Raw genomic sequence first — 57,671 nt, 5'->3', positions numbered from 1 at the left:
GTGCAGCAACAGGGCGCGGACTGGAATGCCGCCGATCGGGTGGCGCGGGATCTTTGTGGCAGCACCGGTGCGTTCTACGTTCACCCCTTTGATCATCCGGAGCTGTGGTGGGGACACGCCACCGTGATTGAGGAGTGCGCTTCCGCATGTTCCGAGCTTGGTGGGGCGCCAGATGCCGTGGTGGTTGCGGTCGGGGGCGGTGGGCTGCTGTGCGGCGTACTGAGCGGTATGCACGCGGCGGGTTGGGCGCAGGTTCCCCTGGTGGCGGTAGAAACGCATGGCGCAGCCTCTCTCCACGCGGCTATGGCCGCGGGACGCCCGGCTGAGCTGCCGGCGATCGAAACGATTGCCATCACGATGGGTGCGCGGCAGGTGTCGGACCGGGCGTTCCAATGGACGCAGGAGCATCCGGTTCAAAGCGTCCTGGTGAGCGATCGGCAGGCGCTGGCTGGCTGCCGGCGCTTTGCTGACGATCATCGTCGTCTGGTGGAGCCGGCCTGTGGCGCGGCGCTGAGCGCCGTGTATGACGGGCTGGTCGACGCTCGCCGGCCGCTGGTTATCGTTTGTGGCGGAGCGGGGGTCAACCTCGAAATGCTGGAACGCTGGTCGGCGAAGCTTGCCGACACAACCACGAACCCATCACGAGCGGCGGCACCGCCCGCCGCCTCAGGTTGACGAATCCGATTGCCGGGCGGCGGTGATAAACTAGCGGATTAACTTTCTTCAGGTTTTTGTTTCATGGCAGGACACAGTAAATGGGCCAACATCCAGCACCGCAAAAAGGCCCAGGATCGCAAACGCGCTAAGATTTTTACCCGAGTGATTCGCGAGGTCACCGTCGCCGCAAAACAGGGTGGTGGCGATCCGGACGCCAACCCGCGCCTGCGCCTGGCCGTGGAGAAGGCCAACGCCGCAAACATGCCCAAAGACACGCTGGAGCGGGCGATCAAAAAGGCCACCGGTGATCTTGAGGGCGTGACCTACGAAGAAATTCGGTATGAAGGTTACGGACCTAACGGGGTGGCGGTGATGGTTGATACGCTCACCGACAACCGCAACCGTACGGTGGCGGAGGTTCGTCACGCGTTCACCAAGTATGGCGGCAGTCTGGGCACCGACGGCTCGGTGGGCTATCTGTTCAACAAGCTCGGAGTGATCACCTACGGTCCTGGTGCGGACGAAGACGCGATCATGGAAGCGGCGCTCGAGGCTGGCGCGGAGGATGTACTTGAAGAAGACGGGGCGGTAGAGGTCATCACCAGTCCCGATGACTTCGAAACGGTTCGCGACGCGCTGCGAGAGGCCGGCCTGGTGCCTGACGATGCGGAGGTCACCATGAAGCCCGACACCAGCGTCGAGCTGGACGTCGACAGCGGCCAAACGGTCCTGAGCCTACTCGACGTGCTCGAAGACCTCGACGACACGCAGGCTGTTTACTCCAACGCCCAGATTCCTGAAGAGGCTTATGCCGAGAGCTGAAGCGCGACGGCCTTCAGCGGTCCGGATCCTGGGCATCGATCCCGGTTCGGTGGTAACCGGGATCGGCGTTATCGACGCTTCCGGCAACCGCCTGACTCATGTCGCTCACCTGGCGATCAAAACCGGCGGCGGCGATTTTCACGCGCGTCTGCAGGCGATCTTCCAGGGCGTGAGCGAGGCGGTGGCGGAGCACCAGCCCGATGAGGTGGCGGTCGAGAAAGTGTTTATGTCGCGGAATGCGGATGCGGCTCTCAAGCTGGGCCAGGCGCGAGGCGCGGCGATTGTCGCCGCCGGACGCAGCTGCCAGCTCGCTGAATACTCACCGCGCAGCATCAAGCAGGCGCTGGTGGGCGGTGGCGGGGCAGACAAGAAGCAGGTTCAGCATATGGTTGCGAGACTCCTCCAGCTCAACGGACCGCTGCAGCCTGATGCCGCCGACGCGCTGGCCACCGCCATCTGTCATGCACATCATCGCGCAACGTCGGTGCGTCTCGCCGCCGCGGGAGTGCGCCGATGATCGGTCGCCTGCGCGGACAGCTAGTGCACAAGAGACCGCCGCTGCTGATGGTTGATGTCGGCGGCGTGGGGTATGAGCTTGAAGCACCCCTCAGCGTCTTTTTTGATTTGCCGCAGGACGGTGAACCGATCACGATCCTGACCCACCTGATGGTGAAAGAGGATTCCCACACGCTTTACGGCTTTGCCGACGACAGCCAGCGGGAGCTGTTCCGAAACCTGCTCAAGGTCAGCGGCGTGGGCGCCAAGCTGGCGCTGGCGATCCTGTCTGGGGTCAGCGTTTCGGAGTTTATAAATCTGGTGAACAATAACGATCCGGCGTCGTTGACCAAGCTGCCGGGCATCGGGAAGAAAACGGCCGAGCGATTGATCATTGAAATGCGCGATCGGCTGCCGGAGGGCGTTGCGAGCAGCGTCAGCCTGCCGGGTGCACCGGCCGCGCCCCTGGATGCGGCAAGCGAGGCGAGCGCTGCGCTGCGCAATCTCGGCTACAAGCCGGCGGAGGTGTCGCGCATGGTGCAGCAGGCGCAAAGCGACGCTGACGAGACGTTGAGCGCAGAAGACATTATTCGCCAGGCGCTCAAGTCTCAGGTTGCGGGCTGATGGAGGAGCGGTTGATGGATCCGGACGGGGACGACGATCTGATCGAGCGCAGCCTGCGGCCCCAGACGCTCAAGGAGTGTTTGGGGCAGGAGCAGGTCAAAGAGAAGCTGGACATCTTTATCCAGGCTGCGCGTGGGCGCGGCGAGTCGCTGGATCACACGCTGATTTATGGTCCGCCCGGGCTGGGCAAAACCACGCTCGCCCACGTGATCGCCAACGAGCTCGACGCGGCGCTGAAGATCACCTCGGGCCCGGTGCTGGAACGGGCCGGCGACCTGGCGGCGCAGCTGACCAATCTGCAGCCCCACGACGTGCTCTTTGTGGACGAGATTCATCGACTGTCGCCGGTGGTCGAAGAGGTGCTGTATCCGGCGATGGAAGACTACAAGCTGGACATCATGATCGGCGAGGGTCCCGCAGCGCGCTCGATCCAGCTCGACCTGCCACCCTTCACGCTGGTCGGCGCGACCACCCGCGCCGGGCTGCTCACCTCGCCGCTGCGAGATCGCTTCGGCATTGTCGAGCGGCTGGAATTCTACAGCGTCTCCGAGCTGACCCAGATCGTGAAGCGCTCGGCCGGTATTCTCAACATCCAGTGCGATGACAGCGGCGCCGGCGAGCTGGCCCGGCGTTCCCGCGGGACTCCCCGCATCGCCAATCGCCTCCTGCGCCGCGTGCGCGACTACGCTGAGGTAAAAGGGGACGGCCTGATCAACGAGACAATCGCCCAGCAGGCGATGGGCATGCTGGACGTCGACGCTGCGGGATTCGACGCGCAGGACCGGCGCCTGCTGAAGACCATGATCGAGCACTTCGACGGTGGGCCGGTGGGGGTGGACTCACTGGCCGCCGCAATCAGTGAAGAGCGCGACACGATTGAAGACGTGCTCGAGCCCTACCTGATCCAGCAGGGCTACATCATGCGGACCCCGCGCGGGCGCATGGTGACCGGCAAAGGTTATCGCCACTTTGGGCTGAAGCCGCGCCCGGGCACCGGCGGAGATCTGTTCAGCGACCAGGACCCGGGCAGCGACCATGGCTGAGCCCGTCGCCGACTTCGTCTGGCGGGTGCGGGTTTACTGGGAGGATACGGACGCGGGCGGCGTGGTCTACTACGCGAACTATCTCAAGTTCATGGAACGCGCCCGTACCGAGTGGCTACGGTCGCGGGGCTTGATTCAGAGCCGGCTTGAGGCGGAGCAGGGGGTGGTGATGGTCATGCGCGACATCAGCGCTCGTTATGTTACGCCGGCCCGACTCGACGACGAGCTGGCCGTGACGGTCACCCTTGAAAAGACCGGCGGCGCGAGCTTTGAGGTGAGTCAGCAGATCTGGCGGATGCCGGACAGCACGCTGCTGGTCGAAGGGCGCGGCAGCGCCGCCTGCCTGAACGCGTCGAACTGGCGGCCCTGCCGCTTCCCGGCGGTGCTGCGCAACGCGCTGGCATAGTCTGGGCCGCGAAGCTGACGACATCCGCTAAAATTTCCGTATAGATAGCGAAGAAGCGCGAAGGCGAATCGAGGTTGCCGGATGGCTGCCTTGGCCGGACGCTTTCGAGAACGAACCGCTTTGTTTGGGAACTAAGGACTGTCGTTATGACCGTTAGATGCCTATTTTTTGCTGCCGTGTTTTGTGCTGCCAGCGCTGGCGCGCAACCGCTCACCAGCGCGTTCACCTACCAGGGTGAGCTTCAGCAGGGTGGCTCCCTGGCCAATGGATCATTCGATCTTCAGTTTGAGCTATTCGACGTGGATGCCGGGGGGATTGCGCTGACGGCACCGCTAGTTTTCGAGGATGTAGCGGTTGCTCAGGGCGTTTTCACGGTCCTGCTGGATTTTGGCAGAGGACCGTTTGCCGGGGACCGGCTTTGGCTTAACGTAAGCGTCCGCGAGGGCGCGAGCAACGGTGGCTTCACCGGCCTGCTCCCGCGCCAGGAGATTGTGGTGTCACCCTACGCGCTGCACGCCGAGATGGTGGCCGCGGGAGCCGTGGGCACCAGCGAAATTGTGCCCAGCCAGGTGCAGCGGCGGGTCACCGGCAACTGCGCGGCGGGAACAATGGTGCAGAGCGTCAATGAGGACGGCAGCCTCTCGTGCATTCGAAACCCTGGGCAGGCACTGGCCTGGGGCTATGTTGCTTCTACCGGCACGCTTCTGCAGTCTTTCGGCGTCGACCAGGTGACGCGGCCCGCCACCGGTGAATTTGAGATTACGCTCTCTAACGAGTTTGATGGCTTTCCCGTAGTGATCGCCACCTCTTTTGGCAGTCAGATTGACAACGAAATTATTCTTGCCAGCTCCGCCGCAAACTCCAGCGTGATCCGAGTCGTCATTGAGGAGGCGGGTTCAGGCTCCAATTCGAATTTCTACTTTGCGGTCTTTGGGGTGCCGGCTGACCCGTGAGCAATCGCCGCCTGAAGCGATCACGGCGGCGCAAATGTTAATCCAGCGCGACGCTTATGTTGCCGGTTTGCAGGTCAACTAGCATGTCGCATTCGCCTCGGCCCTCGTGCCAGGCGACCTCGGCGCCGACCAGCAGAGAGCGGCGCGTGCGCAGGCGCTGACCGTCGACGGCCAGGCTGGCGTCGCCGATGCCCGCATCGAGATCCACGTTGCTGTAGCGAACCGCGCGAGCCCGGACATTCACGTCACCGGCACCCATATCCACTTCCACGCAGGCGTCCACCGGTCCGACCGACAGTTCTCCGGCGCTCACGTCCAGCGAGAGCTTGCGCACGGGGGGCACCTGCACTGAGGCACGCAGATGGGCGTCTCGGAAAGAGGTTGCCGCGTTGCGGCTGAGCCGAATCCGCAGCGAGCCGTCATCTTCCTCGCGGGTGACAAATTCCAGGTCGGCCAATCGCCGGGCGCAGGCGCTGTCCTGGCTCGGACACAGCACCAGCAAGTCGATCCGCAGCTGGTCGTCGTTGCCGGCAATCACCTCGATCTCGCCGATCGGAATCCGCACTGACACGTCCGAGTCGTCGGTAACGGGGAGTGCCAGCCGTCGCTCAGGGCCGATCACCACGTCTTTAGTTCTGGCGTCGATGACACAGCCACTGCCGAGCAGGCAAAGCAGCAGCATTAAGGTTAGTCGAATCGTCTTCATGAGCATTCACGTCGGGGTTTACCGTTCAGCATACGAATGAGACCGGCAAAGGTTACAGTGGGTAAAGAGACTGCCCGGTTGCGGGCCGCAAGTGAAGCGCTGATAGTCATACCGGTAGCGGCGGACGATTTTGTGGGTTTGAGGCGTGCTGCCGTATTTGTGCGATCCACTTGTGCTAGCGTTCCGGGCTCAACAAGAATCGAGGAGGCAACCCTATGAGACGGACGGGATTGGCCCTGGCATTGCTGGGCGGAACGGTAGCTGTGCAGGCGCAGGTGGACAACCTTCGGATCACCGAGGTTGATCCCGCGACTGGCGAGGTTGAAGTCACCAACGTAGGAGACGAATTCACGACCAGCGTGAATCGACCCTTCTGCCATCGGTTCGTTTATCAAAATAATATCCCCGCAAACACGCTGTTCGGTGCCGGCGGCATTCAGACTTTTTCTCTCAATAACCTAGACGCTTCGGCTAGCGATCTCTGGATCTATCGCTCGAGCCCCTTCGGTAGCGCCGCCAATCTCATCCAGGGACTGCAGTATGGCGCACCGGTCTCGGGCCGGGCCGGTCTGGCCAGCGGCGATGACAAATGGTCTGGCGCCGACAGCGTAGCGCCAGTGCCGCCGTCGGGCATGACGCTGTCGTGGGATGGTTTCGGCAATACCGCCTTCGACTGGTATGTCGACGAGACGCCGTCGCTCGGCGGCGCGGAAATGGAGACGCCCGGCACCATTCCCCCGAGCACCGCGTTTCCGGCCGGCGTGCAGGATTTCGAGTCGCTCCTCCTGGGTGACACCGTGTCGGTGATTCAGAACTGGCCGGTGGTCGACTCAAGCCCCCCCGGCGCCTTCACGATTCGAACCGTCAGCGACGTGCTCGGGACCACGACGCCGCGCAGCATGGACTCAAGCCAGTGGCTGCGAATCCACGATGCGGACCCAGGAGATGTACAGAACCGGTTCTACGGACCGACCATCGAAGCCGTGGTTGAGTCCAACTATGAGTGGCGCTTCTTCAATGCGGTTGAAGCACCACCGCCGGCGAGTGGTGACAACTATCCGCGCTACACGATCCAGCATGTCGACGGCGGTTTTGCCAACACCTGGGGCATCGAGTATCGCAACGACGGCGTTTACCTGGTGGTGATCGGCTCGGGCGGCACGCCGGCGTCCACGCTGATCCAGGCCTCCACTTACCCGGATGACCTCGGCGTGTGGCAGGAAGTCTCGCTCATTGTGGACTTTGGCATGGATACGGTTTCCGCCAGCATCGACGGCCAGACGCCGGTATCGCTGCCGATCAACCTCGCGGCCACCGCAGACGCCACCCGATTCCGTTTCTGCTATCGCGGCGAAGGGGTCGGCAACGTCGGCACGTTCCTGCTGGACGACGTATCGGTGGCGGTCGACGACCCCCGACTGATCTTCGCTAACGGTTTCGAGGAATAGCGAAACGGTCAGACAGACGACCTCGGTGTATGACCGGGGTCGCTCTGCCCGGCTTTCTGACATCCCCGCGTTGGCCATTTTTCTTTAGGCTCCGGGAGCAAGCGGCTAAACTGACGTCGTGGGTTCCCTCCCCAGAAAAACCTTCCACAATCGGCTCTTGCTGGGCCTGCTTCTCGTCAGCTTCAGCCTGGCTGGTGCCTGCGCTGTACTCCTTTTTCTGGCCTTTGAGGAGAACGAGCGGGAAGAAGCTCAGGCCTGGATGCAGGCAACCATTGTGCAGGTTGCCGAAGGGATACAGGCCGCGGGCTGGCCGTCGGCTGTCTCGGCGCAGAACTCGGGTTTTCTTCGCTCTCGGCTGGTCGACGCGAAACTGGCGTTGATTCGCGAGCTCGACGGGGCGTTGGGTGAGCCCGTCGCGCAGAATTCGATTGCCAATATTGCCGTGATGGTGCGCACCGACGATCCATCGTCGGCGAGGGTGATCGCCGCGATCGATGAAGCGGAGGAGGGGTCGAATCACGACATGACGTTGAACCAGGCCCGGCGCCTGGGCTGGGAGCAGCTGACGGTCGAGGATCAGCCGGACTCCGAGCAGCTTCTGCGTGCCTATGTTCCGATTCGGTCGACGGACGGGGAGGTCCAGGGCCTGCTGCGGATGGACCTCAGCGGCAGCTATTTCGACAACCTGTGGCTGGAAGCGCTTGCCGGAGCGGTCGCTGTCTTTATCATCGGATCGTTGCTGTCCTGGCTAATCAGCCGGCGCTTTTCCAGGGCGCTTGCGCGACCGGTGGAGGCCTTCGCGGGCGGGATGGATGCTGTTGCAAGCGGCCGGCTGGAGCCGCTTGCCGTACCGGCCACGCACGATGAGTTTGACGCACTCGCGCAACACTTCAACGGAATGGTTAGCGACCTCCGCGATCGTGAGCGGCTGAAAAAGGATCTTCTGGCGGCCGCAGCGGTGCAGCAGCATCTGCTGCCAACGTCGGAACCGGTGCTGGACGGTTACGACATATTTGGGTCGGCCCGCTATTGCGACGAGACGGGTGGTGACTACTTCGACTTCCTCCCGCTGCCAGATAGCCGGCTGGGCATCATCGTTGCTGACGTGTCTGGCCACGGGCTTAAGTCTGCGTTGCTCATGACCGCGATGCGGGCCGTACTGCATGCGACTTTCAGCGAATCTCACGGGGATCTGGTGAAGGCTGTCCAGGCGGTTAATGACCAGCTGCTGCGCGACTCGCAGGCGGGTGCTTTTGTCACGGCCTTTGCGGGTGTGCTGGATGCGGCGACGGGGCGTCTCGAATGGCTCAGCGCCGGGCATGACCCGGCGCTGGTTTTGCGCGCGGAGACCGGTGAGATCGAAGCGCTCGAGGCGACCGGCATTCCTCTGGGAATTCTGGGTCAGCCGGTTGAAGCCGGGCCGGCCTGCCACCTCAACCGCGGTGATTTGCTGCTCGTTGGCACGGACGGTATTTCCCAGTGTCGCAATGCCGAAGGCGAGTTCTTCGGTCTCGACCGGCTCGGATCGCTGATGAAGAGCCACCGTGGGGAGAGCGTGCGGGCCATCTTCGAGCAAGTCATGACGGAGGTGGTTGCGTTTCAGCCGCCGGGGCCCGCGGCTGACGACATGACTCTGGTTCTCCTCAGCCGCCAGTCGTAGCCGCGGCTCGCGCGGAGCGCTATCTCACAGCCTGTCTGGCTTGGCAGCCCAGGGACAGCGCCTTCAGCTCTTCGGGCCTGGGCTTTCGCCAGTCGCTGAAGCCTGCGTTGTCGCCGGAGCGCCCCGCATTAAAACTCGAAATCGACGTTTGGTCCGCGCGGCCTGAGTCAAAAGACGGGGCGAGGTAGCAACGCTGGGAGCGAGCGCTGAACACGCCCGTGACTCCGCAGCGGGCCCACATCAGGCCGCTTGCCGGGTCAAAAACCACCGGTCCAAGTGAGCTTAGCTGCTTGCCGCGGATCGGAAAGCAGGCCTTTTCCGCTGTTTCGAAGCCGGCAGCGAAGATGAGGTCGACGAAGTCGCGGAGGACCACGGTTGCGGTGTTTGCCGGCCCGATGAGATAGGACGGGGACGGCTGAAGCGTGATTTCGATGGTTTCGTCACCCTCCATGTCGTCGCTGTCGGCCTGAGGCTGTAGATCGAGCTGCAGGGTCAGCTCGTTGGCCGCAATCACGGTGCCGCCCATCACGACAAAGTCCTGCGGCGAGCCGGCGCTGCCGCCGAGGGTGTAGTTCACGGCGATCGCCTGAGTCGGGTCCCCACCGCCGGAACGGGTGAGAAGAAAGGCGCCGGGATTGGGCCCGGCCTCGCTCATGTCGGCGTCCAGCACCGATACCTCGATCACCGGTGCGTCGTCCGTGAGCGTGAACGTCACGGCGTCCGGGTCGCCGGTGATGTACTGTGAGTTGGGCAGAAATGTGACGGTGATGGTCTCGTCACCTTCAACGACGTTGTCGCTCACGGGGGTGAGCGTAACGCTAGTGCTGGTCTGACCGCCCGCAAAGCTGAAGCTCGTAGCCTGCACGAAGTCGAACAGTGGGGTTGCGGTGCCGGTGTACGCTACGGAGCCGGAAAAACCCTGTTCAATTCGCCCGCCGCTGCGGCTCACTTCAAAGCTGCCCGGGTCCAGCCCGATCTCGGAGATGGCGGCATCGGTGATGGCGATGGTGAGGACCGCCGGGTCGTCTTCGATCTCAAGCGTTGCGGTGGCGTCCGGCCCAACCTCATATTCCGGGAGCGACTGGGGGGTGACTTCCACCGTTTCGGTGCCCTCGACCAGGTTGTCCGACCGTGGCGTGAGCTCAATCAGCTGCGACTCCACGTTGGCGCCCAGCAGCACCTGAGACGGCGGAGTCTCATAGTCGCCCTGCAGGACGACAGCCGTGCCCCCGTAGATCAGATTCACCCGCAGCTCCTGGCTGACGTCTCCGCCCTGGCGGCTGACCAGAAAGCTGCCCGTGTCGAGAGCCGCTTCGGCCATCTGGGCGTCGACGCTCGTGATGCTGACGACGGGTAGATCCCCGGCAGCGGCGCCGGCAGATGCCAGAGCCAGGGCGGAGAGCCAGGAAAAACGGTTGCGGGAAAAAATGAACGGATTGGCGAGCTTTGACATAACGGCAGCCTCCAGGCGGCGCGGCGGGGTGATCCCGCCGGTTTCCGCTCATGGTCACTGCGGTCGCACCCGTAGTCTCAACGCAATCCTGACGGCCTCCTGACCGGCTTGTGACGGACGCAGTTTGTCGCGCGACAACGGGCAATCCCTGTCATAATTCGCCCTGATTTTGCCCCCAAAATGCCATGAACAGCCGAATAATGAAGCGCAATGCATATTTTTCCCGATCCCGAGGTCTGATTGACTATGGGTGATTTCAATCCGCTGGAGCTGATCCTCCAGGCCAGCACCATGGTGCAGTTTGTGATGCTGATCCTGCTGCTTGCGTCCTTTTCTTCCTGGTGGATCATCTTTGGCAAGCGCAAGGTGATTTCCACCGCCCGCCGCGATGCGGACGACTTCGAGGAGCGCTTCTGGTCCGGTGTTGACCTGGCGGCGCTGTTTCGGGAAATCAGCGCTGAGCGGAATCGCGTCGCGGGGCTGGAGTCCATCTTCGAGGCGGGCTTTCGCGAGTTCGCGCGCACCCGCCAGAGCAAGCGCACAAGCGGGCGCGTGCTGGAAAGCGCAGAGCGCGCCATGCGGGTGGCGCTGAACCGGGAGCTGGATCATCTGGAAAATCACCTCAGTTATCTCGCCACCGTCGGCAGCACCAGCCCCTATGTCGGGCTGTTCGGCACCGTGTGGGGCATCATGATCTCGTTCAACGCACTGTCAAACGTCAATCAGGCGACCATCGCGATGGTGGCGCCGGGGATTTCCGAGGCGCTGATCGCTACCGCCATGGGGCTGTTTGCGGCGATTCCCGCGGTGGTGGCTTACAACAAGTACTCCAGCGAAGTGGAGCGTTTGGAGGGTCGCTACGACACCTTTAAAGAGGAGTTTTCCACCATCCTTCACCGACAGGCGGATATGGAAGACTGATGCCCCGCGGCAAACGCAAGCAAATAGCGGAGATCAACGTCGTTCCCTACATCGATGTGATGTTGGTCCTGCTCATTATCTTTATGATCACCGCCCCGCTGCTCCAGCTGGGGGTCGAAATCGAGCTGCCGGAAGCTGACGCGGCGCCGATGGACCAGCAGAGCGACGAGCCGGTGGTGGTCAACGTGATGGCCAACGGCGACTTTTACCTGTCGCTAGACGGGGTGGTCGAGCTGATCGACAGCGAAACGCTGATCACTAAGGTCTCGGCGTTTGTCCGGAACAACCCGAACATTTCGGTGCTGATCGGCGGCGATCAGTCGGTGCCCTACGGCCGCGTTTACGAAGCTATGGTGTCGCTGCAGAAAGCGGGCGTGCCGAAGGTTGGCCTGATGTCGGACCCGCTGGAGGTTGAGCCTTGAGCACCGCTTTGGTCTACGACGGTTCAGCGGCCGCTCAGTCGCTGCTGCTGCACGGTGTGATCGGTGTGCTCCTGGTCTTCGGTCTGCGCTGGACTTCCGAGACCATCGAACCTAAGTTTCCCAACGCGATTCAGGCGGTGGTGGTGGATACCAGCGCCATGCGCGAGGCGCAGCAGCAGCGTAAGGATGCCGCCCAGCAGAAGTTGCGCGACCAGGCGGCGGAACGCCGGCGCCAGGAGCAGGCCCGCCAGGCTGAGGCTCAAGCGGAGGCCGAGCGGAAGCGCGTTGAGCAGGAAAATGTCCGCCAGCAGCAGGCCGAAAGGCAGCGGGCGGATGATCTTCGGCAGCAGCGCCTGGCTCAGGAGCGCGAGCGCAACGAGGCGCTGGAGCGGAAGCAGGCGGCGCTCAAGGCTGAACGGGAAAAGCTGGCGGCGGAGCGCGAGAAGCAGCAGCGCGACCTGGCGGACATCCAGGCGCAGCGCGAGGCGGACGCTTTGGCCCGGGAGAAGGCGATCGAAGACGCCCGGCGTCAGCAGCTGCTCGACATCGAAAACCAGCAGCGCCAGGCCCAGCAGGATTTGACCAAGATGGAAGAGTGGGTGGGCCTGATCGCCGCGTTGGTGCGGCAAAACTGGCGCAAGCCGCCGACGGCAAGATCGGGCGAGCGCTGCCGGGTCAACGTCAGTCAGCTCCCTGGCGGCGACGTAATCAGCGCCACCGTGGCGCCCGGCTGCAACGTTGATGAGGTGACTAAACGCTCGATTGTCGATGCCGTGCTGCGCTCCGAGCCGCTGCCCTACCAAGGCTTCGAGCGGGTGTTCCGGCGCCAACTGACTTTTGAATTTGTGGTGGATTAGGATGCAGAGAGTGCTTAGAAACGCCTGTGCGGCCCTGTGCCTTTTTGCCGGCGCGGTGCTGGCTCAGGACGATGTGGTCATTGTGATTACGCCGTCTGGTGAGGCGGCCGTGCCGATCGCCGTGGTGCCCTTTGCCTGGAGTTCAGAGACCGCGCTCCGCGAGGTGGACGTGACCAAGGTGGTGACCGATGATCTGTCCCGCAGCGGCCAGTTTCGCACGCTGCCGATGGCCGACATGATCGAGCGGCCCAGCCGTCCCAGCGACGTCAACTATGGGACCTGGCGCCGGCTGAACGTCGATTACCTGGTGATCGGTGAGGTGACGGGCAGCGACACGCTGGGCTATGGCATCCGGATGCACCTGCTTAACGTCACCACCGGCGACGCGTTGCTGAGCCTGGAATTTACCTCCCGCGCCGGCGGCATGCGCTACACCGCGCACCATATCGCGGACACGGTCTATGAAGCGCTGCTCGACGTGCCGGGCTTTTTCCGAACCCGGCTGGTCTACGTGACCCGCAGCGGTGAGGGCGACAACACCGAGTTTTCGTTGATGGTCGCGGACGCGGACGGCTACGGACCGCAGCCTGTGGTTCGCTCCAAAGAGCCGCTGCTGTCTCCCGCCTGGTCGCCGGACGGCCGGTCGGTGGCGTACGTGTCCTTCGAGAAGGGCAACTCATCGATCTACACCCAGGAGCTGGCCTCCGGGCAGCGCCAGCTGGTGGCGAGTTTCAAGGGGATTAATGGCGCCCCGGCGTTTTCTCCCGACGGGAAAAGGCTGGCGCTGGCATTGTCTAGAAGCGGGAATCTTGAGATCTACGTCATGGATCTGGCCACCCGACGCACGGTACAGTTGACGCGGCATTTTGGTATCGACACCGAGCCGGCCTGGAGCCCGGACGGGCGATACGTGTACTTCACCTCCGACCGGGGAGGCCGGCCGCAGATCTATCGCGTTGAGCCCCGATCGGGCGCTGAGGCGGAGCGGATCACGCGGCAGGGTGAATACAACGCTCGCGCCTCGATGTCGCCCGACAGCAGCCAGCTGGTGCTGGTGCATGGCAACGACAATAACTATAAGATTGCGTTGCTGGATACGGAGCGAAATATCTTAAGGACCATATCGGACGGTCCGCTGGACGAGTCACCCAGTTTTGCGCCAAACGGACGGATGGTGCTGTATGCTTCAAGACGTGGCACGCAGGGTGTATTATCCGCGGTGCCGATCTACGGTGCTGCGGCGGCGGGACAAACCGCGCATCAACTGATTTTTGCGGACGGCGACATCCGAGAGCCGGCGTGGTCGCCCATAAGACAGTAACGCGCCAACAATCGTAATTGGGAGTTAGACGATGAAGAATCTGACCCGTTTCACCATAATGGTGACGGCCTGTTTTGTTCTGGCAGCTTGTGCCAGCAAAGACCCTGCCCCTGTGGAGCCGGCCGAGCCGATGGAAGCGAAGCCGACGCGGCCCGCGCCTGAGGTCCAGCCTGCGGTCGACATTAACGACGACACAAACCCCAAGAATCTTGACGACCCCCGCAGCCTTCTGTCTCGCCGCGTCGTCTATTTTGATTTCGATCAGTCGCGCATCAAGCCTGAGTATCGCGACATCATCGCCGCCCACGCGACCTATCTCGGGGCCAACGGCGGCGCACGCATCACCCTGGAAGGCCACGCCGACGAGCGCGGCACCCGGGAATACAATCTGGGTCTGGGCGAGCGCCGGGGCAATGCGGTGTCTGACCTCGTCGACGCGCAGGGCGCCAGCGCCTCGCAGCTCTCGGTGGTTTCATACGGCGAAGAGCGTCCGGCCAACAACTGCAGCGAAGAGCGTTGCTGGAGCCAGAACCGCCGCGTGGAGATCGTTTACACCTCGCGGCAATGATCGGACGGCCCACTTTAGTTTCCCTGACGGCAGCCGCTCTGGCTGCCGTCGTGTTTTTGCAGCCCGCAGCCGCTCAGCGGCCGCGCGAGACGCTGTCTGAGCGGGTCGCGAGGCTGGAGCAGCAGGCCGCCAGCGCCGGTAACCAGGAAACCCAGCGAACGCTCTCTGAGCTGCTGCTGCGGATCGATGATCTGCAGCGTGAGGTGCAGACGCTGCGGGGCATGGTGGAAAATCAGTCATTCGACGTAGATCAGCTTAAGACCCAGCAGCAGGATCAGTACCTCGATCTGGACCGTCGCCTGAGTGAGGTGACGCGGAACCCGATGAGCAGCGACCCGTCTGTGGCCGGCAGCACGGCGCGCAGCTTCGAGCCGATCCCAACCACCGTGGTCGGTAACGGTGACACCCTCACGAGCACCGCCGGGTCGACGCCGGCGGCGCGTCCTGGCACGGCGGTTCAGCCGGTCCCGCAGGAGCGTCCGGAGGTTCGAGCGCCGATCGACGCGGGGCTTCAGACCACAGGGCTGGGTGAAGACCCGAACCAAGTGGTGGCCTCTGTGGTGGACCCCGCTGCCGAGAAAGCTGCCTATGACGTGGCGTTCGACGCGCTTAAGCAGGGACGCTACGCCGAGTCAGCACGGCGTTTCGACGAGTTTTTAAAGGCGTTCCCGGACGGTGAGTATGCTGACAACGCGCAATACTGGCTGGCGGAATCTTATTACGTCACCGGCAATTACCGCATTGCCCTGGAAGCGTTCCAAGGGCTGATCGCCCGCTTCCCCGGCAGCAGCAAAGCCCAGGACGCGACGCTCAAGCTCGCGTTTACCCATTACGAGCTCAAGCAGTGGGACGAGGCTGAGCGGACCCTGAATCAGGTGCTGCAGCAGTTCCCCAACACGACGGTGGCCAGGCTCGCCGAGAACCGGCTGCGCACGATGCGCATCGAAGGGCACATCCGCTGACCGGAGCGTGATGTGAGTCAGTCCATTCACGGACCTTTAGTACCCGCGGTGCCGTCGACCGAGCCTGGCGCGGCACCCCGCGTCGACCAGCTCAAGCTCACCGAGATTTTCTACTCGATCCAGGGTGAGTCGCGCTCCATGGGGAAACCCACGGTGTTTGTCCGTCTGACCGGCTGCCCGCTGCGGTGTACGTACTGCGATACCGCCTACGCGTTCCACGGCGGTGAGTGGTACACCTTCGATCAGATTCTCGATGAGGTTGCCAGCTTCAATGAGGGCCACGTCACCGTGACGGGCGGTGAGCCGCTGGCGCAGAAGCGGTGTGTAGATCTTCTCAAACGGCTTTGCGATGCCGGTTATGAGGTTTCTCTGGAGACCAGCGGGGCGCTGGATATCGGCTCGGTGGACGCTCGCGTCAGCCGGGTCCTGGATCTCAAAACGCCCGCCTCCGGAGAAAGCCATCGCAACCTCTGGGCCAACCTCGAGCTCCTCACGGCGCACGATCAGCTGAAGTTTGTCATCTGCAACCGCGGCGACTACGACTGGGCCTGCAGCATCCTCAAGGCACATACGTTGCCCGAAGATCTGGAGGTACTGCTGTCGCCAAGCTTTGGCGAGCAGAACGTCACCGAACTCGCCGAGTGGATCCTGGCCGATCAGCTGAACGTCAGGCTGCAGATGCAGCTGCACAAGCTGTTGTGGGGCGACGAACCCGGCCGATGAATACCCAGAGGAAGGCGGTTGTGCTCCTTTCGGGTGGCCTGGATTCCGCCACCGTGCTGGCCATGGCCCGAGCTGAGGGGTTTGCTTGTCACGCCCTGAGCGTCGACTACGGCCAGCGTCACGATGTAGAACTCAAGGCGGCGGCGAAGCTGGCTGATCGGCTGGGTGCTGCGGGTCACCGGGTAGTGAAGATGGACCTGCGGGCCATCGGCGGATCAGCGCTCACGGACGATATTGCCGTCCCGGAGACGCCGACCGAGGGAATCCCCGTCACCTACGTACCAGCGCGCAACACGATTATGCTATCCCTGGCGCTGGGGCTTGCGGAGGTGCTCGAAGCGCGAGACATCTTTATTGGTGTGAACGCGGTGGACTATTCGGGCTATCCGGACTGTCGTCCCGAATTCATCTCGGCATTTGCCGACCTGGCAAACCTTGCGACTAAAGCCGGGGTTGAAGGTCAGCCGACCCGTATTCGCACCCCCCTGGTGAGTTTGAGTAAAGAGGCGATCATCAGGCGTGGCATCGAGCTGGACGTTCCTTACGAAGACACCATCTCCTGCTACCAGCCCGATGCGGAAGGCCGCGCTTGCGGGCGCTGCGATTCCTGCCGGCTGCGCGCGGCGGGCTTTCTGGCTGCCGGTTTCCCTGATCCTACGCGCTATCAGTAGGCCAGCCGTTTGACGCAGTGATTCAGTCTTTCGATGTGCCCGCGCCCGGCGTGAACATCGACATCATTTTCTGAAACTGCTCCATGCTTTGGTTCCCCAGCGGCATGTACATCTTCAGCAGCTTCTCGGGATCGCTCATGTCCTTGACCGATTCGCTCATGCGGTCATAAATCTCGGCCATCAGCTTCTCCTGCAGGGGTTCCACGTCCGGCAGCCCCATGGCGGCCCGGGCTTCTTTTGGCGTCAGTTCCAGATTGATGGTGACTTTCATGAGGCTTTCCAGTTTCCCTGTCTTGCTTACCATCAGTTTACCTGCTTGCCGGCACAGGTTCGTCGTATACTGGATCTTTATCCCGAGCGCACCGTGACCGAAGCAACCGAAACCCTGGATGCTCAGCACAGCCAGGTGATTTCCAAAAAGCTGTCAGAAATCGGTCCCTACCAGCTACTGGAAGTGGTCGGGGAAGGCGGTATGGGCGCGGTTTACCGGGCCCTCCAGGAGCAGCCCATCCGCCGCGAGGTGGCGATTAAGGTCACCCGCCTGGACCTGACCTCCGTGCGCCGGCTGGCGCGGTTTCAGGCCGAACGACAAACGCTGGCCCGGCTCAATCATCCCCACATTGCCACCGTGTTTGACGCCGGGGAAACCCCCGACGGTTTCCCCTATATGGTGCTGGAGTATCTGGACGGCGACTCGCTGCTCAAGTACTGCAACGCGCATCGGCTGCCCATCGAGCGAAGAATTGAGCTCTTTATCGAGCTCTGTGGCGCCATCGGCTATGCGCACCAGCAGGGGGTGGTTCATCGAGACCTGAAGCCCAGCAACGTGATGGTGACGGAGGTTGACGGGCAGCCGGTGCCCAAGGTGATCGATTTTGGCATCGCCAAGATTGCGGACGCCCAGGTTGACCATACGATGGAAGGCTCGCTGCTTGGCACCCCCGCCTATATGAGCCCCGAGCAGATCCGGCAGCCGCAGGACGTCGACAGCCGCACCGACGTCTACTCCCTGGGACTGATCCTCTATGAACTGCTGACCGATAACCTCCCGTTTGAGCGCCGCTCCCGGAGCAACTGGTCTGAGGTGCCCGACCACCCGCTGAAATCACCCAGCAGCCGGATTCGGACTGCGGATCAGGACGAGGTTGAGGCGCTGGTCGATGCGCGAAGTACCGCGGTCGATACGCTGGTCGGTCAGCTCAAGGGGGATCTGGACTGGGTTGTCCTGAAGGCCGTCCAGGAAGACCCTTCAGCGCGTTATGCCTCTACCGGCGAGCTGGCCGCGGACCTGGAGCGCTATCTGTCCCACTATCCGGTCAGCGCCAGGCCGCCGAGCAAGACCCACGCCGCTTGGCGTTTTGTGCAGCGTCACCGTCTCGAGACAGCGGCCGCACTGCTCCTCGTTGCTGGCTTGGCCGGTGCGGTGGTGGTGTCCACCCGCGCCATGCTGTCAGCCCAGGCGGCGCGCGGCGAAGCAGAGCTTGAGGCGCAGCGCTCGACGGCCATGAATAACTTTTTGGTCGAAACACTGCGGTCGGCTGATCCGCGGGTCGGTGGACGGGACGTTCGGGTGGTCGACGTGCTGGCCCAGGCGGCTGATAAGGCGTCGACGACCTTTGCCGATCAGCCCAAGCTCGAAGCGACCATGCTGGAGACGCTCGGCTATACCTATGCCGGGCTGGGTCAGCCACAGGACGGCGAGCCGCTGCTGAAGCGGGCTCTGGAGCTGCGCGTCGCTGCGCTAGGTCCAACTCACGAGGATACGCTGACAGCGGAGAACCAGCTGATTGAGACCCAGGCTGGTTACGAGCCACTCGAAACGTTCGGCCCCAGGTTTGAAGACCTCTATCGCCGGGTAGAGCAACACCTGCCGCCAACCCACCCGTTGATGATGACCATGCTGAACAACATGGCCTATGTTTACCTGTCTCGGGGAATACAGAATGAAGACAACGAATCATTGGAACGAGGCACAGACTTTGCGCGTCGGTCACTGGAGGTTCGGGTCGAGGTTCTTGGACGTGAAGCACCGGACACGAGCCATGCCCGCAACAATCTGGCGAACGGTCTTTTGCGGCTGAAACGGCTCGCGGAGGCAGAGGCGCTATTCAGGGAAAACCTCGAAATCCAGCCCACGATCTTTGGCGAACGCAATCACTATACCCTCAGCACGAGAGCAAACCTGGCGAACGTCTTGATAGAGCTGGATGAGCTCGACGAAGCAAAAGGGTTACTCGAAGCGGCGCTGGCGGGCATGGCTGAGGTCAACGGTGAGGACCATCCCGCCTGGCTCCGCGCTGCAGTGGGTCTGGCGGAGGTTAGGCTCATGCAGCAGCCGAGTGACCCCGAAGCGGTCGAGTTGATCCGCAAAATCCTGGCGCTTGCCGGCGAGCGACCGGAGGCAAGTACCGAGGCCGACAATGCGCGCGACCTGCTGACCAAGTTCGGCATTGCGCTCTAGCGCCGAGCCGGTTGGGTCCGACCCGCACTGCCGTAGCCTACTAGGGCAGGCTAGCTGGGCTTGAGATGTCGTTTGGTTTCCACGGCGCCGGTCGTTTCGGTCAGTTCTTCGGTTGAAATGACCACTTTGTTTCGACCGGCATCCTTGGCTTGATACATGGCCTGATCGGCACTCCGCAGCAGTGCGTTCTGCAGCGCCGCCAGATCGGCGTTGTGAGGTGCCACCGGCGGCAGGCTGGCAACGCCAGCGCTAAAACTTGCGGTGGGCATATCGGTAAAGTCCTGGCACCGCTGCGCGAGCTCTTCATTGATCTTGGTCAGGATCTCAGCCGCATCTTGCGGCGGCGTATCGGCAAATGCCACGGCAAACTCCTCGCCGCCCAGTCGCGCGATCAGGTCGCTGGCGCGCAGCGAGCTGGTCAGGATGCTGGCGAGCAGCTGGAGCACCCGGTCGCCGGCTTCGTGACCAAACCGATCGTTGATCTGCTTGAAATGATCCAGATCCAGCAGCGCGACCGAGACGTTGCCGCCGCGCCGGTTCCAATCGGCGAGCGTGCGAGCAAGGGCGTCTAGAAACAGCAGCCGGTTATTGAGGTTCGTCAGCGCGTCGCGGGTCGCCAGCCGATAGCTCCGCTCGTGGTAGCGTGCCTCCGGCGTCCGGCCGTCCAGGTATTTCAGCGTGGCGTCCCCCACACGTATGAGATCGCCGTTGTTCAGCTGCACGCCTTCGAGCGGCACCGGCTGCTGGTCGACTAGGGCGCCGTTCTTGGAGTTCAGGTCGGCGGCGGTTACCTGTGAACCTTCGCGCTCAACGCGCAGATGACGCCGCGATACGGATGGCCGCTGCAGGACGATATCGCAGTCGGCGTCTCGACCGACAATCAGGCTGGTGCCGTCGGCAAGCGAATAGAACTCACCAAGACTGCTGCCGGTGATAATGACCAGGCCGGGCTCGCGGCGGCTCTGGGACCTGCCGTAATCCATCTCGGCCGTCGCGTCGGTGGACTGCGTTAGCTCGTTGTTCCCCATGGCCCCTTTCTTTTACCACAGGGCGCGGCGAACGTCAGGAGCTTTACCCGCTCATCGGGAGCTTAACTCCCGCTCAGGCGGCGTTTTCGACACCTGGGGAGCTGGGAAGGGCGGCTAGCTCGGGGTGATCCACCAGCAGGAGGAGGCGCCCATCTTCATCCACCTGGCGGTGTTCGCCGAGCATCATCAAGCCTGGCAGCTGATGAATCTCCTGACTCTCCGGAGCGCTGCCCTGGGCCGCCTGGACCTGCTGGATCGCGAGCTGCAGGATCGGATAGTAGGGGTTTTCCCGGGTTTCCGGATCTTCCGCATCTTCGCCGGCAACGTGAAAATCGGCGTCCATATGCCACTTGTTCAGCACCAGCGTGGTGCTGACCGCACGCAGGCTGCTAAGGGTTTCGTTGACCTCGGCGCGCGGCACGTCGATCTCCAGTTTCTCAAGATAGCCGAGCACCGCTACGGCGCCGACATTGTGCAGCAGGCCGATCATGAACGCTTTTTCCGGGTCAACCGTCACGCCCTGCGCGTGCTGCGCAAGAATCTTTGAGGTGGCGGCGACCTGGGTGGCGGTCATCCACACGTCCGAGCCAACGGCGTAGAGCGTTCGCGAGCGAAAGATAAACATCTCCTGGACGGCCAGTGAGATCACCACGCTGCAGGCCCGGGTGATGCCCATCCGAAGGAGCGCTTCCTCGGCAGTGCAGATCTCCGTACGCCCTCGGATCAGGGCTGAGTTGGCGGCTGCAATCAGCTTGCCGGCGAGTGATGGATCCTGCTCGATCAGCTTGGCGAGATCTTCGAGGCCGGCGTTCTCGTCGTCCATCAGTTTTCGGACCCGCACGGCGATCTCGGGCATCGCCGGGACGTTGATACGGCCGTTGTGGAAATCTTCGAACAAGGCTCTCATCACGTCAGCCCCAACGTCATCGATTTCCGTGTCATGGGCCTCAACGGTGCTGTCCACCGACTGTTCTGCCTGCTCAACGCGCTTGCGGTCGATGCGTAGGACTAGCGAGTCGATGGTGAACTTGGCCGTGTCTCCGCCGCGTACATCCGGAAAAATTGGGTCCAGGGCTCGATCGGTACTGTCGTCGAATGTAAATGCCTTGCCCTCAGCGGGAACCAGTTTGACCGAGCCATCAACCAGCATAAAAAACCAGTTACGCTCCTCATAGGAGTCGATCATCGCACCTTTCGGCACAACGGCACGCTTGCCGCCGTCCAGCAGATCTTTGCGCTGGCCGGTAGTCAGATTTTTCAGGGGGCTGATCGATTCGAGCCGCTTGTCGTCCATTGCGCGCACCGCCAAACAAAAGTGTTCGTAGATTATCGGCCCGCAAGGTGAAAGCTTGAGGGGTTGGAGCGCCTCAGGCGGTGCGCCCCGCAAGCTATCGGACGACTCCTACAGGCACTCGTCCTCCAGCCCGCTGAAAAACAGGCTGTCGGTATCCGGGTCGATTCGAAGGCTGAAAAATCGGGGCGCGCCAGCGCTTGTCACGGTCACAAAATAGGGAGAGTTTGGCAGATCGCCGACGACCGGCGTGCCGGCGATGACGCCGTTGTCCGGATCGATGGTCAGGGAAGCGGGCAGACCCTGGGCCGCAAAGCTTCCCTGTGGGCTGTCGAACAGATCCGCTGCCGGCAATCCGATAGGAAAGCCGACGACTCCTCGTGACCCGCTGGCGCTGCACCGGGCGAAGGGTGACTCAATCACGGTGATGTTGACCTCTGCGGTTGCGCACAGCACCGGCTGGCCGTCGTCGCAGACTTCGTAACTGAAGCTGTCGCTGGTCAGATCCGAAGCGGAATGTTCGTAGCGAAAGCTGCCATCAGCAGCTAGCGTGATGGTGCCCTGGCTGGGCGCATCCAGCGGTGCCACAGAAACGCTCAGGGTCTCCTGCTCGGGGTCAGAGTCGTTGTCGGTAAGCCTTAAAGAACCGCTGTCCAGCACCACCGATTGTCCGCCGCGAACGACGGTCAGGGTATCGTCACCCGCGCTCGGCGGGTCGTTGTCACCGACCACGTTGAACGTCACTGCGCCGACTGCCGACAGCGGGTCCGGCTGACCGCCGCTGGTGCCGTCGTCGACAACGCTGTAGCTGAACGCCGCGGCGCCGCTGAACTGGGGCGCGGGTGTGAAGGTGATCATGCCGGCGTTCAGGCCGACCGTGCCGCCAACCGGATTGCTCACCTCGGTGAGCGTCAACGATTGGCCGCTTTCATTGGAGGGCCCAGGGGAGTCGTTCACCACCAGAACCGAGGCGTCAAAAGTGAAGCCGGCGGAATCTTCGAGGACGTCTGGGAGCGTGTCAGCAGTCGGCTGCGGCGGATCGTTCACCTCGATGACCAGAAACTGGGCGCGCGTCACGTCGGTCTGCGGGTTGGCGCTGCCGGCGGTGGTTCCGTTGTCCACCACGCGATAGTCGAAACCGGCGCTGCCATTGAAATCGGGCGCCGCGGTGAAGACAACGTTGCTGCCGTCCAGCGTGACGCTGCCGCCGGCCGGGTTGGCGGCCAGGTTAACGCTGAGCTGCTGACCAGCCTCGTTGGTGGGTCCGGGGCTGTCGTTGGACAGCAGCAGGCTGAAGGGCACGGTGTAGATCCCGTCCTCCGCCAGGTTGGCGATCGTCTCCCCTGCAGCAATGGGAGGGTCGTTCACCTCGGTGACCGTTATGGTGACCATCGCCGTATCGCTTAGCGGATCGTTGGCGCCGTCGGTGGTGCCGTCGTCGGTAGCGGTATAGCGAAAGCTTGCGCTGCCGAAGAAATCATCGGCGGGCGTAAAGCGGATGCTCGACGACAACAGATCAGCGGTGCCGTTCATCTCGGTGTCGACCGCAGTGATGTCCAGCGCCTGGCTGGTACCGATGTCGCCGACCGAGTCGTTGGCGAGCAGGCTGGAAATACTGATGGTGTCGTCGTCGTCCTCAGAAATCGTTGGGCCAAGGTCATTGTTCGCGATCGGCGGGTCATTCACTTCGGTGATCGTGACATTGACCTGCGCCTCGGCACAGAGCACCGGGCTGCCGTCGTCACAGACCTCATAGCGGAACAGGTCGTTGCTCGAATCGCTGCCGTCATGGGTATAGTCGAAGGTGCCGTTACTGGCGATGCTCACTGTGCCCAACCCGGGTTCGGTGGTCGGGTTGCGGTTGATGTCCAGATTGTCGCCCTCTGGATCGGAGTCGTTGTCCAGCAGGCTGTTGTCGCCGCTGTCGGTCCGGTCCACCGTGCCGCCTTCGGCCACGGTCAGCGCGTCAGCTACGGGCGTCGGCGGCTGATTGCCGCAGACTTCTGCAGCGGCCGTGCCCCAGCGACCGATTTCGCCGTCGGTGCCCGATCCGCGGCTGATGGTGTGTTTGTTGTAGACCCAGAAACAGGCGCCGTTGGGGTCCAGCGCTACCGAGGAGTAGTCGCCCCAGCGGACCTCGGGGCCGCCAAAGGTCAGTTCGTAAGCATCGATGCCGGCGCGAAGCAGCTGGCTGCCGCGGTTACTGCCGGCCGCGTCGCCGGGAACGTGCAGCGCGTAGTGGGAGCTGAGAAAACTGCTGCCGTTGGCGCTGGTGAAGCCAAGCGCCACTACGCCGGCATCGTTGACCGCTACGGCGGCATACGCCGTCTCGGTATTGTTGGCGATATCCTCACCGCCGAGCAGGCCGAGCTGAATCAGATTGTCGGTCTGCGTGTTGACCTCCGCCCAGTAGGCGGTGGTCTCGCCGCTGTCCGCGCCCGTTCTGGCCCGAGTCGTTGCGGTGAAATACAGCGAGTTGTCACGCCAGACCGCATCCAGCACTCGGCGGTCCCCGGCATCCGGGTCGAGGCTACTGCCGCTCTGGGGAAGATTGCCCAGCGGATTGGCGGGGTTGTTGTCGATATTACCCAGCGACACAAAGTTGAAGCTGAATGACGTATTGCCCGTCGGGCTGTTGACCTGAACGACCTGAGCTTCTTCGGTACTGCCGCTGCCGAGGCCACTTTGCAGCACCAGCCACGTGCCGGTATTGCCCGAAGGTGGCGTGCCGAAAATGTGCGCCGGCTGATGCGTTCCGGCAAAAGTGCTTCCGCTGGTAAACGGGTTGAAGCGGGTGACGTCCGCGCTTCGGCCGTCATAAAAGCCGTTGTTTACGTCTTTCTCAACGATGAAGAGCCGCGTGCCGCCGAAGGCGCCTCCATTGGTTTGATTGAAGAATTGGAATAGGTTGACGGTGATATACACCGCCTCCTCGTCCACCGCGAAACCCGGAAAATCTACCCAGTGGTCTTGCCCACCGACGGTCTCAAACCCGTTGATTTCGGTGACGGTCCAGGAGCCGGTGGGATCGTCGGTGTCGCTGACCGCCAGCAGGATCCGTGAGGTGTTGCTGGAATCGCCTTCGTCGATATCCTGCCGCTCCAACGTCAGCACAAGAAAACGACTCTCGAACTGATCGAAAAGGACCTTCGGATCAAACGTAAACGTCGGCGGCGAGAGGGGCGAAAAGAAATCCTGGAGCGACTCGCTGCTCAATTCGGAACCCGATTTATCGTAGATCGCGACACTGGTGTTGGTCACCGCCACCACGTGGTTCGGGCCGGCCGCCAGTACCGGGTCTGCCGGAATAAACACAAAGCCGCCCGTGTTGTCAGCGTTGCTGTCATAGTCCAGCGCGTCGAAGGTGCTGCCCGAAAAGCCTTTAGTCTCGGCACGTTGCTGGTTTTGGGACCAGTCGGGCACCTGGCGGTACTTCGGGGTTTTGCGCAGCTGCTTCTGCCTGGGTGGCTCGGCTAGCGTTCGCCCGGGTTGGTCCATTTTGGCTGGACCCTCAATTCGCGCAACGCCAACACTTAGGCGGCTGCTTACGGCGCGGTTCCGGTGTGCTTTCGGGCCCGCATCGAGCGGCCGCCCTGGCGGAAACTGGAGAGCGCGGCGCTCACTTTCGGTCTCGCGAAGCGTGCAGCTGCTGATACTCAGCAGGGCCGGCAGCAGCAGGCACAGGGACATCAGTTTTGTCATCAGGGAAGAAGGTGATCAAGGGCAGCCGTTATTGTATTTCAGCCGGTGTTTTTGGATGGTTAAACTGTGTATCGGCGAGCGCCGCCTGTCCCTGAATCAGCCACGTCGGTCCAAAAAGGGGTCAGCCGATCTCAGTGAAGCGCCGGATCTTGCCACGGGTCGCTGAGCGGGATGATGGCTACATTGCTGCGATTCCAGGTGCTGTTCGCCAGGCCGGGATAGCGGGCGGTTGAGCTGAAGGTGCCGCTGCGGGCGCTTTCGAAGCTGAGCGTAAGATCCCCGGCGCTGGTGGACTGTGGCTCAACACGCTCGCAGTCGGGGCAGAAGCCAATGAAGCTCAGCATCGCGGTGCTGCCTGCTTGGTGATTGCCACTTTGACCCAGAACCCAGCGGGGCTGGCGCTCAGCGTCGTAGAAATACAGCACCGAAACCCTGACGTCGCCCTGGCTGTAGAAGGTCACACCCCAGCCGCTGTCGTCGGGGTCGTACCAGGTGCCGGTATAGTTGCGTAGCGTCCGATCATTGGAGGCGGCGAGCAGCTGGAAGGGCTCGCTGCCGTTGCGCCCGTCCAGCGTCCAGCTGAATTCCGCCCGGCGCGCATCGACAAAAATCAGAGATGCCTGCCCCACTGGCTGACCGGTGGGGTCGCCGGTTGCACCTCGGGTAAACCGAGAAAGCTCGGCGTTCCAAGACTCGCCAGCAAATTCGCCCGCCGCCTGGTACCAGGTTGGTGTGCCGTCTTCGTTGTAGGTGTACCAGGTAATGAACAGAAAATTACCCAGGCGCTGCAGGTCGAAGCCATGGCCGCTGCGATCGGGGTTGAACCAAAGACCCTGAACCGGCGTGAGAGTCCGGGACGCAGCGTCTGCCGGGTTCGAACCGAGCCTGAGCTCTTCGGCATCGGTGAGGCCGTCATGATCTCGATCGAGACCCAGCCGCTCACCGAGGCCGCTGGGGACCGCGGTAAAGGTGATGGGCGCCGCCGCGCTGGCGCTGGCGCTCAAATCTCTAAGCCCAACGGAATCACCCTGGGCTGGGCTGAACTCCAGGCCCTGCTGCACCCAGCTGTTGCCGCTGCCGTGGGCTACCAAATCGATCGCGCCGGCGGCTGCCAGAACCGACAGGGTATTGAGTTCGGAGGTCGGCGAACCGCCGGTTGAGGTGACCTGCCGGCCGACGGCGGCATGGGTATCCTGGCTCTGCGGCGCAGTGACTGATCCCGGCGAAGGATCAGGACCAAAATCGGATCCGCTGAAGGCCAGCATGAGCGCGACCAGATCGGCAACGTCCTGATCGGAGTCGAGCTCGAAAGCCTCGAGCGCCACAAAGCGCGCCAGCGTATCGACGCTGCCGTCGTGCAGAAAGCCAAAGCCGCTGAGGCTCTCGGCGCTTTGCGCGTCCATACCGACCTTGTCGTAGAGGTTACGCAGCTGCGCGGTTTTCATGGCTATGTTGGTGTTGCCGTCCACGCTGACGATACCGAGATGATCCTCGCCGTGCGGGCCGTGCGCCATCTGCTCACCCCCGGCTTCAACCGCCCCGCCGAGGAGTCGCAGCGGACCGTTCCGGGACATGCCGGTAGGTAGTGTGTGGCAGTCCGAGCACTGGAAGGGCTCGTCCAGACCGCCGGTGGTGTAGAGCAGCAGGCCCCGCTGCGCGTTGCCGTTGGGCAGAGGCTGGTTTGCCGGGCCAAATTTACCCGTGCTGACGTGGCCGGGGAGCGGCAGGTTGCGGGGCAGCGTATTGTCGAGATTGCGGAACGGATTCGGCGGGAAGGTAATGGTGGCCAGGTGGTCTTCAAAAGCCTGCATGCCGGCCTCGCTCAGCTCGGCGTCAGCCCCCAGCAGCCCGGTGAAAGCGCCGTTGAACTCTTCCAGGCCGTCACGATCCCCGCGCCAGTGAAACGGCTCATGCCCGATGATGTCCTGCAGGGTCTGGGTCATCATGGGGCCCTTCATGGGGTGGAAGTCGGGGCAGGGGTTCCCCTGGACCTCGGTCACGCAGTTCTGATTGAAGGCCCTCATGTCGCCTGACGGATCACCCAGGTCCCAGGCGATCCGGTCGGTGCGTCCGTCTACGTGGCAAGACCCGCAGGAAACGTGCCCAAGCCCGGACTTCTGTCGGGTGTCGTACAGAAAGCGGCGCCCGTCTCGCATGGCCCGGGGCAGAGGGTTAAAGAGCGCGACGGTGCTAACGCGTCGGCTGGTGGCCAGCTCGATGACGCTGATGGAGGCCTCGAAGTGGTTCCAAACGTAAAGGAGGCCAGCTTCCTCGTTGAGTACTGCCCCGACCGGGCCTTCGCCGGTATCGATGGGGTCACCCACCCGGCGACCGTCTGTGTCGATCACAATCAGGTTGCTAGATCCCATGCCGGTGACAAAACCGCGCGTGCCGGCCGCATTCCAAACGATGCTGCGTGGATCGCCCAGCGAGCGCAGGCGATTGTCCGCGGCGGTGGTTGATGAGGCATACGTCAGATGAGGATTCAGGTCGCTGACGCTGAGAACCGCATTATCGGCCCCCCGGATCCGCGCCAGGTTAACGCGCAGAAAGCGGCCGTTCAGCAGCGGCTCGAACCGCACTTCGTTGGTAGCTTCGGTGCCGACGACCGTTATCTCGCCGCTGGCCGGATTCACCGCAAGCGCCATGTTGATATTCATCAGGGCGGTCACGTAGCTGACTTCGAGGCTGCCTGCGTCTATGACGGCGACATCCCGGTCGGGTAGATCCCAACCTTCGATCCGACCCGACTGATTGGCCTGGAAGCCGCTGACGAAGCGTGTCCAGTCACCGCCGATGTCGTCAAGCCAGACACCGTCGCCGTTTTTCCTCACAATCGTGCCCACCTGTGGTGGTGGGGGCAGCAGTGGATTAAGGGCGGGGCTGAAGCCGGTGCCCGCATTGGGCGCCGGTGATTCGCCTCCGCTCGGCGTATTGGTCTGCCGGGTGACGTTGGGGGGAAAGGAGATCGTGCCGAGCGATTCGGCGCCACCGCCAAGGACCGTACTCCCGTTGCCGGACTCAAAGATCGCGGCATAGACTTTGCTGCCATCCGGACTGACCGCGAGGCTCCTCGGGTCTTCGGCGCTAAGGTTGATACGTTCGGGCGGCTGCGACAGGTCCTGCACGTTGTAAACCAAGACGGTGTTGGCCTGAGAGCAGCTCACAAACGCGCGCAGCGGATCGCCGGCAAAGACGATGTCGAAGGGTTCATCGTCAGTCTGCAGCGTAGCGGTCACCTGACGGCCAACCAGATCGACGACGCTGACGGAGTCCGAGATGTGGTTGACGACCCACGCCTCAGCGTTGCTGCGAAAACGAACGGACACGGGATCAACGCCGACCACCACGTGCCCGGCGGCGACCGGCAGGCCCTCGCTGACGTCGAACAGCTGGAGCCGATTGTCGGCGGTATGGGCAACAGCCAGCAGCGTGCCGTCAGGACTGCTGGCCAGGGGATGAACCGGGTGGTTTTCCCAGTTGACAAACGGGATGTCCGCGCCGGAGCTGGTTTCCTGCGCGAGGCCGTTTGTCGCGATCCAAAGAGCAGCGAGCAGCGCGGTGGCTCGTTTGGCTGCCAACATGAAGGTGCAACGGCTGTAAGCCATCATGGACTCCTTCGGCGAACCGCTCAGCCGTGTTTCCCGGCGTCCCAGCCGGTCTGCCCGATCGTGTCGGCGGCCACCTTGCCCGGCAGCTCTTCCAGCTCGGTAGCCATCGTGTCGTTCCATCGGTTCAAGTAGCCAAACAGGGAAATGGTTGCCACCAGCTCGACAATCTCGGCTTCGCTGAAGTGTGCACCGGCACGAGCAAAATCGGCGTCGGTGGCGTCGTTGGGCACCAGCGACCCTTTCAGCGCGAGATTCAGGGCTGCCCGCTCAGCGTCGGTGAACAGATCGCTTTCTTCGTACGACCAGACGTTGGCGATCTTCTCCGCTGACGCCTGGTAGATGTGAGAAAGGTTGGCCATGTGGGCCTGACAATACCGGCAGCCGGCCGCCTGCGAGGCAATCAGGCTGCACAACATCTTTAGCTCTTCGCTGACGCTCCCCTCGTAGAGTACCGCCTGATTCAGCGCCATAAACGCCTCGGCAATGGCGGGCCGTCGCGCCATCGTGCGAATGCTGTTGGGCACAAATCCTCGGGTGTTGCGGTAATGATCGAAGCGCTCTTTGAACTGTGGGGTCTGATCGAAGGGAAGCGGATCCATATGCGGCATAGCAAAATCTCCAGGCTGACGATCGTTGTTGCCGGCTCGCTGACGAGCCAATTCTCTTTTTCGGCGCGCGGATCAGGCAGCCTGATCGGACCCGCTCAAAGCCAGCTCAAGCTCGCGCAGCATCTCCAGCAGGCTCGCCAGGCGCCGGCGGCCGAAGCGCTCTTCCAGATCGCTGTAGATGGCTTCGGAATGCGGGGCAATCTCCTTGAACAACGCCCGGCCTTTTGGGCTCAGGCTGATGGCGGAGCGCCGCTGATCGCTCTCTACCGGGCTGCGTTCGATCAGGCTCGATTGCTGCAGATACTGCAGGATACGGCTCACGCTTGGCCCGAGCAGAATTGCGCGTTCGGCCAGCTCGGTGACCTCGATGCTGGGATGCTGGGCCAGGACTCGGATCACCCGCCACTGCTGCTCGGTCAGGTCGTGTTCCCGGAGCATCGGGCGAAACCGATTCATGGCGCACTCACGAGCCCGCAGGAGTGCCAGCGGCAGCGAAGACTCCAGCCCTCGCATGGGGCGTTTAGGGGTTTTGTGAGCCACGACCGGAGGTTAGCAGTAATGCTGAATGCGCGCACCCGGGCGCCGCGCCGCCAGACAGCCGCCGCCAATCGATTTGACGAGTCCCGGCTGGCGCGCTTAGCTTGTCGTTGATTCCACGCAGCAACAAGTAGGACCAAGCCATGCACCAGGTTGTTGAGTATTCCGCCAACATCGAGGCACAGCTGGATATTCAGGAGCTGGTCAATATCCTGCACCAGGCGGCTGCCGACTGCGGGGTCTTCCCGCTTGCCGGGATCCGAACCCGCGCCGAGCGGCGCGATTGCTACCGCATTGCGGACGGGCATCCTGACAACGGATTTATCAACGTCTACGCGAGGATTGGGCCTCGCCCGTCCTCAGAGCGGAAGCAGGCCCAGGATTTTATCTTCGATCGGCTGCAGGCCTTTCTCGCGCCGGTTTACGAGTCGATGCCCCTGGCCGTATCGATGGAAATAACGGAGCTTCCGGAGGATCGGGAAAAGACGGGCAATATTCGAAAGTACCTGGCGCAGCGCGGCGTTCAGAGCTGATGCCAAGATACCTCTTCGGCCTTATCGCTTAGGGCGTCTGAAACTGCTTCTTCAACCCTCGCCACACCTCCCAATAGTCCCGCTGCCGCTCGGCCGCCTCCATCGCTTGCGCGGTCGGCCGCATCAGATAGCGTGACTCAAACATAAACGCCATCGTGTCAGCGAGAAATTCGGGTTTGAGGTCAGCCTCGCTGGCGTTGGTGAATGCTTCCGCATCCGGACCGTGTGGCGCCATGCAGTTGTGCAGGCTGGCGCCCCCCGGCACAAATCCGCCTGACGTTTTGGCGTCGTAGACGCCGGTGATCAGGCCCATATACTCCGACATGATGTTGCGGTGAAACCACGGTGGCCGGAAGGTGTCCTCCATCACCAGCCAGCGTGGCGCAAAGGCAACAAAATCCACGTTGGCAGTGCCGGGCGTGTCGGACTGAGAGGTAAGCACGGTGAAGATGGACGGATCGGGATGATCAAAGCTGATTGACCCGATGACGTTGAACCGGCGCAAATCGTAGCGATAAGGCGTCAGGTTGCCGTGCCAGGCCACCACGTCCAGCGGCGAGTGGTCGGTTTGGCAAACGTAAAGCTGCCCATCCATCTTACACACTGTCTCGTAGCTACCGCTGCGCTCCTCAAACGCCGCAACCGGCGCCTGAAAGTCGCGACTGTTGGCCAACCCGTCAGAGCCGATCGGCCCGCGCTCAGGCAGCTCGAGCGGCGCGCCGTAGTTCTCACACACGTAGCCCCGGCTGGGCCCGTCCGGCAGCTCCACGCGGAACTTGATGCCCCGGGGGATCGCCGCGACAAACTGCGGCGGTACCTCCAGCACGCCGCACTCGGTATGAAGCACCAGCGTGCCGGATTGCGGTACAACCAGCAGCTCGCCGTCAGCGTTATAGAAAAAACGGCTCGTCATCGATTGATTGGCGAGGTAAAGGTGAATCCCGGCCCCGCACTGGGCGTGGGCATCACCGCAGGCCGCTATGGTGAAAAGGCCGTCGATGAAGTCTTTCGGTGCATCCGGCACCTCAAACGGTGACCAACGCAGCGGATCGGGTGGCGTCGCCCCGGCGCCCAGCGGGCTGGTTGCAAGCGCCGGGTGGTCCAGTGGCTGAAAGCCGCCATGGCGAACACTCGGTCTCAGGCGGTAGAACCAGCTGCGCAGGTTGGCGGCCCGGGGCGCGGTGAAAGCGCTCCCGCTGAATTTTTCCGCATAGAGCCCAAACGGAACTTTTTGGGGTGAATTGCGGCCCTGCGGCAGTGCACCTTCAATCGCCTCGGTGGCGTGATGGTTGCCAAAGCCGGTAAGGTACTTCAGCGATAATCGCTCCTGCTGCGTGTCCGGATTCCCGCTCATGGGATCACTCTTAAAGGTGGCTGAAGCAGGATCATAACCGCATGTTTGCGGGCAAAGAAGGTGGCCCGCCGGCGTGGTTCGGGCAACCTATTCGAAGCGGTGACAATAAGGACCATGGATCCTCAGCATCAGCAGCTGAAGCAGCGTGCAGCACAACTCATGAGCCACGGCAACGTCAGCGGTGCCAGCGAGCTGCTTCAGGAAATGATCAGCCGCTATCCACAGGACTGGCTGTCGGCAGTTCAGCTGGCGGAGATCTATCAGTCTCAGCAGCGTTTCGACGCCGCGCTGCAGCTTGTTGATCAAGCCCTGGCCATCCAGCCCGACAACGCCAAGCTGATCGCCAAGTACGGCCTGATCGCCCAGCAGGCTGGCCAGCCGCGCTTCGCGGTGGACGCTTATCAGCGGGCGCTCCGGCGTGCACCATCCCAGTTCGCCCACCTTCACTTCAACCTGGGCAATTGCTTCTACACCCTTGGGGATTTTGAGTCGGCTGCTCATAGCTATGAGACGTTTCTCGCGGGCAAGCCTGACCACGTCAACGCGCGCAGCAACCTCGCGATGGCGCTGGAGCGACTGTTTCGCTTTGACGCCGCGGCGGCCCAATGGGAAGCCCTCAGCAAAGCGGATCCTCACGAGTCGCGCTGGACTGTCCTGCGTGCGGCGCTGGAGCTGAAGCGTGAGAATCTCGCGGCAGCCGATCAGGCGCTGGAACTCGCTGCCGCGTGTGGAGCTGATGATGAGACCTATTTGCTTAATCTCGCTTCCCTGCGTTTCGAACAAGGTCGTCATCAGGCGTCTCTTGAGATCCTCGACCGGCTGGCGGCCAAGACGGGTGGGACGCTGCAGGACCCGGCCGCCCAGCGCCTGGGCTTTCTTAACAACTTCCAGGCGGGCCACTACCCCAGCTGCCTGGACCAGGCGGATCAACTGGTTGCCGGATCGAACCGGGAAACCGCCATGGTCGTACTGTCGCTCCTGCCCCAGCTATGGCTCGAGTCAGGGGAGGCGGGACGGGCCAGGGAAGCGCAGCGGTTCGCTGAGCTGGTCCAGCGGTCGCGTCCGTCACTTGATCTCGCGATCTTTCCAGCGCTGGAGGAGCAGATACTGAGTCACCCGAGTCTTGAGTTTGAACCGGTGACCACGTCGACGCACAACGGCAGCCAGACCCAGTCGCTGCTGGTGCCCGGCAGCAGTGAGATCGATGCGCTGCTGGCTCAGCTGCGCTCGGCCGCTGTCGCCCATGCGAGCCTCATTCGCCGGATCGACAAGCGTTATGGTTCGCTGCTACCCGAGTCGGGGCGAATCAAAATGTGGGCGGTGGCGCTTTCAAGCGGGGGGTTTCAGGGGTCGCACATGCATCCTCACGGGGTGATCAGCGGCGTGTTCTACCTGAAGGTGCCCGTCGGTGATGACCCGGATGAGGGGGCGCTGGAGCTGGGTTTTCCGGAACCGAAGTTTCAGCTGAGTACGCCCCCGCTCACCTCGCTGCAGCGCGTAGTGACCGGCGATCTCGTGCTGTTCCCGTCCTGGTATTTCCACCGGACGCTCCCGTTCTCCTCAGAAGAGCGGCGGATCAGTATCGCCTTTGATGTGGTGCCCCCAGACAGTCCGGAGTGGCATGACCCCGGCCTGTCCGACGTTTTCAGTCTAACCGAGTCTTAGCGGCGGTTGCCGTTGGCGGTGTCGGTGAGCAGCATCGCAATGGGGCTTCCAGGGTCTGCCTGATTCAGCGGCGTGCGCTGGGTTCCTAATTCCCTATCGTAGTCACCTTCAAGCAGCGGATCTGCGCCGCGTTCGAGTAGCAGGCCCACCAGGTCGGCGTTGTTGCTCCAGACCGCGTTGATCAGCGGTGTATCGTCGCCTTTTACGTGAGCGTTCACGCCCGCACCGGCGTCCAGGAGAAGGGCGGCTAATTCCAGATGTCCGCCCCGGGCAGCGTTGATGAGCGCGTTGCCATCGCCGCGCACCGCCTGATTGACGTCAGCGCCGGCGGCCAGCAGCGCGCTGGTGGTGGCTACATCATTGCGCCTGGCTGCATCGATCAAGGCGGTGCCGTCACCGCTGACAGCCTCGTTGACGCTGGCTCCCGCTTTAAGCAACAGGTTCGCCACGTCGTCGTGGCCGTGGCGAATGGCCAGCATCAGCGGCGTGCCGTCCCCGTCAAAGGTCACGCTCGGATCGACACCGGCATCCAGCAACAGCTCGACAATCTCCAGGTGACCTCCGGCAGCCGCGTGGAACAGGGCCGACTCGTCGCCGTTGCTCCAAGTGTTGGGGTCTGCACCTGCCGCCAACAGCAGCTCGACATTCGCGGCCTGGCCGTGGCGAGCGGCGGCGATCAGCGCGGTGCCATCACCGTTCACCTGTCGCCTAGCGTCTGCGCCGCGGGCGAGCAGCTCGGTGATCACCGCCGCCGGCGCCCGCGCGCTGGCGGCGATCAAAGCGCTTTCGTCTTTACCATGGTGGAAGTCCACCCGGGCACCGGCGTCCAGCAGCGCAAACATGACTTCCCAGTTGCCGCGTCGAGCGGCGGCGATAAGTGGCGTCCGCGGATCGCGGCGTCGGTTCACCTCTTCGGGGTCTGCACCGCCGGCCAGCAGCTGCCGGGTTGCCGCAAGATCGCCCGCCCAGGCGGTAAACAGCAGCCCGTCATCAGCGCGCGGGGTACGGTCGCGACTGACGTTCAGGGAAACCACAGCACCCACGGCTTCTCTCGCGTTGAACCCCAGGCTGACCCACTGGGGCGCGGCCAGCGCCCCGCCAGCAAAGACGATGGCGGCGGCTGCGGCGGTAAGGCGTCCAGCGCGCAGCGTGGAGTGGCTCTTCTTGACGTCCAGCATGTGTGAAATTCTCCGTCGTAAATGGTTTTTGGAGCGCAGGCAGGGAATGGCCAATTCAGGCGGCCGGCCTGGCAGCAGCGACGCCGCGACCGAGAGCAGGCTCGACGCGTAGCGCTTCGGCGAGGCCCCCAATGAAAGCGCCCAGTCGTCGCAGGCGGCTTCCCGCTCGGTGTTCATTTGGCTGATGACGTACCAGATTCCCGGATTGAAGCTGAACGCCACGCGTGCGCCGAACTGGAGCCAGACCCACCAGTGATCGCCGCGTTTGATATGCGCGAGCTCATGGGCAAGCGCATGACTGACCATCGATGAGCTCGCCTGGGTTTGCCAGGCCGTTGGGAGCACGATCATCGGTGCAAGCGTCCCGACGGTCTGCGGCGAACCGACCTCCGGACTGAGCCTGACGGTCACCTTACGAGACATGCCCATGCGCCGTGCCAGGGTGTTAGCCTGTTCAATCAGATCGTTAGCTGCCCACGCAGATCGACGGCGCAGACCGCGGTTGTACCTGAGAGCGCGCAGCAGAAGCGCCAGCTGCAGCAGGGCGCCGAGAAGCCATGCTGCCGCCAACCACCGACCGAGGCTACCCGCTTGGGTTGCCTTTGGACGGGTCGCCGGCGTGAGTATCGGGTCGGGGCTGTTGCTTTTCGCGACTCTGGCGGCCGAATCCCCAGGTGGCGTCGCCACCAGCCGTTCGGCGGTGGGTGTCGACGAGCGCGCCTCCCGATCGGAATCAGGCCAGGCCAAAAGCAGCGGCATCGCGAGCAGCATGACCAGCACTAGTGCCCAGCTGGCGTGCCGGGCCGCGGCACTTTCATAGCGGCTGAAGGCCAACGCCAGCGACACCGCGAGGATCAGGCCTGTGCTGAGCGCCAGGTGATGGATCAGCAGGTCGGTTATAAACCCTGTCTCGTTCATGGCGTGTCCTCATCCTGTTCGATCATTCGCCGCAGGCGGTCGATCTCCAGCGCATCCACGTCATCGGAGCTGAGGAGGTTTTGCACCAGCGCCGTAGGAGAGCCTGAAAAAAAACGGCTCATGAGATGCCTCAAGGCTCGCCCCTGGGCCGTGCTGCGATCGATCAGCGGCTCGTAGACAAAGGCTCGGCCTTGCTTTCGATGGCTCAGATAACCTTTTTCGGCAAGAATCCCCAGCATCGTCTGTACCGTGTTGTAGGCGACGGGCTCCCGTCGATTCAGCTCATCGGTGACCTCTCGAACCGAGGCTTCGCCCAGGGTCCAGACAACATCCATGATGCGCAGCTCACCGTCGGTTAAGGTTTGAGATTTCTGTCGGGCCATAGCGAATGGACGTCCAAAACCTAATGAATTAGGAGTGAGAAGAGCTTACCGATAAGCGTGTTTCTCGTCAACTAATTCTTTAGGAGTTCGCTGGGTGAAGTGCTCGCAAAGAGCGGCAGCCCTTAGGTTTGAGGATGGTTCTAGGACATGCGATCAGCAAAGCCCGCGCAGTCGCTCAGCCGGTGATTTCAAAGGCCAGGCTGCGGATCGCTGGGGCTTCTTTTCTCAGCTTCTCAAACGCGTCGAGCTGGCGCTCGGCGTCCACCTTCAGCGATGGCAGGAGGTGTCCGTCAGGCTCAAAATCTCGTTGGTGGGTGACGGCAAAACACATGCGGGTGGCGTTGGCGACCACGAGCGTGACCGGCTCCTCGTCGGGGACGTGTGCAGCAGCTTTTTGACGGGCGATGGCAGCGCACAAGACGTCGGGCAGGCGCCAGTGCTCGGCTAGCTGCTGGCTGATCTCGACATGCCCAAAGCCGCAGCATTGCCGGAGTGCGTCGTTGAGCGCCAGGTCTCCGTCAGCCTGCATTAACGCAATCGCGCGGGCCAGATCCTCGGGGCGGTTTTCGACCAGCCACAGAATGCCCAGCCGAGCCAGCAGCGCGGCGGTGCGAGCGGACTCCCGGGACTCCGGAGCCAAAGGCTCAGCGAGCAGGTAGCCCGCATCAGCGGCCAGGAGAGAGCTCGCCCAGAACCGGATCGCGTTAAAGCCGCTGACCGGGACGGGACGGAAGGGTTGGGAGACGGCCATGGCCACCCCAACGGTCCGAATCATGTTGAGTCCGAGCCGACGGCAGGCGAGCTCCAGCGAAGTGACCGGGACTGCTGGCGCTGACCAGGCGGAATTCGCCAGCGCCAGGATCCGGCCGGCGATGACCGGTGCTTTCTCGATAACGCTGGGTAGGCTTCGGGCATCGAGCTCCGGGTCAGACAACCGGTTGACTAGATAGCCCGACGCGGGGAGGAGCGCCGGCAGGCTCGCCGTGCTCACCATCGGCATCGGCATCGGCGTCGGCCTCGGGTCGGAAGACTTAGCCGGTTGCGCGGACATGGATCGCCTGGCTGCGAACATCGTCGGTCCGCTCATTGATCTGTTTGACGGCCTCCGGCACCTCTGCCGCGCTGACCGGCCGCGAAAAGTAGTAGCCCTGGATCTGATCGCAGCCCAGCGCTGACAGTGCTGCCACCTGGTCCCGGTCTTCCACCCCTTCGGCCACGACCGAGAGCTTGAGCCCTTTCGCCATGCCGATGATCGACCCCATCATGATGGCGTCGCCGGGGTTGTGCATCATATCGATGACAAACACGCGGTCGATCTTCAGCGTGTCAATCGGCAGCTTTTTCAGCGAACCCAGCGACGAGAAGCCGGTGCCGAAGTCGTCGATGGCGATGCTGACGCCCAGCTCGCGAAGCTGGTCCAGTACCGGTAGCGCGAGATCGGCGCGCTGGACTGCTGCTTCGGTGATCTCCAGCTCGAGCTGCGAACAGGGCAGTCCCGAATCCTGCAGGGTTTGCTGGACCGTATTGACGAACCCGGCCTTCAACAGGTGGGTGGGCGAGATATTCACCGAAACCACCAGTGAACCGAGTTCCGTCTCGGCCCAGGCCTGAGCCTGGATGCACGCCTGCTTCAGCACCCGTTCGCCGAGCTCACCGAGCAGTCCAAGCCGCTCCATCTCATCAATAAACAGTGCAGGGGAGACGAGGCCATGATGTGGATCATCCCAGCGCGCGAGCGCTTCCAGGCCGCAGACCTGGCCGGTCGCCAGATTGATCTTAGGCTGGTAGTGGAGGAGGAATTCATCCTGCCGCAGCGCCCGGCGCAGACGAAACTCCATCGACATTCGCTGGGCGACCCGGTCGGTCATCTCCGGCTGGTAGAAGGCAATTTCGCCCGCGTCGCCCCGCTTGCGGCTGACCTGGAGGGCGGAGTCCGCGGCCTTGAGCAGGTCGAAGGGCGTAGCGCCATCATCCGGGAAGCGCGAGATGCCGACGCTGATCGTCGGCTCAAGCTGGGTGCCGTTGATGTCCAGCGGCTGGCAGATCCGACGGCGACAGTCCATCGCGAGATGGGCTGCGTCCATAGGACTCTCCAGCGGATCGACGACAATACAAAAATCGTCTCCCCCCGTGCGCGCGGCGAAGTCTGTTGGCCGCAGCATGGTTCGGAACAGGCCGGCAACGGTTGCCAGTACGGTGTCGCCGGCTTCAAAGCCCAGCGCTTCGTTGATGTCACGGAAGTTTTCAAGCTCGACGACCAGCAGCGCAAAGGGTGTGTTCGCATTCGTGGCCATACGCTCTGACAGCGTCTTCAGGAGCTGACGGCGGCTGGCCAGGCCCGTGAGCGGGTCAAACGACGCGAGACGCTCGATTTTCTTTTCCGTTTCTCGCCGGTGGGTGACATCACGGACGGCGCCCAGCACAACCAGCGAGTTATTGGGGTTGGTTTCCAGCGCCTGCTCGACCTCAATCGGTGCACCGCCGGGCGGCAGCAATCGATAGCACAGCGTGGCGCCCGCGCCTTTGGCCCGGTCGTTGCGAAACGATGCCTCGACGCGATCCCGGTCTTCAAAATGTACGCGACGTAGAAACTCAGACAGATCCATCGCGCGATCGGCTTCGGGCCAGCCGCAGAGCTTGGCCAGATGGGCGGACACGCTGAGCTGGCGGGCTTCGATGTCCCATTGCCAGTAGCCCATCTCGGCGATTCGCTGGATGTTGCGGAACTGCCCCTGCTGCTCGCGCAGCAGCGCATCGTTGCGCGCGGCCCGCAGGATAAAGCGCAGCTGCTGACACAGCAGTGAATACTGAAGCGGCTTGTGCACAAAAGCGGCGGCTCCCGCCTGAAACGCCGATTCGATCGCGTTGGCGTCATTCAGTCCGGTCATCATTACCACCGGCAGGTTTTGGAAACCTTCGCACTCACGCAGAGCGACGCACGTTTCGAAGCCATCCATGCCCGGCATCTGCGCGTCGAGCAGCACAAGATCCGGATTCAGCTGCTTTTGCGCAGCCAGAGCCTGCTTGCCACTGTGGAAGGCGCTGACGCGATAGCCTTCGGCGGTCAGGACGTCATCCAGCGACATCCGGAAGTTGGCGTCATCGTCGATGACCATGACGACCGGCTCCGGCGAGGACGCTTCGTCAGCTGGCACAACGGATGCCGCCATGCCAGGGTCTGAATGCCGGTCAAAGGTGGTCTGCGGCGTGGACGCAACGACCGCCAGCTCAACCTTGGGCGCCGGACCTGAATCGCTATTCAACGTCAGAGCGATTGCGGCCGACACGTTGCCCGCAAGCGCCTGCAGTCGACCGGCCTGTTCATGGCACTCGGCCAGGTGGTCTGCCGACGCCGCTTCTTCCAACGCCCGGCAAACCGCGGCGAAGTCTTCGGCGCCGACGTTGGCCGAGCTGGATTTGAGGCTGTGAGCGATGTCTTTCATCGCGCCGCAGTCATCGTTGGCAGCAGCGACGCCAAGGAGCTTCATCTGTTCGGGCAGAAACGCCAGGAATCGTCCCAGGACACGCTCGACCACCGTCTCGCCGCCCGCCTGCCGGAGGTTTTCCAGGGCCTCGCGCTGCAGCGTGGGTGGCGCCGATGCTTCCAACGCCTCTCGAGTAGCGGTCGGCGCCCAGCGCCGTACCTCGGCCCCGAGTTTTTGCTGATCGAAGGGTTTGCTCAGGTACCCGTTCATGCCGGCATCCGCGCACTGCTGCTCGATGCCTTTCTGGACGTCGGCTGTGAGCGCAACAATGGCGACCGGTGAGTCGCCGTGCTGTTGTTCGTGCCGGCGAATCTGGCGCGCGGCCTCAAAGCCATCCATGCCGGGCATGTGGCAGTCCATCAGGATCAGGTCATAGCGGGTGGTTCTGGCGGCCGCAACCGCTTCGTGTCCATCGTTGGCGACATCCGCTCGGCAGCCCAGCGTCTCCAGCATGGCGAGCGCTACTTCCTGATTGACCGGGTTGTCTTCTGCCAGCAGGAGGTGCAGCGATGGGAATGCCGGGTCGTTGGCTGGAACCAGCTCCTGCGAGGCGGTGCCATCGGTGTCTGGCAGGTGCTGTAGCAGGCCGGCCAGCAGCGTATCCTGCCGGACGGGCTTGCTCATATGCCGATCGATCCCGGCCGCCTCGATGCGGCTGCTGGGTATATCTTGCACGGAGGAGCTGAGCACAATCAGCGCGGCCGGAGGGATCTCCGGATCCGTCCGGATGTTTCTGGCCAGGCTCACGCCATCGGTGTCGGGCAGGTGCCAATCGAGCAGGATGGCCTCGTAGGGGCTGCCCGAGCGTGCCGCCGACTCGACCTTCTCCAGCGCGGTTTCGCCGTTGACGGCGACATCCGGGAGCATGTCCCAGGCGCTGACCTGTCGCTTTAAAATATCCAGATTGGTCTGCTGATCGTCCACCAGCAGAATTCGTCGGCCGGCCAGAGACTCGGGGTCCAGCGGGTTGTCGCTCTTCGGTTGAGTTGTGCTCAGCGCAATGGAGAAGCTAAAGCAGGCGCCTCGACCCGGCTCGCTAACGACTCTTAGATGCCCGTCCATCAGTTCGACGAGCTGACGGGAGATCGTCAACCCCAGGCCGGTGCCGCCAAAGGCGCGAGACGTAGAACCGTCAGCCTGCGAAAACGATTCAAAGATCAGCTCCGCCTGCTGCGGATCGATGCCGATGCCGGTGTCACTGACGGCAAAAGACAGCGTCATCTGCCGGCTCGCCTCGTCAACCCCCGTCTCCAGGAACAGTTTGACCTCTCCCGTTTCGGTGAACTTCACGGCGTTGCCGAGCAGGTTGATCAAAATCTGTCGAAGCCGGACGCTGTCGCCGGTCACCCAGAGCGCCCCCGGGCGGTCGACATCAGTGATCAGGCTGAGGCCTTTGCGCGCCGCCTGCTCGGCCATCATTTCCATAACGTCGTCGATCAGCACGCGCAGGTCAAAGTCCTGCTGGCTCAGCTCCAGCCGACCGGCCTCGATCTTGGAGAAATCCAGGATGTTGTTGATGACGCCGAGTAGATTTTCCGCCGAGCGATAGGCGGTTTCCGCCAAATGTCGCTGGCTGTTGTTTAGCGACGTGCCAAGCAGCAGCTCATTCATGCCCAAAACGCCGTTCATGGGGGTGCGGATCTCGTGGCTCATCGTTGCCAGGAATTCGCTCTTCGCCCGACTGGCGGCCTCGGCAGATTCTTTGGCTTCCTGCAAATCGACGGTGCGTTCGTGAACCGTTTTCTCCAGCGAATCTCGATGCCCGGCCAGCTCCAGATCTCGATCGAGAATCTGCGTCAACATCTCATTGAACCCGCGAACCAGCTGACTGATTTCGTCCTGCCCGTCGTTTTTCACCCGCAGCGTGTAGTCGTTTTCGGTCTTAACGCGCGCCATGCCGTCAGCAAGGTCGTGGATCGGCAAGGTGATCTGTCTGGCGAGCCTGATCGAGAGCCAGTACACCAGCAGCAGCAGGCAGCCGATCACGGCTCCCAGCAGCTGCGCGAAGCGGGTGAGCTGCCGGTACATGGGGGCCATGTTCGCCTCCACATATAGTGCGCCGATCACCTCCGTGTCGCGTCGGACCGGCGTCAGCATCTCGAGGTGGCTCATGCTCATGGAGTATTGGAAACCTGCGTCAGATCGCTGCCACCCGGCGTTGGTATCCACCGTGGTCAGATCCCCGCTAGCCAGTGCCACAAACGGGGCGCCGTCCGCGAACATCAGCTGTGCCCTTGCAACCATCGGTTCGGCGGCAAGTGCGTTCAGCACGCGCGATGCCGTTTCCGGGTCCTCAAAGGACAGCGCGGCGCTTGAGTTGGTTGCTACCACGTCGGACACAACCGATACTCGATCGAGCAGCGAGCTCCGGTAGAACGACAGCTCCATGTATGAGTAGATGGCCGCACCGCCCATAAGAACGCCGGCGCTGACCCCAAAAATCATCCAGCGAATGCGGGCCGCAATTGACATATTGGCCAACACGCTGGACAGGTTGCTGATCGGTTTCTCTGTCACCGGTTGCCTCCCACCACCGTCGACAGCTCCAGAAGCGGTGCCGCGATCATGAGGTTGGCATCCAGCGCCGCATCACGATTGATGAGAAACCCAAAACTGTTCCGCGTCTTGCGGATCTCAATCATGCCGCCGCCGGCGGCAAACGCTTCGGCATCGCTAATCGTCAGCGTTGGCTGGTCGCGGGTAAGCTCGAGCGCGGACTCAAAGTCCTCCACGTCGCCGACAAACAGGAGGTGGCAGAGTTGCGCTGCGGGTTTTTCGCCGTTCAGTTTGTAAAGCGCAATTTGCGGGCCTGCCGCCTGCCGCGCTGCCAGCGACGTCAAAGCGCCCTCAAGCGGGTTTTCGCCGTAGCCGCAGACGTTGAAACGGGCGTCGACGTCTGACGAGAAAGCCGAGTCCGGCCAGGTCACGTATGCCATGATCTTGTAGACCAGCGCCGCCTTCAGGCTATTTTCGAACTGTGGCGTGTCATTGGCGCGGGTGGACCCGAGCGTCAGCAGCGTCAGCAGAAGGATAAGACCGTCTCGTCTGATCCTGGAGGCGGTGGCGTGAGGGGTCAACATAAGTGGGAGGCGGTCGCGCTACTGCCAGCGCAGTCTTAGCTGCAGGTAGACCATTCGGCAAGTGTCCGAGGCAAGCCGAGATACTTGAACCGGTCGCCCTGGGTTTCCGTGGCGTTGCGAGTGATGATGTTAGTGACGCTGTTGACCGCGTTGGAGTCCCGGAGCGTTTCCCAAGGGCCGCGGAAACTGATCGCCTGCTGTGTAGCGTTGATCCGTCCGACGTAGTCCCCATCGACGCCTTGCCCCGCCTCCTCTTTTCGCGACACCGAATAGACTTCGATCGACGGCAGATCCTCGAGCGAGAGATTCAAAAAGTCTTCCGTCCCCTGCGCTTGGATACCCGTACACATCAGCGTCCCCACCAGCGCTGCTATCAGTGGTTGGCATCTCAAAGCAAAAATCCTCACGAGCTGGCCTCGTTAAATCACCAGACCGTATATCGACCTCGAGGTGGCGTCCTTTAGGATCGCTTGCGATACTCGCGGCATCTCACGGAACCCCGGGACCGGCCGGGAAAAGAGGTTATAGGGTCATGAGGGAGGTGATTGAGCGTCTGACGGTGCCGGCGATAGCGGCGCCGATGTTTCTGGTCTCTGGACCTGAGCTGGTTCAGGCGACCTGCCAGGCCGGTGTGATCGGGGCGTTTCCGTTTCCCAACGCCCGCACCATCGATACGCTTGACGAGTGGCTGGGTCGTCTCAGCCACGCGCTTTCCCGCCAGCCGAATGCCGCACCTTTTGCGGCAAACCTGACCACCCATCGCTCCTACGACCGGCTGGAAGCTGAAATCGATCTGATCAAACGACATCAGCCGCCGATTGTCATTACCGCGCTAGGCAGTCCGGAGCCGGTGATCGATACGGTTCATAGCTACGGCGGAACGGTGATTGCTGACGTCAACTCGGTAGCGCTGGCCCGCAAGGCCGTCGCCAAAGGTGCCGACGGCCTGGCGCTGGTGTCGGCCGGCGCCGGGGGGCATACCGGGTTTCTGACCGGGTTTTCTTTTGTCGGCGAGGTTCGGCGGTTTTTCGACGGGCTGGTTGTGCTGGCGGGAGGCATTGGCACCGGCCAGGCGATCCGGGCCGCTCAGGCGCTCGGAGCTGACCTCTGCTACATGGGGACTCGATTTATCGTGGCTCAAGAGAGTCTGGCCAGCGACGAATATCGTGACATGGTGGTCGCCGCGACCGCGGAGGACCTGGTGCTCAGCGATAAGCTCACCGGCGCGCCCGCCTACTATCTGCGCGCTAGCCTCGAAAAGATGGGCATGGATCCGAACAATCCGGGGCAGCGGTCTGGCATGGACCTGTCAGACTCTCAGGGCCAGATCAAAGCCTGGAAGCACGTCTGGTCGGCAGGCCACGGGGTAGGTTCGATTCACCGGCGTCAGTCGGCCGCGGAGATTGTGACCGAGCTGCGGCAACAGTATGACGAAGCTCGCGCCGTCCCCTGAAGCCGGCTAGCTGACGGCCATCTCGTGGCTGTTTGCCCAGGTGCCGTGAAATCCCAGGGGCACCCGCTGCGGCAGATGCACTTGGGCCACCGGTCCAGCCGCCATGTCTTTGGCATCCAGGACGAGCAGCGCTGAGGTGTCATCCACCGTGTTGGTCACGATGCTGACCACATAGCCGTCGTCTTCGGTGCCAGCATTTTTTCGCGGTGCGAAGGCAGGCTCTGAGCCGTAGCAATTCAGCGGAAAACGGTAGGTCTCACTGGTCTTGGTTTCAAAATCAAACTTCATCACGCCGTCGAAAATCTGGGTGCTGGTGTCGGGGATGGTTGCCAGATAGCTATAGCGGCTAGCCTTGCCGGTGTGCCCTAAGTTAATGACCGGAAACTCACTGACCGTATCGTCGAGCTGGATTTCGCGGGTCTCGCCGGTCTTCATGTTCATGCGCCACATGTAGACGTGTGCGCGGAGAGCGAGCACGTCTACCATCCCGGCATACGGGCCAAACCGGTTGTCCAGTGGCCGACCGTTGTCGAGAAACCGGCAGGCGGTCATGACCACCTCGTCGCCTTCTTCCCAGGCGTTGATCACGTGGTAGATGTAGCAGGAGTCGAACTCAAACCAACGAATTTTGCTGCCGCTGCCGTTTCGCGGCAGCACGCCGAAGCGGGTGTTGAGCTTCGGATCAAAATGAATGTTCCATCGTTTGGCTTTCAGGGCCTTGTCGGTAAGGACCACCGGCAGATCCATCAGCACCGCGTAGTTCTCGGTGATCGCCATGTCGTGGGGCAGGCGGGGGCCGGGCAGCTCGATATCCGTGAAGTGGGTCAGCCGGTTGTCGCTCGAGACCACGCCAAAGCTGTAGCGGGGTTCAAAAAGCTGGTAGTCGAAAAACAAAAACTCGCCCGTGGCGGGGTCCACCTTCGAGTGGGCCGACACGTTTTTTGGTAGTTTGCCGGCGAAGGTTTCGGTGCGGATGGTGTCCAGGGTGCGGGCGTTCAGGCGCACCGGCTGACCGCTCACGTACCAGAGCGCCATCAGTTCGCCGTTGTGAACGAGGATGTCGGTGTTGGCCGTGTCCTTGTAGGTAGTCGGTGTCCCGTCGGACGTGGCCGGGTACATGATCCCGCCTTTTTCCAGGTGGCCAGTCCGATCGGCTTCAAAGTCCGCGCTCACCACGTAGCGATTGACGTAGCGGGCCTGTCCGTCCTCCAGATAAACACCGTGCACCATTCCGTCACCATCGAACCAGTGATGCATGCCGCTGGGCATGGTGAGGGGATTGGGCCCGTTGCGGAAGTAAGCGCCCGCAAAATCTGTCGGGAGCTCCCCGGTCACGGGGAGTTCGCTGATATCAAGCTCGCGCTCAACGGGGCGGTAGGGTCCGTGGAGGTAAGGGTTGTAGCTGTTCAGGTCCAAGGCGGGCTGACTGGCCATGAGGTGAACTCCTGGATAACGACCGATGCTTCGCCAGATTATGTCGTAACTTGCATAAACAAACCAACTTCCCCTAGCATCCAGGACAATAGGTCGGGCTCCGGCGCAGCATCCTGCGGATCAGACCCTGCCCCGGCGAGGAGAGCCGCGTGACCACACCGTATTTCGACCAACACCAACACACGCTGGCCGCAGCGATTGCGGCCTGTGACAGTCGGGAATACTGGAGCCCCTTTGTCGAATCGCCCAGCGCGCGTCTGCATCCTGACGGTGCACCGGAGGCCGGAAAAGCCGCCTTTGAGGCCATGCTGGGCCAACCTTTTGAGCTCGACCAGCCCGGAGAGACCGGGCGCACCGGCGCCGAAATCTCTCCGTATACGCAGCAGCCTCTCGGGATCAGCTATCCAGAGTGCGACGTAGAAGCACTTTACGCTGCGGCCCAGACAGCGATGAAGGCCTGGAAGAAAGTGCCCTGGCAGGAACGAGCCGGCCTTTGTCTGGAGATGGCTTTCGCGCTCGAGAAACAGGCGTTTGTCAACGCTCACGCCACGATGCACACAGCGGGGCAAAGTTTTCTTATGGCGTTTTCCGGCAGCGGCGCCAACGCGCTGGATCGTGGCGTCGAGGCCGTTGCTTACGCGGCCAAGGCCCTGCAGGAAGTCAGGCCAACCGCGCGCTGGAGCAAACCGTTCGGTCGGGCCGGTGAGGTCACCCTAAACAAAACCTATCGAACCGTGCCGCGTGGCGTGGCTGCTGTCGTCTGCTGCGCAACCTTCCCGTTGTGGAACGCCTATCCCGCGCTGTTCGCGAACCTTGTGACGGCGAATCCTGCGATCCTCAAACCGCACCCCAACGGCATTCTGCCTGTCGCGATGGCGGTGAGGGTGTGTCGCGAGGTGCTGGCACTAGCTGGTCATGATCCGAACCTGGTGCTGATGGCGGCCGACACCGCCGCCGATCCGATCACGATTGAACTCTTGGAGCACCCCGCTTGCGCTATCGTCGACTACACGGGTTCGCAGCGCTTCGGGCACTGGATTGAAGAAAACTGCCGGCATGCGCAGGTTTTCACCGAAACCGCGGGCTGCAACGGCGTCGTCGTTGAGTCCACCGACAACCTGGATGGGCTGATCAGCGGCCTGGCCAACGGGTTCTGCGGGTTTTCGGCCCAGATGTGCACCAGCCCGCAGAACGTCCATGTGCCGGCGACCGGAATCGAAAGCGACCAGGGGCACCTGACGTTTGAGGACTTCAGTCAGCGGCTGATCGCAGCGATTCGGTCGCGTACCGAAGACCCGCTTCACGCCTCCCGGCTGTGCGCTGCAATCCAGGCGGACCAGTCCCTGACCGTGCTGGAATCGGTGGCGGCGGGCGTACAGCAGGCTGGAGGAGCGATCGGACTGCCGAGCCGTCCGTACGTTCACCCCGACTTTCCCGATGCCCGCACCGCAACGCCGCTGGTCTGTCTCGTGACGCCGGCGCAGCGAGCGCTGTATCAGGAGGAGCACTTCGCGCCGGTGGCGTTTCTCGTTAAGGAGCCGGACGCCGAATCAGCGCTCACACACGCGGCAGACAACGCGCAGCGGTTCGGTGCCATCAGCTCTTATGCGTACAGCGTCAATCCGGCGTTTCTCGCGCAGGCACAGGAGGCGTTTGCAGACGCGGGCGCGTCGCTCTGGTGCAACATGACCGCGCCGATGCCCATCAACTTTGCCGCCGCCTACAGCGATTACCACGTAACGGGGCTGAACCCGGCGGGGAACGCTTGCCTGACCGATCTAGCGTTTGTGGCTGACCGCTTTCGAATCATCCAGTTTCGCGAGCCGGTAGATCCGGCGGCGGCATGAGAGTGCCACATTGAGGACCCTTCCGTGACCCGCACCTATATCTATGACGCTTTGCGTACTCCGCGTGGCAAAGGCACAGCGCCTCGGGAAGGTAAAGCTGGAGGCGCGCTCGCCAGCGTTCCGCCGCAGCATCTCGTCTCGCAGCTGGTCGATGCTCTGGCGGAGCGTCACGACAAAGGCGCTATGGCAAGCGTGGCGCAGCTGCTGTTGGGGTGTGTTGGGCAGGTGGGTTCGCAGGGGGGGCATCTCGCGCTGGTGTCTCGCATTGCCTCGAGCCTGCCTGAGACCGTTGCACCCAAAACCCTCAATAATTACTGCGTTTCCGGCATGACCGCGGTGATTGAAGCGGCGCTCCGGTCGCGAGCCGGCGACGCCGGGCTCAGTCTGGCGGGCGGCGTCGAGATGCTCTCGCAGGTCCCATTTCAGGCGGACAAAGCGGCCTACTATGCCGATCCCGCTACTAGCGCCCAGCTCAATTGGGTGGCGCCAATCATGGGCGCTGAGCTCATCGCCACGGAAGAAGGATTTACAAAAGCGGACCTGGATCGCTTGACGCTTCGATCTCACCAGCGGGCCGCCGCGGCCTGGGAGGCCGGCAAGTATGATGCCAGCGTGATTCCGGTTCGCGACCGTGACGGCGTAACGCTGCTGGCGCACGACGAGCTGGTCCGTCCGGGCCTCAGTGCTGAGCAGCTGGAGTCGATGCCTCCGGCATTCGCCGAGCTTGGCCAGGCGGGGCAGGATCAGCGCGTGCTGGATCATCGGCCGAACCTGTCGGCCATTGACCACGTCCATTCGATTGCCAACTGTCCGGGTATGGCGGACGGTGCCGCACTGGTCCTCACAGGATCCGCCGAAGCCGGGCAGAGCGTGGGCCTGCGCCCAAGGGCGCGGGTGCTGGCGGTCGCAGAGACCGCCGGGGATCCAGTCCTGCAGTTCGGCGCTGGCTTTGCCGCGATGGAGCAGGCGTTGGAGAGTGCGGGGCTCGAGCTGGCGCAGCTCGATCGGATTGAGTTTATGGAAGCGTTTGCCGCGGTGCCACTGCGCTTTGAGCGCCGCTTCGATGTCGATCCTGAGCGGATTAACGTCAACGGTGGGCATCTGGCCATGGGGCACCCGATGGGCGCCACCGGAGCGATCCTACTGTGCACTCTGCTCAACGAACTTGAGCAAAGCGACACCGGTCTGGGCATGGCGGTGGCGCTGGCTGGTGGTGGCATCGGGTCAGCAATGATAATTGAGCGCGCCTGAAGTGATCGAACGACGAGGCTGCCAGCATGTAGCCCGGGAAATGGGCGGCTAGTGGCGGTTGCGGCAACCTCCGCCCCGAAAGAAAGCCGATCGATTTGGCGCGCCCTGGATCTACTCGGTGATTGGGCAACGCTGCTTACGTTGGAAGGCTACTGGCTCGGGGCGCGTCGCTTTAGCGAGCTTCAGACGCTCACCGGGCTGCCAAAAACCGTTCTCAGCAGCCGGCTGAAAACTCTGGTTGGCGCGGACCTGCTGCGGCGCCACGCGTATTCGGTCCGGCCCCCAAGGAGTGAGTATCGGGGCACCAAAAAGCTGATGGACCTGTTCCCGGCCGCGCTGGCGATGTTCCAGTGGGAGCAGCGCTGGGGTCACAAGGACAGCAAATGGGTGATCACGCTCACGCACAAAATGTGCGGAGAGACGATGGTTCCGTTAACGGTCTGTGGGCATTGCCATCAGGATCTGAGCGCCAGAGACTGTGCGTGGACGGCGGGGCCGAGCGCTGATCTGATCCACGCAGGTTATGCTCGCCGCCGCCGCCGCAGCGACCAGACGCCGGTTCGCAGCGGCCTGCTGGATACCTGCTTCCAGACCATCGGCGACCGTTGGTCGGGCCTGATTCTGCACAGCGTTTTCTGCGGCATCAATCGCTACGACGATCTGCTCGGGGCAACCCGGGCGGCCAGCAACATTCTCTCGGACCGACTGAAGTGGCTCTGCCAGGCGAAGATCCTCCGTCGGCTGGCTTACCAGAACGCACCGGCTCGGTTCGCCTATCGACTTTCCGACAGGGGCCGAGAGCTGTACCCGATACTGGTTGCGCTGCTCACCTGGGGCAACCGCTGGTACCCGGCGGCGGAGGGGCCGCCAATCCTGTTGTCGCATCGGACTTGCGGTGAGCCGCTGAAGCTGGCTTTTGTCTGCTCCGCCTGTCGACAGCCGCTCGCGCTTGGCGACATTGATTCGCAGGTTGAAGCCAGGTCCGTGTCTTTGGCCCGCGTGCTGCCCGCATCGGCCATCACTTAACGGTCGCCATGCCGGCCGTCGAGTCGAGAAACGGTAATAACGCCAGAGATCTAGACGCGCCCTTCGCATGTTGGTCGGTATGTTTCGCCGCCGCGTCGTATATAGTGTGCGCCATGTTAAGGATGCCATCCCGCCAATCCGCACGTAGGTTTCGGACCGCCAGCCGTTTGCTGGTTGCCGCAGCTGCGCTATGCCTGCTTGCGGGATGTTCGGATCCGGACATCGATGCAACAACCGCCGCCGATCGGCGCGAACGCAGTGTCCCAGTCCGCCTGGAGCCGGTGCAGTTTCAGCCGCGACGAACGCGCCTGGATGTGGTCGGGACGTCGCGGGCCGCTCGCTCGGTCGACATCTACCCGGAAGCGGCGGGTGCGGTCGAGACCCTGGACTTCGCGCCCGGAGAGCGCGTCAGCGCAGGCCAGCTGCTTGTGCAGCTCGAGCAGCGCGATGAACAGCTGGCCGTCGAACTGGCCCGGGTAACGCTTAAAGATGCGACAAGGCTGCTCGAGCGTTACCAGGGTGCCCAGGATTCGGGGGCGGTGCTACCGACCACCTTCGACGCCGCACAAACCGCGGTCACCGCAGCAGAGATTGCGCTCGAACGAGCGGAAGTTGCGCTGCGGCGCCGTGTCATTCGCGCCCCATTTGCCGGCGTGGTCAGCTTGACGGACGTCGAGTCTGGCGACCGGGTCAATCCAGATACCCTGGTCACCACACTCGATGATCGAAGCACGCTGCTGGTTCGCTTCGACGTACCCGAACAGCTGGTCGGTCAGCTTGCCACCGGCGATCCGGTGAAGGTTCGCACATTCAACGGCGCGTCGGAGCTCACGGCCAGAGTGGTGGAGCTAGGGAGCCGGGTCAACGAGGTCACGCGATCGCTCAGCGTCCAGGCCAGGCTCGACAACAGCGCTGATCTGCTGCGTCCCGGCATGAGTTTTAGTGTGGCGGTCGAGTCCGCTGAGGGACGCTACGCGCGAATCCCGGAGGTCGCGCTTCGGTGGGGTGCGGAAGGTGCCTACGTCTGGCGCGACAGCGGGGGGCTGGCTGAGCGCGTCGAAGCGCAGGTCATTCAGCGCGAAGAAGGCTGGGTGTTGGTTGATGCACCGCTCCGCGGTACCGATCAGATCATCGTTGAAGGGGTACAGCGGGTACGAGAGGGTAGCAAGCTCGCTGGCCCCGGTTCCGGCGCACCGGCCAGCTGAGATGGTCGATCTTAAGAGCACCACAGGCGATCTGCCCAGCCTGGCAATCAGGCGACCGGTGCTGGTGCTGGTCGCGAACCTGCTGATTGTCATCGCCGGCCTGGCGGCGCTCGGAGCGGTTGAGATTCGCGAGCTTCCTAACGTCGATCGGCCCGTGGTCAGCGTCCGCGCCGAGTTTCCTGGGGCATCCCCGGAGACGATGGATGCCGAGGTGACCCGAATTCTCGAAGGCGCCGTGGCGCGGGTATCAGGTCTGTATCGGCTTCGATCGGCCTCCGAGGAAAACTCCGCCCGGATCTTTGCGGAATTCAACCCGGGTGTGGACCTCGACGCGGCCGCCGCCGAAGTGCGCGAAGCGGTCAGCCGGGTCAGTCGCCAGCTGCCGGATCGCGTGGAAAACGTCTTTGTCGTGAAGGCTGACCAGGACGCTCAGCCGGTGATTACGGTCGCCGCAACCAGCGAGACGCTCACCGACGACGCGCTGGCTCGAGTCGTTGAGCAGGATGTGATTCCCGAACTGATTTCCATCGACGGCGTGGCTGACGTCACGGTGTCAGGCAGTCGCCGGCGCCAGCTTCGTGTGGTGGTCGACCCGCTCCGCCTGACCAGCTTTAACCTCTCGATGAATGACGTGGAGGCGGTGCTGCGCGAAGCGCCGTTTGACGTGCCGGCGGGGAGCCTCCGTTCGGATGTCCAGGAATTGCTGGTCCGGGCTAATGCCTCGGTAACGACGGCTCAGCAGGTCCGGGAGCTGATGCTCACGCCCCAGGTGAGGCTCGACGACGTGGCTAACGTGTATTTTGGACCGGCGGACGCCAATCAGTTCTCTCGCCTGAACGGCCTGTCGGTCATCGGCCTCGGCGTCATTCGACAGGCGGGCTCTAATACCATCAGCATCGCCGAGGCGGTGCGCAGCCGAAGCGCGCAGCTCGAACGCCAGTTCAAAGATTTGTCGCTGGCGGTGACGGACGACAGTTCGACCTTTATCGTGAAGTCGATTCGCGAACTGCTGATCTCCATGGCGCTGACCGTGTCGATTGTGATCTCCACAATCTGGATCTTCCTCGGCTCGGCTCGGGCCACCCTGGTGCCCGCCGTCACGATACCGGTTGCCTTGATCGGCACCCTCGCGGCGATCTGGCTCGGCGGTTTTTCCGTGAACAACCTGACGCTGCTGGCGTTGCTGCTCGCTACGGGGCTAGTCGTCGACGATGCGATTGTGGTGCTGGAGAACATTCAGCGGAAGGCCAGTCAGGGCATGGGTGCGCGCGCCGCGGCGGTGATCGGCACCCGGCAGGTCTATTTTGCCGTGATCGCCACCAGTGCCGTGCTGATATCGGTCTTCATCCCCATCGCCTTTCTGCCCGGCACCGCCGGCGGCTTGTTCCGCGAGTTCGGCTTCGTGCTTGCCGTGGCGGTGGCTATCTCGAGCTTTGTGGCGCTGTCACTCGTGCCTGCCATGGCGTCCCGGCTGGCCTCGACTCGATCCTCATCCCCGGATACTACGGATAATTCCAGGAAGCGCGGCGAGCTGCTGCTGTCCGTCGGCTCGCTGCTGAAGACGTTTTATCTAGGGACATTGTCCGCGGCGTTGGCGCGGCCGCTGCTGGCGCTGCTGCTGGCCCTGGGCACCGCCGCGGGTGCCGCGGCTTTGTACCCGCTGCTCGATAAGGAGCTGCTGCCGAACGAGGACCGCGGCTTGGTTCGGGTAAGGGCCAGCGGTCCAGACGGCGTTGGCCTCGGCTACATCGAAGGTCAAACCCAGCTGATCGAGCGAATCCTGGAACCCTATCGCGACAGCGGCGAGGTCACGGACATCTTCACCGTCGTGGGTACCTGGGACCCTCATCGCAGCGGCGTGACGCTGCCGCTGGCCGACTGGAGTCGACGTGAACGCAGCCAGGGGGAAATCATCCGGGAGCTCCGTGGCAAACTCGACAACCTGCCCGGTGCGCGGGTCTCGGTTTATGGCGACAATAGCCTCAATCTTCGAGGCCAGGGCGGTGGACTTGAGTTCGCCGTGACCGGCAGTGACTATGAAGAGATCTTTGAGGGTGCCAAGCTGCTCGCCGCCGCGATCACTGAACAGTCGACGCTTGTGAGTAACCCCGACATCGGCTTCGCGCCGACCCAACCGCAGCTGGCCATCCTGATCGACCGCCAACGCGCCAGCGAACTGGGCGTAGAGCTGGCCGGTCTGGCCAGCACGCTGACGGCCGCGATTGATGGCGTTGAGGTGGTTGATCTGAACATCGACGACGAAGCGGTGCCGCTTCTGCTCGAGGCCTCAATCAATCAGATCAACGATCCAACAGATCTGATGAGCCTGCACGTCAGCACGGGTGATGGTCAGCTAGTGCCGCTGACGAATCTGGTAACGGTTACCGAGACCGGCGTCGCCACCCAGCTCGATCGGCACGGCCAGCGTCGGGCGATCGAAGTAGACGTTGATTTGGCGGCGGGTGTGCCGCTCGCCGACGCGGTGGCCGATATCGAACGACTTGCGGCGCAGACGTTGCCGGCGGGCCTCAACCTGATGTTCCGTGGAGAGGCCGCCACTTTAGAAGAGTCGACGCGCGGGGTCGCGGTGATTTACGGCGTTGCGCTGCTGGTGGTGTTCCTGGTGCTCTGCGCGCAATTTGAGGGGTTTATGAGCGCCACTGTCGTGACGCTGACCGTGCCGCTTGGTGTGGCCGCCGCGCTGGCGGCGCTTTTCCTGACCGGCACATCCATCAATATCTATTCTCAGGTGGGCCTGATTCTGCTGATCGGGCTCATGGCCAAAAACGGCATTTTGGTGGTGGAGTTTGCCGACCAGCTCCGCGATCGAGGCATGGCGGTCAAGGAAGCCATCACGTTGAGCGCCGAGGTACGCATGCGCCCTGTCGCCATGACCATCGTATCTACCGTGCTGGGCGCGCTGCCGCTGATTCTGGCGAGCGGCGCTGGCGCGGAAGCGCGGGCTGCCATCGGCTGGGTCATATTCGGCGGGTTGGGTTTTGCCGCATTGTTTACGCTGTATGTGACCCCGGTCATCTACCTGCTCCTCGGGCGCTTCGGCCGCGTCCGTTCCGAGGAGGTTCGCAAGCTGGAGACCGAAATTGCCCAAGCGCAGCAGGCGCGGTAGCAGCAGGTCGGCTCCGATCGCGCGTCGACCTGTGGCTCTCGGAAAGCGGTTGCTCGGCGTTCTCTGGATTCTTATCGCGCCACTCTTGTGGGCCAACGAGTCGCTGGCAAAAGACTCGGTCGCCGCCTTTTCCCAACGCCTTGAAGCGTTGAAACGCGCGTTCTACGTCCCCGGTCTGGCGGTTGAGATTGTGGTCGGCGTGGATTCGGAAAGCAGCACGGTGCTATTTCAGGATTACCTGGGCGATCGAGACCTGGCGAGCAAGCAGGCCGTAACGCCCAACACCCTCTTTCCCCTCGCGTCCCTGACCAAGGTTTACAGCGCCGTGCTGCTGGCGGATCTCGCAGAAGATGGTGCGCTGTCGTTCATGGACCCGGTGACTCGCTGGCTGCCTGAAAGTGGCCTCACCAGAAACGTTCAGCTACAGCACCTGCTGTCCCACACCTCGCAGGGCGATCCTGGCGAGCAGTTCAACTACAGCTTTCGCTTTGGCCTGCTTACGGCGATCGCGCAAAAGGTTGGCGGCAAACCGTTTGGTGAGCTGCTGCAGGAACGGGTGTTGCAGCCGCTGGCGCTGTCCGATACCCACCTCTACGAAATAGAGACGCTGTCCGCAGCCGCCCGCGAACGACTGGCCACACCTCACGGCTATGAAGGCCAAAGCCTTGCCTTAGATCACGAGTTTGGCGTATCCGCGTCAGCCGGCTTGATCGCAACGCCCCGCGACGTGATCCGCATGGGGCAGGCGCTGCTGCGTAAGGATCTGCTGAGCGACGGATCCTGGCGGCAGCTCACCACGCCTTTCGGCCCGGATCTTCCGTACGGGCACGGGATTTTTGTGCAGCAGGTGGCCGGCCAGCAGGTGTTTTGGGCTTACGGGCAATACGATGGCTTTGCCGGTCTTTGGGTAATCGTGCCGGCAAAGGAGCTCCAGATGGTGGCGCTGGCGAACAACAATCTGTTCAGTGACGCGGCGCGACTGATCAACGGCGACGTGATGACCTCACCGCTGATGTTGGCGTTTGTTGAGGGCTTTCTGACCGACGAAGGTCAGAGCTTCCCTACCGCCGAGCAGCGCGCCAAAGCGGATCTCATGACCAGCGCTTTCCTGGCGCGCTATGACGAGAGTCAGTTCGAGAACGCTCAAAACGCGTTGGAACGGCTGTTGCCCAGCCCGGAGCACTGGGTGCAGCGAGCTGATCTGAACGTCATGCACGCCGTGATGTTTCTGAAAACGGTGGCGTTTCATCGCGAGCTTCAGCTTCGCGCCGACTGGGACCCTGAGCTGGCGTCCCTGGGTAAAAAGCTGCTGCAAACGGATCCCCACAATCCCTACGTCCACTATTACCTCGGCGAGCTCTTTGCCGGTGCCGATGATCGCGCTCGAGCCGCGCGCCATTTTCGCGCTATTGTTGACGCCGAAAATTTCTCGACCCACTGGTATACGCGAGAAGCTCAAAGCTGGCTCGCATCGCACCCGGATCAATAAAAGGTTTCTCTATGTCGCTGATCGTTAATCGCCGTGATCTGGATTTCTATCTGGACGAGCTGTACCGGCTTCCAACCCTGCTCGAAGCTGAGCGCTACGCTGAATACGATCGCGACACGATCACTGCGGTGCTGGACGCCGCCCAGGCGCTCGCCGAAGAGAAGTTCCAGCCGGTAGCCGCCGCCGCCGACGCGAGCGAGCCGGCGTTTGTCGACGGTGAGGTCGAAGTCATACCCGAAGCGATCGAGGCGCTCGACGCGTTTCGCGAGTCGGGTTTTATGGCGGCGGGTTTCGACAGCGACATCGGCGGGATGCAGCTTCCCTGGCTGGTCACTCAGGCCATCAGCGGTATCTTTATGTGTGCCAACACGGGCGTGGCCAACTACGCCTTTCTGACGGCCGCCAACGCCAACCTGCTGAAGACCTGCGGCAACGACGCCCTGAAGGAACGATTCCTGGGTCCCCTGCTGGAAGGACGCTGGTTTGGCACGATGTGCCTGTCCGAGACGCAGGCCGGCTCTTCGCTGGGAGATATCCGAACGACCGCGACGCCGGCGGAAGACGGCAGCTATCGCCTGAGCGGTTCGAAAATGTGGATATCCGGCGGCGACCACAACCTCAGCGAGAACATTGTGCACATGGTGCTGGCGCGTACGCCCGACGCGCCGCCGGGCGTTCGTGGCATCTCGCTGTTTCTGGTCCCGAAGATCCGTGTCAACGACGATGGCACCCTGGGTGAATTCAACAACGTGGTCGTGGCCGGGCTGAACCACAAGATGGGCCAGCGGGGGACCAGCAACTGCCTGCTCAACTTTGGCGAGTCAGGAGACTGCGAGGGTTTTCTTGTCGGCCGCGAGAACGAAGGGCTGGCCAACATGTTCCACATGATGAACGAGGCAAGGATCGGCGTTGGGCTTGGTTCGGTGGCCGCAGCGCTGGGTGGCTACCTTTATGCCCTCGACTATGCCCGGGAGCGAGCCCAGGGTCGGCGGCTGGGGAGCAAAGATCCGACGACCCCGCAGGTCAAGCTGATTGAGCACGCTGACGTCAGACGGCTGCTGATGACACAGAAGGTGTTTGTGGAGGGTGGGCAAGCGCTGATCTTTTACTGCGCCAGCCTGCTGGATCGACAGAAGCTGACCGAGGAACGCCAGGAATACCAGCGGCTGGCGGCCCTGCTGGAGCTGCTGACGCCGGTGGCCAAATCGTGGCCATCCGAATATTGCCTGGAGGCTAACAAGCTGGCGATTCAGGTGCTGGGCGGCTATGGCTACACGCGCGACTACCCGGTGGAGCGGCTGTACCGCGACAATCGTCTCAACGCCATCCACGAAGGGGCCCACGCGATTCATGGGTTGGACATCTTGGGGCGTAAGGTTCGGATGGGCGAGGGCATCGCGCTGCAGGTCCTGCGTAGCGAGATACAGTCGGACCTTGACTTGGCAGCGGCCAGCGTTGGCCTAGCGGGTCTAGCGCAAGAGCTCGAATCGGCGTTGGCTCAGGTGGACGAAACGGTTCAGACGGTCGTCACCTGCAGCGATCCGGAGCTGAGCATGGCCAACGCCACGCTGTTCCTGGATGCTTTTGGGCACGTTGTTGTGGCGTGGCTGTGGTTGCGGCAGGCGCTTGCGGCACAGAGTGCGCTGGACGCGGCGGCGAAAGATGAGGGTTCCGACCATGACAGCCGTTTTTACGAAGGCAAGCTGGCGGCGTGCCGATTTTTTTTCCGCTACGAACTGCCAAAAGCTCAGCTGGCGCTGCGCACCGTGGCCAGTCTGGACGATACCTGCATTCAGGTGCTGCCGGAGCAGTTTACCGGCAGCTAACTCTGCTCAAGCAAAAGACCATTCCGCCGGGCGTACCGGCGCGCAGAGCGGTAGAGACGGCCAGCTATTTGCGCTCGGGCGCAAAGAGCCCCTTAACCAGGTCGGAGAGGTTTTTTGTCGCCAGGTCGCCAGGTCGCGAAACTCACCCGCGTCAAAAAAGGATCCGGTGCAGACGCTGCACTGCTCAAACCAGATGTGACGCTGGTCGGGGTCCACCATCCGAATCATCTCGCCACTACAGCGGGGGCAGTCATAGCGGTCGATAACATTGGTTTTTCGACCTTGGTCGGCCTCGCCTAGATCGATGGCGTCCGCGACGCCTGCGTCGCGCAGCCGCTCTACCTCACCCGCGTCAAACCAAAGCCCCTGACATTGACTGCAGCGATCGATCTCGACGCCGTTGACCAGCAGGGCGTCCATGTCGGCCCGGCATTTGGGACAGCGCATGGCTCCGGAGAGAAACAGGC

Annotated in this window: 46 protein-coding genes (2 of these 46 running past the window's edge); 28 read left to right on the top strand and 18 right to left on the bottom strand. The window is 62.6% G+C overall.

Going from position 1 to position 57,671, the window contains the following annotated elements:
* The 7 genes from AAF358_03760 to AAF358_03730 all read left to right on the top strand — a co-directional run.
* Positions 1 to 675 carry the 3' portion of a pyridoxal-phosphate dependent enzyme gene (locus tag AAF358_03760; protein MEM7704641.1) on the top strand. It extends 285 nt beyond the left edge of the window, so only the last 675 of its 960 coding nucleotides appear in the window; its start codon lies off the left edge, out of view; it ends in the stop codon at positions 673 to 675.
* A gap of 63 nt (positions 676 to 738) precedes the next feature.
* Positions 739 to 1,479, top strand: a complete 741-nt coding sequence (locus AAF358_03755) for a YebC/PmpR family DNA-binding transcriptional regulator (protein ID MEM7704640.1) — start codon at positions 739 to 741, stop codon at positions 1,477 to 1,479.
* Positions 1,466 to 1,996, top strand: a complete 531-nt coding sequence (gene ruvC, locus AAF358_03750; GenBank protein ID MEM7704639.1) for a crossover junction endodeoxyribonuclease RuvC — start codon at positions 1,466 to 1,468, stop codon at positions 1,994 to 1,996. Before AAF358_03755 ends, ruvC begins: the two co-directional genes overlap by 14 nt.
* On the top strand, positions 1,993 to 2,598 hold the full coding sequence (gene ruvA / locus AAF358_03745; GenBank protein MEM7704638.1) for a Holliday junction branch migration protein RuvA: 606 nt from the start codon (positions 1,993 to 1,995) through the stop codon (positions 2,596 to 2,598). Before ruvC ends, ruvA begins: the two co-directional genes overlap by 4 nt.
* Positions 2,598 to 3,641 (top strand): Holliday junction branch migration DNA helicase RuvB, encoded by a 1,044-nt coding sequence (gene ruvB / locus AAF358_03740; protein MEM7704637.1) that lies wholly within the window; start codon positions 2,598 to 2,600, stop codon positions 3,639 to 3,641. The genes ruvA and ruvB overlap by 1 nt, the downstream gene beginning before the upstream one ends.
* A complete protein-coding gene (gene ybgC, locus AAF358_03735; GenBank protein MEM7704636.1) occupies positions 3,634 to 4,047 on the top strand; it encodes a tol-pal system-associated acyl-CoA thioesterase in 414 nt (137 codons plus the stop codon). The genes ruvB and ybgC overlap by 8 nt, the downstream gene beginning before the upstream one ends.
* Before the next feature lie 146 nt (positions 4,048 to 4,193).
* Positions 4,194 to 5,000 carry a hypothetical protein gene (locus AAF358_03730; GenBank protein ID MEM7704635.1) on the top strand — a complete coding sequence of 269 codons (807 nt, stop codon included), beginning with the start codon at positions 4,194 to 4,196 and terminating at the stop codon, positions 4,998 to 5,000.
* A 37-nt stretch (positions 5,001 to 5,037) separates the two neighbouring features.
* On the opposite strand, the gene AAF358_03725 is transcribed toward AAF358_03730, so the two are convergent.
* Positions 5,038 to 5,706, bottom strand: a complete 669-nt coding sequence (locus AAF358_03725; GenBank protein MEM7704634.1) for a hypothetical protein — start codon at positions 5,704 to 5,706, stop codon at positions 5,038 to 5,040.
* Between the two features lie 215 nt (positions 5,707 to 5,921).
* Here AAF358_03725 and AAF358_03720 point away from each other — a divergent pair, with 215 nt between their 5' ends.
* Both AAF358_03720 and AAF358_03715 read left to right on the top strand, forming a co-directional pair.
* Entirely contained in the window at positions 5,922 to 7,154 is a 1,233-nt protein-coding gene (locus AAF358_03720; GenBank protein MEM7704633.1) for a hypothetical protein, read from the top strand.
* Between the two features lie 118 nt (positions 7,155 to 7,272).
* The gene (locus AAF358_03715) at positions 7,273 to 8,814 is read left to right on the top strand and encodes a SpoIIE family protein phosphatase (GenBank protein MEM7704632.1); all 1,542 of its coding nucleotides are present in this window, start codon (positions 7,273 to 7,275) and stop codon (positions 8,812 to 8,814) included.
* Between the two features lie 19 nt (positions 8,815 to 8,833).
* On the opposite strand, the gene AAF358_03710 is transcribed toward AAF358_03715, so the two are convergent.
* Complete coding sequence (locus AAF358_03710; protein MEM7704631.1) at positions 8,834 to 10,267, bottom strand: Calx-beta domain-containing protein; 1,434 nt, start codon at positions 10,265 to 10,267, stop codon at positions 8,834 to 8,836.
* A gap of 246 nt (positions 10,268 to 10,513) precedes the next feature.
* Here AAF358_03710 and tolQ point away from each other — a divergent pair, with 246 nt between their 5' ends.
* The 8 genes from tolQ (at position 10,514) to queC (ending at position 16,712) form a co-directional block, all read left to right on the top strand.
* The gene (gene tolQ, locus AAF358_03705) at positions 10,514 to 11,188 is read left to right on the top strand and encodes a protein TolQ (protein ID MEM7704630.1); all 675 of its coding nucleotides are present in this window, start codon (positions 10,514 to 10,516) and stop codon (positions 11,186 to 11,188) included.
* Positions 11,188 to 11,610, top strand: coding sequence for a protein TolR (gene tolR, locus AAF358_03700; protein ID MEM7704629.1), 423 nt, complete (start codon positions 11,188 to 11,190; stop codon positions 11,608 to 11,610). The genes tolQ and tolR overlap by 1 nt, the downstream gene beginning before the upstream one ends.
* On the top strand, positions 11,607 to 12,467 hold the full coding sequence (locus AAF358_03695; GenBank protein MEM7704628.1) for a cell envelope integrity protein TolA: 861 nt from the start codon (positions 11,607 to 11,609) through the stop codon (positions 12,465 to 12,467). The genes tolR and AAF358_03695 overlap by 4 nt, the downstream gene beginning before the upstream one ends.
* Position 12,468: 1 nt before the next feature.
* Positions 12,469 to 13,788 carry a Tol-Pal system beta propeller repeat protein TolB gene (gene tolB / locus AAF358_03690; GenBank protein ID MEM7704627.1) on the top strand — a complete coding sequence of 440 codons (1,320 nt, stop codon included), beginning with the start codon at positions 12,469 to 12,471 and terminating at the stop codon, positions 13,786 to 13,788.
* 31 nt (positions 13,789 to 13,819) lie between these two features.
* Positions 13,820 to 14,356, top strand: coding sequence for a peptidoglycan-associated lipoprotein Pal (gene pal / locus AAF358_03685; GenBank protein MEM7704626.1), 537 nt, complete (start codon positions 13,820 to 13,822; stop codon positions 14,354 to 14,356).
* Positions 14,357 to 14,406: 50 nt separating this feature from the next.
* A complete protein-coding gene (ybgF, locus tag AAF358_03680; GenBank protein MEM7704625.1) occupies positions 14,407 to 15,318 on the top strand; it encodes a tol-pal system protein YbgF in 912 nt (303 codons plus the stop codon).
* 138 nt (positions 15,319 to 15,456) lie between these two features.
* A complete protein-coding gene (queE, locus tag AAF358_03675; protein ID MEM7704624.1) occupies positions 15,457 to 16,041 on the top strand; it encodes a 7-carboxy-7-deazaguanine synthase QueE in 585 nt (194 codons plus the stop codon).
* Positions 16,038 to 16,712, top strand: coding sequence for a 7-cyano-7-deazaguanine synthase QueC (gene queC, locus AAF358_03670; protein ID MEM7704623.1), 675 nt, complete (start codon positions 16,038 to 16,040; stop codon positions 16,710 to 16,712). The genes queE and queC overlap by 4 nt, the downstream gene beginning before the upstream one ends.
* 22 nt (positions 16,713 to 16,734) lie before the next feature.
* Here the strand turns inward: queC and AAF358_03665 are convergent, their stop codons facing one another.
* On the bottom strand, positions 16,735 to 16,983 hold the full coding sequence (locus AAF358_03665; GenBank protein MEM7704622.1) for a DUF6489 family protein: 249 nt from the start codon (positions 16,981 to 16,983) through the stop codon (positions 16,735 to 16,737).
* 93 nt (positions 16,984 to 17,076) lie between these two features.
* Here AAF358_03665 and AAF358_03660 point away from each other — a divergent pair, with 93 nt between their 5' ends.
* Positions 17,077 to 19,173 carry a serine/threonine-protein kinase gene (locus AAF358_03660; protein ID MEM7704621.1) on the top strand — a complete coding sequence of 699 codons (2,097 nt, stop codon included), beginning with the start codon at positions 17,077 to 17,079 and terminating at the stop codon, positions 19,171 to 19,173.
* 50 nt (positions 19,174 to 19,223) lie between these two features.
* Here the strand turns inward: AAF358_03660 and AAF358_03655 are convergent, their stop codons facing one another.
* The 6 genes from AAF358_03655 to hpaR all read right to left on the bottom strand — a co-directional run bounded on the left by AAF358_03655 (position 19,224) and on the right by hpaR (position 29,926).
* Positions 19,224 to 20,201 carry a GGDEF domain-containing protein gene (locus AAF358_03655; protein ID MEM7704620.1) on the bottom strand — a complete coding sequence of 326 codons (978 nt, stop codon included), beginning with the start codon at positions 20,199 to 20,201 and terminating at the stop codon, positions 19,224 to 19,226.
* A 73-nt stretch (positions 20,202 to 20,274) separates the two neighbouring features.
* A complete protein-coding gene (locus tag AAF358_03650) occupies positions 20,275 to 21,495 on the bottom strand; it encodes an HDOD domain-containing protein (protein ID MEM7704619.1) in 1,221 nt (406 codons plus the stop codon).
* A gap of 108 nt (positions 21,496 to 21,603) precedes the next feature.
* Positions 21,604 to 25,194, bottom strand: a complete 3,591-nt coding sequence (locus AAF358_03645; protein MEM7704618.1) for an Ig-like domain-containing protein — start codon at positions 25,192 to 25,194, stop codon at positions 21,604 to 21,606.
* Between the two features lie 131 nt (positions 25,195 to 25,325).
* Positions 25,326 to 28,805: a hypothetical protein gene (locus AAF358_03640; GenBank protein ID MEM7704617.1), complete on the bottom strand. Its 3,480-nt coding sequence runs from the start codon at positions 28,803 to 28,805 to the stop codon at positions 25,326 to 25,328.
* Positions 28,806 to 28,825: 20 nt separating this feature from the next.
* The gene (locus AAF358_03635) at positions 28,826 to 29,464 is read right to left on the bottom strand and encodes a carboxymuconolactone decarboxylase family protein (GenBank protein MEM7704616.1); all 639 of its coding nucleotides are present in this window, start codon (positions 29,462 to 29,464) and stop codon (positions 28,826 to 28,828) included.
* A 21-nt stretch (positions 29,465 to 29,485) separates the two neighbouring features.
* Positions 29,486 to 29,926 carry a homoprotocatechuate degradation operon regulator HpaR gene (gene hpaR / locus AAF358_03630; protein ID MEM7704615.1) on the bottom strand — a complete coding sequence of 147 codons (441 nt, stop codon included), beginning with the start codon at positions 29,924 to 29,926 and terminating at the stop codon, positions 29,486 to 29,488.
* 167 nt (positions 29,927 to 30,093) lie between these two features.
* Here hpaR and AAF358_03625 point away from each other — a divergent pair, with 167 nt between their 5' ends.
* On the top strand, positions 30,094 to 30,483 hold the full coding sequence (locus AAF358_03625; GenBank protein MEM7704614.1) for a 5-carboxymethyl-2-hydroxymuconate isomerase: 390 nt from the start codon (positions 30,094 to 30,096) through the stop codon (positions 30,481 to 30,483).
* 28 nt (positions 30,484 to 30,511) lie between these two features.
* On the opposite strand, the gene hmgA is transcribed toward AAF358_03625, so the two are convergent.
* Positions 30,512 to 31,837 carry a homogentisate 1,2-dioxygenase gene (hmgA, locus tag AAF358_03620; protein ID MEM7704613.1) on the bottom strand — a complete coding sequence of 442 codons (1,326 nt, stop codon included), beginning with the start codon at positions 31,835 to 31,837 and terminating at the stop codon, positions 30,512 to 30,514.
* Positions 31,838 to 31,951: 114 nt separating this feature from the next.
* Here hmgA and AAF358_03615 point away from each other — a divergent pair, with 114 nt between their 5' ends.
* Complete coding sequence (locus AAF358_03615; protein ID MEM7704612.1) at positions 31,952 to 33,502, top strand: putative 2OG-Fe(II) oxygenase; 1,551 nt, start codon at positions 31,952 to 31,954, stop codon at positions 33,500 to 33,502.
* On the opposite strand, the gene AAF358_03610 is transcribed toward AAF358_03615, so the two are convergent.
* The 6 genes from AAF358_03610 to AAF358_03585 all read right to left on the bottom strand — a co-directional run bounded on the left by AAF358_03610 (position 33,499) and on the right by AAF358_03585 (position 42,938).
* Entirely contained in the window at positions 33,499 to 35,598 is a 2,100-nt protein-coding gene (locus tag AAF358_03610; protein MEM7704611.1) for an ankyrin repeat domain-containing protein, read from the bottom strand. The two genes, AAF358_03615 and AAF358_03610, sit on opposite strands and share 4 nt — an antisense overlap.
* Entirely contained in the window at positions 35,595 to 35,981 is a 387-nt protein-coding gene (locus AAF358_03605; GenBank protein ID MEM7704610.1) for a BlaI/MecI/CopY family transcriptional regulator, read from the bottom strand. The genes AAF358_03610 and AAF358_03605 overlap by 4 nt, the downstream gene beginning before the upstream one ends.
* Positions 35,982 to 36,156: 175 nt before the next feature.
* The gene (locus AAF358_03600) at positions 36,157 to 37,032 is read right to left on the bottom strand and encodes an HDOD domain-containing protein (protein MEM7704609.1); all 876 of its coding nucleotides are present in this window, start codon (positions 37,030 to 37,032) and stop codon (positions 36,157 to 36,159) included.
* Entirely contained in the window at positions 37,013 to 41,983 is a 4,971-nt protein-coding gene (locus AAF358_03595; protein MEM7704608.1) for an EAL domain-containing protein, read from the bottom strand. The genes AAF358_03600 and AAF358_03595 overlap by 20 nt, the downstream gene beginning before the upstream one ends.
* Complete coding sequence (locus tag AAF358_03590) at positions 41,980 to 42,546, bottom strand: YfiR family protein (protein MEM7704607.1); 567 nt, start codon at positions 42,544 to 42,546, stop codon at positions 41,980 to 41,982. Before AAF358_03590 ends, AAF358_03595 begins: the two co-directional genes overlap by 4 nt.
* 35 nt (positions 42,547 to 42,581) lie before the next feature.
* Positions 42,582 to 42,938, bottom strand: coding sequence for a hypothetical protein (locus AAF358_03585; GenBank protein MEM7704606.1), 357 nt, complete (start codon positions 42,936 to 42,938; stop codon positions 42,582 to 42,584).
* 140 nt (positions 42,939 to 43,078) lie between these two features.
* Between AAF358_03585 and AAF358_03580 the strand changes: the two genes are divergently transcribed.
* Positions 43,079 to 43,999, top strand: coding sequence for a nitronate monooxygenase (locus tag AAF358_03580; GenBank protein MEM7704605.1), 921 nt, complete (start codon positions 43,079 to 43,081; stop codon positions 43,997 to 43,999).
* Positions 44,000 to 44,005: 6 nt separating this feature from the next.
* On the opposite strand, the gene AAF358_03575 is transcribed toward AAF358_03580, so the two are convergent.
* The gene (locus AAF358_03575; GenBank protein ID MEM7704604.1) at positions 44,006 to 45,433 is read right to left on the bottom strand and encodes a carotenoid oxygenase family protein; all 1,428 of its coding nucleotides are present in this window, start codon (positions 45,431 to 45,433) and stop codon (positions 44,006 to 44,008) included.
* A gap of 149 nt (positions 45,434 to 45,582) precedes the next feature.
* Here AAF358_03575 and paaN point away from each other — a divergent pair, with 149 nt between their 5' ends.
* From paaN to AAF358_03540, 7 genes are all read left to right on the top strand, one after another.
* Positions 45,583 to 47,280: a phenylacetic acid degradation protein PaaN gene (gene paaN / locus AAF358_03570; GenBank protein MEM7704603.1), complete on the top strand. Its 1,698-nt coding sequence runs from the start codon at positions 45,583 to 45,585 to the stop codon at positions 47,278 to 47,280.
* Between the two features lie 24 nt (positions 47,281 to 47,304).
* The gene (locus AAF358_03565; GenBank protein MEM7704602.1) at positions 47,305 to 48,531 is read left to right on the top strand and encodes an acetyl-CoA C-acyltransferase; all 1,227 of its coding nucleotides are present in this window, start codon (positions 47,305 to 47,307) and stop codon (positions 48,529 to 48,531) included.
* Between the two features lie 51 nt (positions 48,532 to 48,582).
* Positions 48,583 to 49,557 carry a helix-turn-helix domain-containing protein gene (locus AAF358_03560; GenBank protein ID MEM7704601.1) on the top strand — a complete coding sequence of 325 codons (975 nt, stop codon included), beginning with the start codon at positions 48,583 to 48,585 and terminating at the stop codon, positions 49,555 to 49,557.
* Positions 49,558 to 49,724: 167 nt separating this feature from the next.
* Complete coding sequence (locus AAF358_03555; protein MEM7704600.1) at positions 49,725 to 50,762, top strand: efflux RND transporter periplasmic adaptor subunit; 1,038 nt, start codon at positions 49,725 to 49,727, stop codon at positions 50,760 to 50,762.
* Position 50,763: 1 nt separating this feature from the next.
* Positions 50,764 to 53,889 (top strand): efflux RND transporter permease subunit, encoded by a 3,126-nt coding sequence (locus AAF358_03550; GenBank protein MEM7704599.1) that lies wholly within the window; start codon positions 50,764 to 50,766, stop codon positions 53,887 to 53,889.
* A gap of 49 nt (positions 53,890 to 53,938) precedes the next feature.
* Complete coding sequence (locus tag AAF358_03545) at positions 53,939 to 55,378, top strand: serine hydrolase domain-containing protein (GenBank protein MEM7704598.1); 1,440 nt, start codon at positions 53,939 to 53,941, stop codon at positions 55,376 to 55,378.
* Positions 55,379 to 55,389: 11 nt separating this feature from the next.
* Positions 55,390 to 57,204, top strand: a complete 1,815-nt coding sequence (locus AAF358_03540) for an acyl-CoA dehydrogenase (GenBank protein MEM7704597.1) — start codon at positions 55,390 to 55,392, stop codon at positions 57,202 to 57,204.
* A 6-nt stretch (positions 57,205 to 57,210) separates the two neighbouring features.
* Here AAF358_03540 and AAF358_03535 read toward each other — a convergent pair whose 3' ends face one another.
* Positions 57,211 to 57,671: the 3' end of an MFS transporter gene (locus tag AAF358_03535; GenBank protein ID MEM7704596.1), read on the bottom strand. The gene runs 1,339 nt beyond the window's last position; 461 of the gene's 1,800 nt are visible here — the last part of the coding sequence; its start codon lies off the right edge, out of view; the stop codon is at positions 57,211 to 57,213.

It is taken from the genome of Pseudomonadota bacterium (assembly GCA_039033415.1).
GTDB lineage: Bacteria > Pseudomonadota > Gammaproteobacteria > Xanthomonadales > SZUA-38 > JANQOZ01.
Note: the sequence above shows the minus strand (reverse complement) of the source record. Positions and strands in the feature narration are given on the sequence as shown.

Bases quoted from the DNA above. Each gene is read 5' to 3' on its own strand.
- hpaR (MEM7704615.1), bottom strand. From the start codon at position 29,926: ATGCGAGGGCTGGAGTCTTCGCTGCCGCTGGCACTCCTGCGGGCTCGT.
- hmgA (MEM7704613.1), bottom strand. From the start codon at position 31,837: ATGAGCGGGAATCCGGACACGCAGCAGGAGCGATTATCGCTGAAGTAC.
- AAF358_03710 (MEM7704631.1), bottom strand. From the start codon at position 10,267: ATGTCAAAGCTCGCCAATCCGTTCATTTTTTCCCGCAACCGTTTTTCC.
- AAF358_03655 (MEM7704620.1), bottom strand. From the start codon at position 20,201: ATGGGGAACAACGAGCTAACGCAGTCCACCGACGCGACGGCCGAGATG.
- queC (MEM7704623.1), top strand. From the start codon at position 16,038: ATGAATACCCAGAGGAAGGCGGTTGTGCTCCTTTCGGGTGGCCTGGAT.
- AAF358_03625 (MEM7704614.1), top strand. From the start codon at position 30,094: ATGCACCAGGTTGTTGAGTATTCCGCCAACATCGAGGCACAGCTGGAT.
- AAF358_03640 (MEM7704617.1), bottom strand. From the start codon at position 28,805: ATGATGGCTTACAGCCGTTGCACCTTCATGTTGGCAGCCAAACGAGCC.
- AAF358_03615 (MEM7704612.1), top strand. From the start codon at position 31,952: ATGGATCCTCAGCATCAGCAGCTGAAGCAGCGTGCAGCACAACTCATG.
- tolQ (MEM7704630.1), top strand. From the start codon at position 10,514: ATGGGTGATTTCAATCCGCTGGAGCTGATCCTCCAGGCCAGCACCATG.
- ruvC (MEM7704639.1), top strand. From the start codon at position 1,466: ATGCCGAGAGCTGAAGCGCGACGGCCTTCAGCGGTCCGGATCCTGGGC.
- AAF358_03540 (MEM7704597.1), top strand. From the start codon at position 55,390: ATGTCGCTGATCGTTAATCGCCGTGATCTGGATTTCTATCTGGACGAG.
- AAF358_03645 (MEM7704618.1), bottom strand. From the start codon at position 25,194: ATGACAAAACTGATGTCCCTGTGCCTGCTGCTGCCGGCCCTGCTGAGT.
- AAF358_03605 (MEM7704610.1), bottom strand. From the start codon at position 35,981: ATGGCCCGACAGAAATCTCAAACCTTAACCGACGGTGAGCTGCGCATC.
- ybgC (MEM7704636.1), top strand. From the start codon at position 3,634: ATGGCTGAGCCCGTCGCCGACTTCGTCTGGCGGGTGCGGGTTTACTGG.
- AAF358_03755 (MEM7704640.1), top strand. From the start codon at position 739: ATGGCAGGACACAGTAAATGGGCCAACATCCAGCACCGCAAAAAGGCC.
- ruvA (MEM7704638.1), top strand. From the start codon at position 1,993: ATGATCGGTCGCCTGCGCGGACAGCTAGTGCACAAGAGACCGCCGCTG.
- AAF358_03590 (MEM7704607.1), bottom strand. From the start codon at position 42,546: ATGTTGACCCCTCACGCCACCGCCTCCAGGATCAGACGAGACGGTCTT.
- AAF358_03575 (MEM7704604.1), bottom strand. From the start codon at position 45,433: ATGGCCAGTCAGCCCGCCTTGGACCTGAACAGCTACAACCCTTACCTC.
- AAF358_03665 (MEM7704622.1), bottom strand. From the start codon at position 16,983: ATGAAAGTCACCATCAATCTGGAACTGACGCCAAAAGAAGCCCGGGCC.
- AAF358_03720 (MEM7704633.1), top strand. From the start codon at position 5,922: ATGAGACGGACGGGATTGGCCCTGGCATTGCTGGGCGGAACGGTAGCT.
- AAF358_03730 (MEM7704635.1), top strand. From the start codon at position 4,194: ATGACCGTTAGATGCCTATTTTTTGCTGCCGTGTTTTGTGCTGCCAGC.
- AAF358_03610 (MEM7704611.1), bottom strand. From the start codon at position 35,598: ATGAACGAGACAGGGTTTATAACCGACCTGCTGATCCATCACCTGGCG.
- tolB (MEM7704627.1), top strand. From the start codon at position 12,469: ATGCAGAGAGTGCTTAGAAACGCCTGTGCGGCCCTGTGCCTTTTTGCC.
- AAF358_03600 (MEM7704609.1), bottom strand. From the start codon at position 37,032: ATGTCCGCGCAACCGGCTAAGTCTTCCGACCCGAGGCCGACGCCGATG.
- AAF358_03550 (MEM7704599.1), top strand. From the start codon at position 50,764: ATGGTCGATCTTAAGAGCACCACAGGCGATCTGCCCAGCCTGGCAATC.
- tolR (MEM7704629.1), top strand. From the start codon at position 11,188: ATGCCCCGCGGCAAACGCAAGCAAATAGCGGAGATCAACGTCGTTCCC.
- pal (MEM7704626.1), top strand. From the start codon at position 13,820: ATGAAGAATCTGACCCGTTTCACCATAATGGTGACGGCCTGTTTTGTT.
- queE (MEM7704624.1), top strand. From the start codon at position 15,457: ATGGGGAAACCCACGGTGTTTGTCCGTCTGACCGGCTGCCCGCTGCGG.
- AAF358_03650 (MEM7704619.1), bottom strand. From the start codon at position 21,495: ATGGACGACAAGCGGCTCGAATCGATCAGCCCCCTGAAAAATCTGACT.
- AAF358_03725 (MEM7704634.1), bottom strand. From the start codon at position 5,706: ATGAAGACGATTCGACTAACCTTAATGCTGCTGCTTTGCCTGCTCGGC.
- ruvB (MEM7704637.1), top strand. From the start codon at position 2,598: ATGGAGGAGCGGTTGATGGATCCGGACGGGGACGACGATCTGATCGAG.
- AAF358_03580 (MEM7704605.1), top strand. From the start codon at position 43,079: ATGAGGGAGGTGATTGAGCGTCTGACGGTGCCGGCGATAGCGGCGCCG.